Annotated in this window: 44 protein-coding genes, 2 tRNA genes and 2 pseudogenes (1 of these 48 running past the window's edge); 31 read left to right on the top strand and 17 right to left on the bottom strand. The window is 67.3% G+C overall.

The window, feature by feature from the left end; all coding sequences use genetic code 11:
• The coding region (locus ACXRVZ_RS10000; protein ID WP_458232367.1) for an AAA family ATPase at positions 1–221 on the bottom strand (221 nt) is incomplete at its 3' end.
• 30 nt (positions 222–251) lie between these two features.
• On the opposite strand from ACXRVZ_RS10000, the gene ACXRVZ_RS10005 reads away from it, so the two are divergent.
• Both ACXRVZ_RS10005 and ACXRVZ_RS10010 read left to right on the top strand, forming a co-directional pair.
• Positions 252–1,187: a histone deacetylase family protein gene (locus tag ACXRVZ_RS10005; RefSeq protein ID WP_457426288.1), complete on the top strand. Its 936-nt coding sequence runs from the start codon at positions 252–254 to the stop codon at positions 1,185–1,187.
• A 74-nt stretch (positions 1,188–1,261) separates the two neighbouring features.
• Positions 1,262–2,545, top strand: a complete 1,284-nt coding sequence (locus tag ACXRVZ_RS10010) for a mechanosensitive ion channel family protein (protein ID WP_458232368.1) — start codon at positions 1,262–1,264, stop codon at positions 2,543–2,545.
• Here the strand turns inward: ACXRVZ_RS10010 and ahr are convergent.
• The 3 genes from ahr to ACXRVZ_RS10025 are packed head-to-tail and all read right to left on the bottom strand — an operon-like array spanning position 2,512 to position 4,726.
• Entirely contained in the window at positions 2,512–3,528 is a 1,017-nt protein-coding gene (ahr, locus tag ACXRVZ_RS10015; protein WP_457426292.1) for an NADPH-dependent aldehyde reductase Ahr, read from the bottom strand. The genes ACXRVZ_RS10010 and ahr overlap by 34 nt on opposite strands.
• 39 nt (positions 3,529–3,567) lie before the next feature.
• Complete coding sequence (locus tag ACXRVZ_RS10020) at positions 3,568–4,269, bottom strand: hypothetical protein (RefSeq protein WP_457426294.1); 702 nt, start codon at positions 4,267–4,269, stop codon at positions 3,568–3,570.
• Positions 4,270–4,273: 4 nt separating this feature from the next.
• Complete coding sequence (locus ACXRVZ_RS10025; protein WP_457426296.1) at positions 4,274–4,726, bottom strand: N-acetyltransferase family protein; 453 nt, start codon at positions 4,724–4,726, stop codon at positions 4,274–4,276.
• Between the two features lie 102 nt (positions 4,727–4,828).
• On the opposite strand from ACXRVZ_RS10025, the gene ACXRVZ_RS10030 reads away from it, so the two are divergent.
• Positions 4,829–5,119, top strand: coding sequence for a hypothetical protein (locus tag ACXRVZ_RS10030; protein ID WP_457426298.1), 291 nt, complete (start codon positions 4,829–4,831; stop codon positions 5,117–5,119).
• Here the strand turns inward: ACXRVZ_RS10030 and ACXRVZ_RS10035 are convergent, their stop codons facing one another.
• Positions 5,120–6,661, bottom strand: coding sequence for a fumarate hydratase (locus tag ACXRVZ_RS10035; RefSeq protein ID WP_457426300.1), 1,542 nt, complete (start codon positions 6,659–6,661; stop codon positions 5,120–5,122).
• A 103-nt stretch (positions 6,662–6,764) separates the two neighbouring features.
• Between ACXRVZ_RS10035 and fumC the strand changes: the two genes are divergently transcribed.
• Positions 6,765–8,150, top strand: a complete 1,386-nt coding sequence (gene fumC, locus ACXRVZ_RS10040; RefSeq protein WP_457426302.1) for a class II fumarate hydratase — start codon at positions 6,765–6,767, stop codon at positions 8,148–8,150.
• A 6-nt stretch (positions 8,151–8,156) separates the two neighbouring features.
• Here the strand turns inward: fumC and ACXRVZ_RS10045 are convergent, their stop codons facing one another.
• Positions 8,157–8,783 carry a TIGR00645 family protein gene (locus tag ACXRVZ_RS10045; RefSeq protein ID WP_457426304.1) on the bottom strand — a complete coding sequence of 209 codons (627 nt, stop codon included), beginning with the start codon at positions 8,781–8,783 and terminating at the stop codon, positions 8,157–8,159.
• A gap of 119 nt (positions 8,784–8,902) precedes the next feature.
• Here ACXRVZ_RS10045 and acs point away from each other — a divergent pair, with 119 nt between their 5' ends.
• The gene (acs, locus tag ACXRVZ_RS10050) at positions 8,903–10,864 is read left to right on the top strand and encodes an acetate--CoA ligase (RefSeq protein ID WP_458232369.1); all 1,962 of its coding nucleotides are present in this window, start codon (positions 8,903–8,905) and stop codon (positions 10,862–10,864) included.
• Between the two features lie 60 nt (positions 10,865–10,924).
• Here the strand turns inward: acs and ACXRVZ_RS10055 are convergent.
• The 3 genes and pseudogenes from ACXRVZ_RS10055 to ACXRVZ_RS10065 all read right to left on the bottom strand — a co-directional run.
• Positions 10,925–11,023, bottom strand: a pseudogene (locus ACXRVZ_RS10055) (FxDxF family PEP-CTERM protein); the annotation flags it as partial.
• Between the two features lie 81 nt (positions 11,024–11,104).
• Positions 11,105–12,358: pseudogene (locus ACXRVZ_RS10060) on the bottom strand (esterase-like activity of phytase family protein); the annotation flags it as partial.
• Between the two features lie 94 nt (positions 12,359–12,452).
• Positions 12,453–12,749: a c-type cytochrome gene (locus tag ACXRVZ_RS10065; protein ID WP_457426308.1), complete on the bottom strand. Its 297-nt coding sequence runs from the start codon at positions 12,747–12,749 to the stop codon at positions 12,453–12,455.
• 59 nt (positions 12,750–12,808) lie between these two features.
• On the opposite strand from ACXRVZ_RS10065, the gene ACXRVZ_RS10070 reads away from it, so the two are divergent.
• On the top strand, positions 12,809–13,069 hold the full coding sequence (locus tag ACXRVZ_RS10070) for a TIGR04438 family Trp-rich protein (protein WP_457426310.1): 261 nt from the start codon (positions 12,809–12,811) through the stop codon (positions 13,067–13,069).
• Between the two features lie 13 nt (positions 13,070–13,082).
• On the opposite strand, the gene ilvD is transcribed toward ACXRVZ_RS10070, so the two are convergent.
• Positions 13,083–14,762: a dihydroxy-acid dehydratase gene (ilvD, locus tag ACXRVZ_RS10075; protein ID WP_458232370.1), complete on the bottom strand. Its 1,680-nt coding sequence runs from the start codon at positions 14,760–14,762 to the stop codon at positions 13,083–13,085.
• Between the two features lie 91 nt (positions 14,763–14,853).
• Here ilvD and ACXRVZ_RS10080 point away from each other — a divergent pair, with 91 nt between their 5' ends.
• The 6 genes from ACXRVZ_RS10080 to ACXRVZ_RS10105 all read left to right on the top strand — a co-directional run bounded on the left by ACXRVZ_RS10080 (position 14,854) and on the right by ACXRVZ_RS10105 (position 18,593).
• Positions 14,854–15,708 (top strand): LysR family transcriptional regulator, encoded by an 855-nt coding sequence (locus ACXRVZ_RS10080; RefSeq protein WP_458232371.1) that lies wholly within the window; start codon positions 14,854–14,856, stop codon positions 15,706–15,708.
• 73 nt (positions 15,709–15,781) lie between these two features.
• On the top strand, positions 15,782–16,765 hold the full coding sequence (locus ACXRVZ_RS10085; protein ID WP_458232372.1) for a tetratricopeptide repeat protein: 984 nt from the start codon (positions 15,782–15,784) through the stop codon (positions 16,763–16,765).
• A gap of 57 nt (positions 16,766–16,822) precedes the next feature.
• Complete coding sequence (gene lgt / locus ACXRVZ_RS10090; RefSeq protein WP_458232373.1) at positions 16,823–17,635, top strand: prolipoprotein diacylglyceryl transferase; 813 nt, start codon at positions 16,823–16,825, stop codon at positions 17,633–17,635.
• Positions 17,632–18,360: a DNA polymerase III subunit epsilon gene (gene dnaQ / locus ACXRVZ_RS10095; RefSeq protein ID WP_457426321.1), complete on the top strand. Its 729-nt coding sequence runs from the start codon at positions 17,632–17,634 to the stop codon at positions 18,358–18,360. Before lgt ends, dnaQ begins: the two co-directional genes overlap by 4 nt.
• Before the next feature lie 45 nt (positions 18,361–18,405).
• Positions 18,406–18,480, top strand: a tRNA-Val gene (locus tag ACXRVZ_RS10100).
• Between the two features lie 38 nt (positions 18,481–18,518).
• Positions 18,519–18,593, top strand: a tRNA-Val gene (locus tag ACXRVZ_RS10105).
• A 69-nt stretch (positions 18,594–18,662) separates the two neighbouring features.
• Here the strand turns inward: ACXRVZ_RS10105 and ACXRVZ_RS10110 are convergent.
• Both ACXRVZ_RS10110 and ACXRVZ_RS10115 read right to left on the bottom strand, forming a co-directional pair.
• A complete protein-coding gene (locus ACXRVZ_RS10110) occupies positions 18,663–19,982 on the bottom strand; it encodes an MFS transporter (protein WP_457426323.1) in 1,320 nt (439 codons plus the stop codon).
• A gap of 16 nt (positions 19,983–19,998) precedes the next feature.
• Positions 19,999–21,012 (bottom strand): LacI family DNA-binding transcriptional regulator, encoded by a 1,014-nt coding sequence (locus ACXRVZ_RS10115; RefSeq protein ID WP_457426325.1) that lies wholly within the window; start codon positions 21,010–21,012, stop codon positions 19,999–20,001.
• 292 nt (positions 21,013–21,304) lie between these two features.
• On the opposite strand from ACXRVZ_RS10115, the gene ACXRVZ_RS10120 reads away from it, so the two are divergent.
• The 14 genes from ACXRVZ_RS10120 to ACXRVZ_RS10185 all read left to right on the top strand — a co-directional run bounded on the left by ACXRVZ_RS10120 (position 21,305) and on the right by ACXRVZ_RS10185 (position 42,548).
• On the top strand, positions 21,305–22,444 hold the full coding sequence (locus ACXRVZ_RS10120; RefSeq protein WP_457426327.1) for a glycoside hydrolase family 88/105 protein: 1,140 nt from the start codon (positions 21,305–21,307) through the stop codon (positions 22,442–22,444).
• 20 nt (positions 22,445–22,464) lie between these two features.
• Positions 22,465–23,727: a DUF2264 domain-containing protein gene (locus ACXRVZ_RS10125; protein WP_457426329.1), complete on the top strand. Its 1,263-nt coding sequence runs from the start codon at positions 22,465–22,467 to the stop codon at positions 23,725–23,727.
• A complete protein-coding gene (locus ACXRVZ_RS10130) occupies positions 23,727–24,929 on the top strand; it encodes a DUF4861 family protein (protein WP_457426331.1) in 1,203 nt (400 codons plus the stop codon). Before ACXRVZ_RS10125 ends, ACXRVZ_RS10130 begins: the two co-directional genes overlap by 1 nt.
• Positions 24,930–25,692: 763 nt before the next feature.
• Positions 25,693–28,569 carry a TonB-dependent receptor gene (locus ACXRVZ_RS10135; RefSeq protein ID WP_458232374.1) on the top strand — a complete coding sequence of 959 codons (2,877 nt, stop codon included), beginning with the start codon at positions 25,693–25,695 and terminating at the stop codon, positions 28,567–28,569.
• A 151-nt stretch (positions 28,570–28,720) separates the two neighbouring features.
• The gene (locus tag ACXRVZ_RS10140) at positions 28,721–30,043 is read left to right on the top strand and encodes a BNR repeat-containing protein (RefSeq protein WP_457426335.1); all 1,323 of its coding nucleotides are present in this window, start codon (positions 28,721–28,723) and stop codon (positions 30,041–30,043) included.
• A gap of 128 nt (positions 30,044–30,171) precedes the next feature.
• The gene (locus ACXRVZ_RS10145; RefSeq protein WP_458232375.1) at positions 30,172–32,529 is read left to right on the top strand and encodes a beta-galactosidase; all 2,358 of its coding nucleotides are present in this window, start codon (positions 30,172–30,174) and stop codon (positions 32,527–32,529) included.
• Positions 32,530–32,542: 13 nt separating this feature from the next.
• Entirely contained in the window at positions 32,543–33,886 is a 1,344-nt protein-coding gene (locus ACXRVZ_RS10150; protein ID WP_458232376.1) for an MFS transporter, read from the top strand.
• A 17-nt stretch (positions 33,887–33,903) separates the two neighbouring features.
• Entirely contained in the window at positions 33,904–37,128 is a 3,225-nt protein-coding gene (locus ACXRVZ_RS10155) for a glycoside hydrolase family 2 TIM barrel-domain containing protein (RefSeq protein WP_458232377.1), read from the top strand.
• Positions 37,129–37,218: 90 nt separating this feature from the next.
• Positions 37,219–38,220, top strand: coding sequence for a rhamnose ABC transporter substrate-binding protein (gene rhaS, locus ACXRVZ_RS10160; RefSeq protein WP_457424253.1), 1,002 nt, complete (start codon positions 37,219–37,221; stop codon positions 38,218–38,220).
• Between the two features lie 10 nt (positions 38,221–38,230).
• Positions 38,231–39,763, top strand: a complete 1,533-nt coding sequence (locus tag ACXRVZ_RS10165; RefSeq protein ID WP_458232378.1) for a sugar ABC transporter ATP-binding protein — start codon at positions 38,231–38,233, stop codon at positions 39,761–39,763.
• Entirely contained in the window at positions 39,760–40,722 is a 963-nt protein-coding gene (locus ACXRVZ_RS10170; protein ID WP_457424249.1) for an ABC transporter permease, read from the top strand. Before ACXRVZ_RS10165 ends, ACXRVZ_RS10170 begins: the two co-directional genes overlap by 4 nt.
• A complete protein-coding gene (locus tag ACXRVZ_RS10175) occupies positions 40,719–41,675 on the top strand; it encodes an ABC transporter permease (protein WP_457424247.1) in 957 nt (318 codons plus the stop codon). The genes ACXRVZ_RS10170 and ACXRVZ_RS10175 overlap by 4 nt, the downstream gene beginning before the upstream one ends.
• Before the next feature lie 33 nt (positions 41,676–41,708).
• Entirely contained in the window at positions 41,709–41,858 is a 150-nt protein-coding gene (locus tag ACXRVZ_RS10180) for a hypothetical protein (protein ID WP_457424245.1), read from the top strand.
• A gap of 144 nt (positions 41,859–42,002) precedes the next feature.
• On the top strand, positions 42,003–42,548 hold the full coding sequence (locus tag ACXRVZ_RS10185; protein ID WP_457424243.1) for a DUF2243 domain-containing protein: 546 nt from the start codon (positions 42,003–42,005) through the stop codon (positions 42,546–42,548).
• A 10-nt stretch (positions 42,549–42,558) separates the two neighbouring features.
• Here ACXRVZ_RS10185 and ACXRVZ_RS10190 read toward each other — a convergent pair whose 3' ends face one another.
• The 5 genes from ACXRVZ_RS10190 to ACXRVZ_RS10210 are packed head-to-tail and all read right to left on the bottom strand — an operon-like array spanning position 42,559 to position 47,720.
• Entirely contained in the window at positions 42,559–43,365 is an 807-nt protein-coding gene (locus tag ACXRVZ_RS10190) for a DeoR/GlpR family DNA-binding transcription regulator (protein ID WP_458232379.1), read from the bottom strand.
• A 49-nt stretch (positions 43,366–43,414) separates the two neighbouring features.
• Entirely contained in the window at positions 43,415–44,368 is a 954-nt protein-coding gene (locus ACXRVZ_RS10195) for an N-acetylglucosamine kinase (RefSeq protein ID WP_458232380.1), read from the bottom strand.
• Complete coding sequence (locus ACXRVZ_RS10200; RefSeq protein WP_457424237.1) at positions 44,365–45,534, bottom strand: SIS domain-containing protein; 1,170 nt, start codon at positions 45,532–45,534, stop codon at positions 44,365–44,367. The genes ACXRVZ_RS10195 and ACXRVZ_RS10200 overlap by 4 nt, the downstream gene beginning before the upstream one ends.
• 3 nt (positions 45,535–45,537) lie before the next feature.
• Positions 45,538–46,824, bottom strand: a complete 1,287-nt coding sequence (locus ACXRVZ_RS10205; protein ID WP_457424235.1) for a D-tagatose-bisphosphate aldolase, class II, non-catalytic subunit — start codon at positions 46,822–46,824, stop codon at positions 45,538–45,540.
• Positions 46,821–47,720: an EamA family transporter gene (locus ACXRVZ_RS10210; protein WP_457424233.1), complete on the bottom strand. Its 900-nt coding sequence runs from the start codon at positions 47,718–47,720 to the stop codon at positions 46,821–46,823. The genes ACXRVZ_RS10205 and ACXRVZ_RS10210 overlap by 4 nt, the downstream gene beginning before the upstream one ends.
• 384 nt (positions 47,721–48,104) lie before the next feature.
• On the opposite strand from ACXRVZ_RS10210, the gene ACXRVZ_RS10215 reads away from it, so the two are divergent.
• The 5 genes from ACXRVZ_RS10215 to ACXRVZ_RS10235 form a co-directional block, all read left to right on the top strand.
• Positions 48,105–50,954, top strand: coding sequence for a TonB-dependent receptor (locus tag ACXRVZ_RS10215; RefSeq protein ID WP_458232381.1), 2,850 nt, complete (start codon positions 48,105–48,107; stop codon positions 50,952–50,954).
• Between the two features lie 88 nt (positions 50,955–51,042).
• Positions 51,043–52,137 (top strand): amidohydrolase family protein, encoded by a 1,095-nt coding sequence (locus ACXRVZ_RS10220; protein WP_457424229.1) that lies wholly within the window; start codon positions 51,043–51,045, stop codon positions 52,135–52,137.
• Positions 52,134–54,821: an alpha-galactosidase gene (locus tag ACXRVZ_RS10225; RefSeq protein ID WP_457424227.1), complete on the top strand. Its 2,688-nt coding sequence runs from the start codon at positions 52,134–52,136 to the stop codon at positions 54,819–54,821. Before ACXRVZ_RS10220 ends, ACXRVZ_RS10225 begins: the two co-directional genes overlap by 4 nt.
• The gene (locus ACXRVZ_RS10230) at positions 54,818–56,719 is read left to right on the top strand and encodes an NPCBM/NEW2 domain-containing protein (protein ID WP_457424225.1); all 1,902 of its coding nucleotides are present in this window, start codon (positions 54,818–54,820) and stop codon (positions 56,717–56,719) included. Before ACXRVZ_RS10225 ends, ACXRVZ_RS10230 begins: the two co-directional genes overlap by 4 nt.
• Before the next feature lie 116 nt (positions 56,720–56,835).
• A protein-coding gene (locus ACXRVZ_RS10235) for a spherulation-specific family 4 protein (RefSeq protein WP_458232382.1) crosses the window boundary here: on the top strand, positions 56,836–57,671 show its 5' portion. It continues 37 nt past the right edge of the window; the window shows 836 of its 873 coding nt (coding positions 1–836); it begins with the start codon at positions 56,836–56,838; the stop codon falls past the right edge of the window.

The following is a 57,671-nucleotide window of genomic DNA, read 5'->3' on the forward strand; positions in this document are numbered from 1 at the left end:
GCCGTGAACTGCAGGCGCGAGAACTTCAGGCCCAGGGAGATGGCCAGCGCGTGGGCCAACGTTGTCTTGCCAACGCCGGGCAGGTCCTCGATGAGCAGATGGCCACCGGCGATCAGGCAGGCCAGCGAGTCGGCGATCTGGGCCGGCTTGCCCTTGATGACCGTGCTAATCTGGTTTTGCAGGGCTTGCAGTTGCCCTGCGAGGGTTCGTGGTTGCGTCATGGCCCTGACCATATCAAGAGACATCGGCACATGCCCACTGCCTATTTCAATCCCCCCGAGTGCCGCCGCCATGACATGGGCGAAGGCCACCCCGAATGCCCCGAGCGTCTGGCCGCCATCGACGACTGGCTGATTGCCTCCGGCGTGGCGCCGGCGCTGGAACACTTCGACGCCAAGCCCGTGGACTTGGCGGACGTGGAGCGCGCTCACACCCACGGTTATGTTTCCGAGATCGGCCGGCTGCTGCGCGACTGCGCCGAGAAGGGCCAGCGCTGCGCGGTGGACCCCGACACCTCGGCCAACGCCCACACCTGGGCCGCCGTGCTGGCCGGCGCCGGCGCGGCCGTGCAGGCCACCGACCTCGTCATCGACGGCCGCGCCGACAACGCCTTCTGCTCCGTGCGTCCGCCCGGCCACCACGCCACGCGCGACCAGAGCATGGGCTTCTGCTTCTTCAACAACGTGGCCATCGCGGCGCGGCATGCGCTGGACGTGCGTGGGCTGGAGCGCGTGGCCATCGTCGACTTCGACGTCCACCACGGCAACGGCACCGAGGACATCATTGCCGGCGACGACCGCGTGCTGATGGTCAGCCTCTTCCAGCACCCGCTCTACCCCTACAGCGGCGCCGTGCCCAAGGGCACCAACATGGTCAACGTGCCGCTGCCGGCCTACACGCGCGGGCCCGAGGTGCGCGAGATGGTCGAGGCCATGTGGCTGCCGGCGCTGGAGCGCTTCAAGCCGCAGATGGTCTTCATCTCCGCCGGCTTCGACGCCCACCGCGACGACGACCTCGGCCAGATGGGCCTGGTGGAGGCCGACTACGAGTGGCTGACGCTCAAGCTCAAAGACGTGGCCGACCGCCACGCGCATGGCCGCATCGTGTCGGTGCTGGAGGGCGGCTACAACCTTCATGCGCTGGCGCGCAGCGTGGGTGTGCATCTGCGGGTGCTGGCGGATCTCTAGACCTTGTGGGACAGACCGCCCGAGCGAAGCGAGTAGCTCTGTCCCCAACTGACTAAAACTAGAACTAGAACTCTATGCACCAACCTCTGAGCCTGACCGAACTGCAGGCCTTGCTGACCCGTGTGTTCAGTACCGACGCCCTCGCCGAATGGGCGCTGCTGCTGGGCTGCCTGGCGCTCGCCGGCCTGCTGAGCTGGGGCCTGTGGCGCACAGTGATGAAGCGCGAGAACAGCGTGCTGTTCGGCGAGCGCGTCATCGACGGCGCGCTGTTCCCCCTGCTGGCGCTGGCCCTGGCCTTCGGCGCGCGCCGCCTGCTGCCGCTGTGGGGCCTGGCGCCGGCGCTGTTCAAGCTGGCGCTGCCGGTGCTGGTGTCGCTGGCTGTCATCCGCGTCATTGCGCGCGTGCTGAGGGCCGCCTGGCCCAACTCGGCGCCGATACGTGCGGTCGAGCGCATCGGCTCCTGGCTGGTCTGGATGGGCGCGGTGCTGTGGATCACCGGCCTGCTGCCCATCATCCTGGACGAACTGGACGACATCGGCTGGAAGTTCGGCGCCGTCAAGCTCACGCTGCGCAACATCATCGAAGGCGGGCTGACGGCGGCGCTGGTGCTGGTGATGGCGCTGTGGGTCTCGGCGGCCATCGAGTCGCGGCTGCTGCAGCGCGAGTCCATGGACCTGTCCATGCGCAAGATCGCAGCCAACTCCATCCGTGCGCTGCTGCTGTTCGTCGGCCTGCTGTTCGCGCTGTCGGCGGCCGGCATCGACCTGACTGCCTTGGGCGTGCTGGGCGGCGCGCTGGGCGTGGGCATCGGCTTTGGCCTGCAGAAGCTGGCGGCCAACTATGTGAGCGGCTTCGTCATCCTGGCCGAGCGGTCACTGCGCATTGGCGACATGGTCAAGGTCGACGGCTTCGAGGGCCGGGTGACGGACATCAAGACGCGCTACACGGTGATCCGCTCGCTGGGCGGCAAGGAAGCCATCGTGCCCAACGAGATCCTCATCACGCAGCGTGTCGAGAACTCCTCACTGGCCGACCCGCGCGTGCTGTTGTCGACCATGGTGCAGGTGGACTACGACTGCGATGTGGACAGCGTCATGCAGGCGCTGACCGAAGCCCTGGCCAAGGTGCCGCGTGTGCTGAGCGACCCGGGGCCGTCCGTGCAGCTGACCCGCTTTGCCGACAGCGGCCTGGAGCTGACCGTGCACTTCTGGATCATGGACCCCGAGAACGGCAGCGGCGGCGTGCGCTCGGACGTGAACCTGGCGGTCCTGCACACGCTCAAGCGACTGGGCGTGGACATTCCCTACCCGCAGCAGGTGCAGCGTCAGCCGAAGTCGGCGTCCAGCACGACCCTGTAGCGCGCCTTGCCGCTGCGCAGGTGCTCCAGCGCGTCGTTGACGCGGCTCATGGGGAAGCGCTCCACCTGCGGCAGGATCTGGTGCCGGGCCGAGAACTGCAGCATGGTTGCTAGCACCGACGGCGGCGGCGTCGGCGAGGCGGACAAGCCCTTCTGCCAGCTCAGCAGGCCGCCGCTCTTGATGCTCAGCGCGTCGGTCACCACGCCCACCAGATGCATGCGGCCCTTGGGTGCCAGCGTGGCGATCAAGGCGTCCCAGTTCAGCGCGGCGCCGACGGTGATGAGCAGGAAGTCCAGGCTGCCGGCCGCTGCCTTCAGCTCGGCCTTGTCGACGCTGGACGTTGTCTTGTGGGCACCCAGCGCCAGCGCCTCGTCACGCTTGGACGCTGAAGAGGTGAACGCCGTCACCTCGCAACCCCAGGCGCGCGCGAACTTGACGGCCAGGTGACCCAGGCCGCCGATGCCGACGACGCCGACACGGTCGGTCGGCTTGATGGCATGCAGCACGAAGGGCAGGAAGACCGTGCCGCCGCCGCACATCAGCGGGCCGGCGGCGGCCGGGTCCAGCGCGTCGGGCAGCGGGATGGCCCAGCTCCAGTGCGAGCGCAGCCGGTCTGCAAAGCCGCCGTGGCGGCCGATCAGCGTCGGCTGGCGCTTGCCGCACAGGTGCTGCTCGCCGCCAATGCAGAAGTTGCAGTGCGTGCAGCTGCCTGTGTGCCAGCCCACGCCCACGCGCTGGCCCAGTTGCCGGCCCTTGGCGCGCGCGCCCATCGCCGTGATGCGGCCGACCACCTCATGGCCGGGCACGACGGGATAGCTGGCCGGGAACCACTCGCTGTCGATCATGGCCAGGTCGGAATGGCAGACGCCGCAATGCTCGACGGTGATCTCGACATCCTCGTCGCCCAGCGGGCCGGGGTCGAAGTCGAAGGGTTGCAAGGGGCCGCCGGCGGCGTGGGCGGCGTAGGCGCGGATGTTGGACATGGTCGTCTCCGTTGTTTGGCCGATTGTGGCGAGCGCCGCTCAGCCGAGTCGTTCGCTCAGCCACCACATCAAGCCCACCTGCAACAGGAAGACCGTGATGGCGATCGGTGCGAGGCTGAGGCGGGGGTAGGCCGTGCCATAGGTTTGGATGACAGCCTTGCTGTGCGCCTGGCCGAAGCTCAAGTACCAGACGGCCGTCAGCAGCGAAGCCGCCAGCGCGGCGAACGCCGGGTTGACGGGTGCCGCAGCGCCCATCGCCAGCGAGAACATCGTGACCAGGCTGGTACCCGCGAGGACCAGCAGCCATAGCCAGGCGAGGGCGCCCGCGCCCTGGGGCCGCAGCGTTCTCGAATTGAGCAGATGGATGCCGGCACCGAAGGCCGGGCTGACGAGGAAGAAGCTCAGCAGCGCCGCGATGTCGGGGCTGTAGATCGGCGCCGCCAGTGTTTGCTGCGGCGGCTTCTGGACCGCGTCTTCGCCGGCCAGCGCCAGTTCGCCCGCACGGTAGGCGTCCAGAGCTTGCTGAGCCGCGTCGACTTCGCTCGCCGGGACGAGGACGCGAACACCGCCGACTGCCGGCGTCAGCCAGTCGTAGGCCTGGAGCAGATGGCTGTCCGTCGTCACCGGCGACAGCGCGGCGGACTCGAGGACACCTTTGATCAGGTGCGCCTCGGTCGGCGTCGAGCAATGCGCAACGGCGACGAAATCGTCGCTGTCGGCCTTGGGAAAGAGGGCGGCCATGGCGCTAGACGTCGTGTGTGTAGACGATGAAACCCGCGTGCTGCGCGACCTGGTCGTACAACGCGCGGCCGGCGGTGTTGGTGCCCTGCGTATGCCAGTAGACGCGCCGGGTGCCGGCCGCGCGGGCGGCGGCGTAGACAGCCTCGATCAAGGCCCGTCCCACGCCCTGGCTGCGGGCCTCGGGGGCCGTGAAGAGGTCCTGCAGATAGCAGACCGGCTCGATGCGGTTGGTGCTGCGGTGGAAGAGGTAGTGCACGAGGCCGAGCAACTCGCCGCCCTCGGCCACGGCCACCAGCGCGTAGATGGGTTCGGCGGCGTCCAGAAAGCGGCTCCAGGACGTGTCGGTGACCTCGGCCGGCAGAGCCGTCTCGCCGGCACGGCCGTAGAAGGCGTTGTAGCCGTCCCAGAGGTGCTGCCAGGCGGCGCGGTCGGAGGCTTGGAGCGGGCGAATCTGCATGGCGGCGTGTGCGGTGGCGGGCGCCGCGATTGTGGAGGCGACGCACATCGTTTGCGCACCGTCTGCGGGCAAGATGCCTGCTCGTCTTCACGGAGCCCCGCCATGCGCATCGCCCTGATCTGCTGCCTGCTGCTCGCCGCCTTGGCCGCGAGCGCTCAACCCCAGGACGGCCCGCCGCCAGGTTCGCCACCAGGGGGCCACCGCGGGCCGCCACCGGAGGCGCTGGCGGCCTGCAAGACGGCCAAGGCCGGCGCGGACTGCAGCTTCACGCACGAGAGCCGCGCGCTGAAGGGCAGTTGCTGGGCGCCCGAAGGCCGGCCGCTGGCCTGCCGGCCCGCGAATATGGGCGACCGCCCGCCGCCCGGCGCATCGGCGCTGCCGCCCAGGCGTTGATCAGGCCACGGCGACGGGAATGCTGACAGCCTTGCCCGAAGCAATGCGCTGCTTCCACTCGGCCGGGCCGGTGATGTGGGCGCTGGTGCCAGTCGCGTCTACCGCCACGGTGACGGGCATGTCCACGACGTCGAACTCGTAGATGGCTTCCATGCCCATGTCCTCGAAGCCCAGGACCTTGGCGCCCTTGATGGCCTTGCTGACCAAGTAGGCGGAACCGCCCACGGCCATCAGGTAGGCGCTCTTGTGGTTCTTGATGGACTCGATTGCGACCGGGCCGCGCTCGGCCTTGCCGATCATGGCGATGAGGCCGGTCTTGGCCAGCATCATGTCGGTGAACTTGTCCATGCGCGTGGCGGTGGTCGGGCCGGCCGGGCCGACGACCTCGTCGCGCACCGGGTCCACCGGGCCGACGTAGTAGATGACGCGGTTGGTGAAGTCCACCGGCAGCGTCTCACCTTTGGCCAGCATGTCCTGGATGCGCTTGTGCGCGGCGTCGCGGCCGGTCAGCATCTTGCCGTTCAGCAGCAGCGTTTCGCCCGGCTTCCAGCTCGCCACCTCTTCGCGTGTCAGCGCATTCAGGTCGACTCTTCTGCTCTTGTTGTAGTCGGGCGCCCACTTCACGTCAGGCCACAGGTCCAGGCTGGGCGGCTCCAGGTAGGTCGGGCCGCTGCCGTCCAGCACGAAGTGCGCATGGCGTGTGGCCGCGCAGTTGGGAATCATGGCGATGGGCTTGCTGGCAGCGTGGGTCGGGAAGGTCTTGATCTTCACGTCGAGCACGGTCGTCAAGCCGCCCAGGCCTTGGGCGCCAATGCCCAGGGCGTTGACCTTCTCGTACAGCTCGATGCGCATCTCTTCGAGCTTGTTCTGCGGGCCGCGCTGCAGCAGCTCGTACATGTCGATGTCTTCCATCAGCGCCTGCTTGGCCAGCAGGGCGGCCTTCTCGGCCGTGCCGCCGACGCCGATGCCCAGCATGCCGGGCGGACACCAGCCGGCCCCCATGGTCGGCACGGTCTTCAGCACCCAGTCGACGATGTCGTCGCTGGGGTTGAGCATGTAGACCTTGCTCTTGTTCTCCGAGCCGCCGCCCTTGGCCGCGACGATGACGTCCACCGTGTTGCCGGGCACCAGTTCCATCTGCACGACGGCAGGCGTGTTGTCCTTGGTGTTCTTGCGCGCAAAGATGGGGTCGTCCAGCACGCTGGCGCGCAGCTTGTTGTCGGGGTTGAGATAACCCTGGCGCACGCCTTCGTTGACGGCGTCCTCGATGCTGCCGCTGAAGCCTTCCCAGCGCACGTCCATGCCGATCTTCAGGAAGACGTTGACGATGCCGGTGTCCTGGCAGATGGGCCGCCGGCCTTCGGCGCACATGCGGCTGTTGGTGAGGATCTGCGCGATCGCGTCCTTGGCGGCGGGCGAGGCCTCGCTCTCGTAGGCGCGGGCCAGGTGGGCGATGTAGTCGGCCGGGTGGTAATAGCTGATGTACTGCAGTGCGGCGGCGACGCTGTCGACGAGGTCTTGCTGGCGGATGGTGGTGGACATGGCGAGGCGGGATGGAATGCGGGCGTCCGGAATTATCCGTGGACCTACAGACGTGACGGGTTCTCCGCTTGACTATGCTGGTTGCCAACCCGTGAAAGCCGCCATGAACACCCGCATCGAACGCGACACTTTCGGCCCCATCGAGGTGCCGGCCGACAGGCTCTGGGGCGCGCAGACGCAGCGCTCGCTGCAGAATTTCGACATCTCGGGCGAACGCCAGGCGCCCGAGCTGATCCGCGCGCTGGCCAGGGTCAAGCGTGCCTCGGCCGTCGTCAACCAGGCGCTGGGCCTGCAGGACGCCGGGAAGACCGAGGCCATCGTGGCTGCGGCCGACGAGGTCATCAGCGGCCTGCATGTGGACGAGTTCCCGCTGGTCGTCTGGCAGACCGGCTCGGGCACCCAGACCAACATGAATGTCAACGAGGTGCTGGCCAACCGCGCCAGCGAGCTGCTGGGCGGCGAGCGCGGCGAGGCGCGCCTGGTGCACCCGAACGACGACGTGAACCGCAGCCAGAGCAGCAACGATGTCTTCCCCACCGCCATGCATGTGGCGGCCGTGCAGGCGCTGACGGAACGCCTGCTGCCGCCGCTGCGCGCCTTGCGCACGACCTTGCAGCAGAAGGCCGAGGCGTTTGGCGACATCGTCAAGATCGGCCGCACGCATCTGCAGGACGCTACGCCGCTGACGCTGGGGCAGGAGATCTCGGGCTGGGTCGCGCAGCTGGCGCATGGTGAGCGCCATGTGCTGGCGGCCTTGCCGCACCTCTACGAACTGGCGCTGGGCGGCACGGCCGTCGGCACCGGGCTGAACGCGCCCAAGGGCTATGCCGAACAGGTCGCCGCCGAACTCGCGAGGCTGACCGGTCAGCCCTTCGTCACCGCGCCGAACAAGTTCGAGGCGATGGCCTCGTGCGACGCCCTGGTCCATGCCCACGGCGCGCTGAAGACCTTGGGGGCCAGCATGACCAAGATCGCCAACGACGTACGCTGGCTGGCCAGCGGCCCGCGCAGCGGCATCGGCGAGATCAGCATCCCGGAGAACGAGCCGGGCTCGTCCATCATGCCGGGCAAGGTCAACCCGACGCAGAGCGAGGCGGTGACGATGCTGGCCGCTCAGGTCATGGGCAACGACGTGGCCATCAACATCGGCGGCGCGTCGGGCAATTTCGAGCTGAACGTGTTCCGCCCGATGGTCATCCACAACTTCCTGCAGAGCGTGCGGCTGCTGGCCGATGGCATGGCCAGCTTCGACAAGCACTGCGCCGTGGGCATCACGCCCAACGAGGCGCGCATCGCCGAGCTGGTGTCGCGCTCACTGATGCTGGTGACGGCGCTGAACACCCATATCGGCTACGACAAGGCCGCGCAGATCGCAAAGAAGGCGCACAAGGACGGCAGCAGCCTGCGCGAGGCGGCGCTGGCGCTCGGCCATGTGACAGCCGAGCAGTTCGATGCGTGGGTGGTGCCGGGGCAGATGGTGGGGCGCTGAGTCGGCTCAGTGCTTGTCGCCGTGGGGCGGCTGCGGCAGCAACCTGTCCGTGAACGCGATGGCCATGGCCGACAGCAGGAAGGCGACATGGATGATGGTCTGGTACATCAGCGTCTTCTCGGCGTAGTTGTCGGCGTTGATGAAGGTCTTCAGCAGGTGGATGGAGCTGATGCCGATGATGGCGGTGGCCAGCTTGACCTTGAGCACCGACGCATTCACATGGCTCAGCCATTCAGGCTGGTCGGGGTGGCCGTCCAGGTCCATGCGCGACACGAAGGTCTCGTAGCCGCCGACGATGACCATGATCAACAGGTTGGAGATCATGACCACGTCGATCAACCCCAGCACGACCAGCATCAGGACGGTCTCGTTGAGCTTGTTGATCGGCTCGTAGCCGATGACGTGGTCGGCCGCGTCCTTGATGGCGGTGCTCTTGTAGCCAATGCTCTTGACGAGGATTTCCAGCGCATGCTGATCGCCGAATGCCGCCTCGATGAGGTGCACCAATTCCGTCCAGAACTGGAAGACGTAGACGCCCTGCGCCAGGATCAGGCCCAGATACAGCGGCAACTGCAGCCAGCGGCTCGCAAAGATGAGGCGAGGCAGGGGGCGGAGCTGGGGATCACGGGGCATGAGGGGAAGACCGAGCAGAATGGGTGGAAATTCTAGGTGCCGTGAATGACGCCACACCGTCAGGGCATCGTCAGACGCCCGAAGCACAGTCCGCGCCAAGAATCATCAGGAGACAAGCCATGAGTACGCTGAAAACCTATGCGCCCAGCCCCGAGTGGGTCGCCAATGCCCATGTGAAGGGCGAGGCCGGCTACGCCGCCTTGCAGGCCGAAGCAGAGGCCGACTACGCGGGCTTCTGGGCTCGCCAGGCCCGTGAGCTGCTGAGCTGGCAAACGCCGTTCACCAAGACGCTGAACGACAGCGACGCGCCGTTCTTCAAGTGGTTCGAGGACGGCAAGCTCAATGTCTCCTACAACTGCCTGGATCGCCATGTCGAGGCAGGCAAGGGCGGCAAGACGGCGCTGATCTTCGAGGCCGACGACGGCTCGGTCACCAAGGTCACGTATTCGGAACTGCTGGACAAGGTCAGCCAGCTTGCCAACGCGCTGAAGACACGCGGCATCCAGAAGGGCGACCGCGTCGTCATCTACATGCCCATGTCCGTCGAGGGCGTGGTCGCCATGCAGGCCTGCGCGCGCATCGGCGCGACGCACTCGGTGGTGTTCGGCGGCTTCTCGGCCCAGTCCCTGCGCGACCGCGTGCAGGATGCCGGCGCCGTGGCCATCCTGTGTGCCGACGAGCAGGCGCGTGGCGGCAAGGCGCTGCCGCTCAAGGCCATCGTTGACGAGGCGCTGGACGGCGGTGTCTGCCCGACGTTGAAGGACGTCATCGTCTACAAGCGCACCGGCGGCAAGATCGCCTGGGTCGAGGGCCGCGATTCGTGGCTGCACGAGCTGATGGCCGCCGAGTCCACGACCTGCGCGCCCGAATGGGTCGAGGCCGAGCATCCGCTCTTCCTGCTCTACACGTCGGGCTCCACCGGCAAGCCCAAGGGCGTGCAGCACAGCACCGGTGGCTACCTGCTGCACGCAGCGTTGACGACCAAGTGGACCTTCGACCTGAAGGACGACGACATCTTCTGGTGCACGGCCGACATCGGCTGGGTCACGGGCCACACCTACATCACCTACGGCCCGCTGGCGCTGGGTGGCACCGAGATCGTCTTCGAGGGCGTGCCCACCTACCCGGACGCCGGCCGCTTCTGGCAGATGATCGAGAAGCACAAGGTCACCATCTTCTACACGGCGCCCACGGCCATTCGCTCGTTGATCAAGGCGGCGGAGAGCAACCCCGCCGTGCACCCGGCGCGCTCGGATCTGACCAGCCTGCGCCTGCTGGGCTCGGTGGGCGAGCCCATCAACCCGGCTGCCTGGGAGTGGTACCACGAGCATGTGGGCGGCGGCCGTTGCCCCATCGTCGACACCTTCTGGCAGACGGAGACCGGCGGCCACATGATCACGCCGCTGCCCGGCGTGACGACGCTGGTGCCGGGGTCCTGCACATTGCCCTTCCCGGGTATCACGGCGGCCATCGTCGATGAGACCGGCAATGACGTGCCCAACGGCCAGGGCGGCATTCTCGTCGTCAAGAAGCCGTGGCCGAGCATGATCCGCACGATCTACGGCGACCCCGAGCGCTTCAAGAAGAGCTACTACCCGCCGGAGCTCAAGGGCTATTACCTGGCCGGCGACGGCGCCATCCGCGACGCCGAGACCGGCTACTTCACGATCACCGGCCGCATCGACGACGTGCTGAACGTGTCCGGCCACCGCATGGGCACGATGGAGATCGAGTCGGCGCTGGTCAGCTGCACCGAGCTGGTGGCCGAGGCCGCCGTCGTGGGCCGCCCGGACGACACCACCGGCGAGGCTATCTGCGCCTTCGTCGTGTTGAAGCGCGCCCGCCCCACCGGCGACGAAGCCAAGGCGATTGCCAAGCAGCTGCGCGACCACGTCGCCAAGGAGATCGGCCCGATCGCCAAGCCCAAGGACATCCGCTTCGGCGACAACCTGCCCAAGACGCGCTCGGGCAAGATCATGCGGCGGCTGCTGCGGTCGGTGGCCAAGGGCGAGACGGTGACGCAGGACACGTCGACGCTTGAGAATCCGGCGATCCTTGAGCAATTGGGTCAGGCTTACTGATCCTCGGATCGCCCAGCGAAAAGGCCGCCCTCGGGCGGCCTTTGCTTTTGGTGCGTCAGATCAGCCACGCTGACGGCGGCGGGCGACGAAGCCCACCAGGCCCATGCCGCCCAGCATCAGCGCATAGCTGCTCGGCTCCGGCACGGCCGACACGTTGAGTGCCTGGTCCAGATGGATCTTCAGGAACTCGGTGTTGTCCGAACCCAGGTTGCGGCCGCCGGTGCCGGGGTAGTTGTTGTCGTTGGCGACCAGCAGCGTGTGGGCATCGAGGATGAGCACGCTCTCGATGGTCGTGAACGGGAAGGTGAAGGCCGCGCTGCCGTCGCCGTTCAGGTCGTGCGGGTCGGCGATGTCCATCAGGTTGACCACTTCGGTCTTGACAACGTTGCCGCTGCTGTCGACGTTGTTCAGGTCGATCTTGAAGATCTTCTTGAACGGCGTGCCGCTGGTGGCCGTGGCGCCATTGCGCTCGATGATGAGGAATTCGTGGTCGTTGATGGCGGTCATGTCGCCGATGTTGGTGCCCAGCACGTCGAGCTTGTACTTCCACTGATCGCCGGTGTACGCCTCGGTGTTGACGTCGAAGGCGTTGATGCGCAGCGTCTTGGCCGCGTCGCCGGTGACGGTGCCTTCCAGCAGCGTGAAGAGGCGGTCGCCGTTCGGGTTGATGGCCATGCCTTCGAAGCCGTTGGAGCGACCCAGCGTGGCGCCGATGGTGCCGTTGACGACGGCCTCGTTCTGCGGCGAGGCCACGCCGAGCATGCCGATTTCGCGGCGCTGCACTTCGCCCTTGGCGTTGGTCTTGACCAGGTAGGGGCCGAACTCGTCGCCGAACCACAGGTTGCCGTTCTTGTCCTTGCGCACCGACTCGATGTCCAGGTCGGCGCCGGTCAGCAGGCGGCCGCTGCGGATGCTGGCATYGACCAGCGGGTTGGCCGCGCTGTTGTAGTAGCGGCTGTAGTCGGCCTGGACCTTGATGGACAGCAGGTTGTTCGGGTCGGACAGCGTGATGTAACTGCTGGACGTGAAGCCGCCGACCGCTGCGCCGGTTTGGTAGTTGGCGGCCGAGACGGCGCCGGTGCCGCCCGTGGCGGTCTTGAAGTCGGGCGTCACCGCGTAGATGCGCAGCAGCGTGTCGCCGGAGTTCTCCTTGGCGCCGAAGCCGTTGTCGGGCATGAAGTAGTAGCTGCCCGCGGTCGGGCCAGCCAGCACGGCCGAGAAGCCCTGCACGGGCTGCTTGTTCAGCAGCGGCAGCGGGTTGCCGCCGGCGCCGCTCGCGAACTGACCAGAGGTGGGACCGTCGGCGAAGGTATTGGCCGGCATCAGGGCCCAGCCCTCCAGCGTGGCCGAGGCGGCCTGGGCGGTGCTGAAGCCGAACAGAGCGGCAAGGGTCGCCGCGAGGGCGATGCGTGTCGGGAAGCGGGTCTTGTTCATGGGGAGGCCGGTAGGAGGCGCAGAACGGCCTGCGCGCTCGCGATTCTTGGCAGTGGCCATGAATCGCCAGTGACAGCCTCTTCCCTATCTCGCCTCTTCGGCTCACCCAAAGAAAACGGGCCCCACAGGGCCCGTCTTCACCAAGGAGCCGAGGTCACTTGACCGTCAGCACCCACTTGGCCAGCGTTTCGGCCTCGGCCGGCGTGACCGCATTGGGCGGCATGACCATGGTGCCCCAGACGCCGGTGCCGCCCTTCTGGATCTTCTCGGCCAGTTTCTTGTAGGCGTCCTTGTCCTTGGCGTACTTGGCGGCCACTTCCTTGTAGGAGGGCCCGACGATCTTCTTGTCGATCCCGTGGCAGTTCATGCACATCTTCTTCTGCGCCAGCTCCTGGTTGGCAAAGGCAGCGGCAGGGGCAATCAGGGCGAGACCGAGGAGCAGTGCTTTCATGGAAACCTTTCTGGGCGTTGGACTACAGTGAACGCAAAGATACCTGAAGGAGTTGACGCATGGCATTCGTATTGATCGGCGTCATCATGCTCGTGTTGCACCTGGGCGGCTGGGTGCAGTTCCACAAGGATGAGATGTGGGCCTGGCTTATCGTGCTGTCGCCCTTCGCGCTGGCGGTGGCCTGGTGGGCCTGGGCGGATTCGAGTGGGCTGACCCAGAAGAAGGCCATGGACGCGCTGGACGCCAAGAAGGCCGCACGTCGAGAGCAGCTGATGGAAGGGCTGGGGCAGTTCAAGCCTGGCGCCAAGAAGAAGCGCTGAACGCGCTTTCGGCTCACTCAAAGAGGTCGAGTACTGCGCCCGAGCTTGCGCTGGACGCATTCTTCGCAAACTTCGCCAGCACACCTCGCGTGTAGCGTGGCGCCGGCTTGACCCAGGTCTCGCGGCGCTTCGCCAGCTCGGTGTCGTCGACGTTGAGGCTCAGCACCAGCTGATGGGCGTCGATGGTGATGGAGTCGCCCTCCTGCACCAGCGCGATGACGCCGCCTTCGTAGGCCTCGGGGGCCACATGGCCGACGACCATGCCCCAGGTGCCGCCCGAGAAGCGGCCGTCGGTGATGAGGCCGACGCTCTCGCCCAGTCCCTGGCCGATCAGCGCACCGGTGGGGGCCAGCATTTCCGGCATGCCCGGGCCGCCCTTGGGGCCCAGGTAGCGCAGCACCATGACGTCGCCGGCGACGATCTTGTTGGCCATGATGGCGGCCAGCGCGCTCTGTTCGTCGTCGAAGACGCGCGCCGGGCCTGTCATCACGGGTGTCTTCAAGCCAGTGATCTTGGCGACGCAGCCTTCGGGCGACAGATTGCCCCGCAGGATGGCCAGGTGGCCTTCGGCGTAGATCGGGTCGGCCACCGGCTGGATGACGTCCTGCTCGGCGCTCAGCGCCGGCACGTCGGCCAGGTTTTCGGCAACGGTCTTGCCGGTGATGGTGATGCAGTCGCCGTGCAGCAGGCCGGCGGTCAGCAACTCCTTCATGACGGCCGGCACGCCGCCGGCCTTGTGCAGGTCCACGGCCAGGTATTTGCCGCTGGGCTTGAGGTTGCACAACACCGGGATCTCCTTGCGTATGCGCTCGAAGTCGTCGATGGTCCACTCGACTTCGGCCGCGTGGGCGATGGCGAGGAAGTGCAGCACCGCGTTCGTCGAGCCGCCGGTGGCCATGATGACGGCGACGGCGTTCTCGATGGCCTTCTTCGTGACGATGTCGCGCGGCTTCAGGTCGGCCTTGACGGCTGCGACCAGGTAGTCGGCGGCCTTCTTCACGTTATCGACGACTTCATCCTCGACGTTGGACATGCTGGACGAGTACGGCAGGCTCATGCCCAGCGCCTCGAAGGCCGAACTCATCGTGTTGGCCGTGTACATGCCGCCGCAGGAGCCGCTGCCGGGGATGGCGCGCTTCTCGATCTGGCAGAAATCTTCCTCGCTCATCTTGCCGGCGCTGAACTGGCCGACGGCCTCGAAAACGCTGACGATGTTCAGGTCCTGGCCCTTGTAATGGCCCGGCTTGATGGTGCCGCCGTAGATGTAGATGGCCGGCACGTTGGCGCGCAGCATGCCCATCATGCCGCCGGGCATGTTCTTGTCGCAGCCGCCGATGACCATGACGCCGTCCAGCCACTGGCCGCCCACGCAGGTCTCCACGCAGTCGGAGATGACCTCGCGCGACACCAGGCTGTACTTCATGCCTTCGGTGCCCATGGCCATGCCGTCGGAGATGGTCGGGGTGCCGAACAGCTGGGCGTTGGCGCCGGCAGCCTTCAGGCCGATGACGGCCGCGTCGGCGAGCTTTTGCAGGCCGGAGTTGCAGGGCGTGATGGTGGAGTGGCCGTTGGCGATGCCGATCATGGGCTTGCCGAAGTCGGTCTCCTGGTAGCCCATGCCGTAGTACATGGAGCGGTTGGGGGCGCGGGCCACGCCTTCGGTGATGTTCTTGCTGCGGCGGTTGAAGCTCATGGAGGTCTCCTCGTGAAGCCGGAAGTTTGGCGTGCGGCTCAACGCTTATCAAATATATTGTTCACGTCGAATCAATACTCTGGGTGAATTGATGCTTGAGCTGCGCCCCCTCCAGCAATTCCTCGCCGTGGCCGAGCTGCTGCACTTCGGCCGTGCCGCTCAAGCGCTGCACATGAGCCAGCCGCCGCTGACACAGGCCGTGCGCAAGCTGGAGGCCCAGCTCGGTGTGCAGCTGTTCGAGCGCAGCAGCCGCAGCGTGCGCCTGACGGCGGCTGGCGCGGCGCTGCAGGTGTCGGCGCAGAAGCTGCTGGCAGAGGCTGCCGCGCTGCCGGCCGAGGTGAGGGCGGTGGCCGACGGCCTGGCCGGCCGGCTGCGCCTGGCCTTCGTGTCCACGGTGGGCTTTGGTGGCCTGCCGCAGTGGCTGCGGTCCTTCCGCGAGGCCTGCCCGCAGGTGGCGCTGGCCCTGCGCGAGGCGACGCTGGACGTGCAACTGCACGACTTCGCCACCGGCGCCATCGACGCCGGCTTCGTCATCCACACACCCGGCAACGCGCCCGCCGGCTTCGAGCGACTGTCCATCGGCGTCGAGCCCCTCGTGCTGGCTCTGCCCAGCAGCGACCACACGCCCAGCGACGCCCAGTGCCGCGCCGCGCCTCTGGTCATCTTCCCGCGTGAGGTGGCGCCGTCGCTGTTTGATGCCATCCTGGCCCACCATGGCGCCGCCGGCGTGGCCCAGGAGGCCATCCAGATGCAGACCATCATCAACCTTGTCTCCGCCGCCATCGGCGTGGCCTGGGTGCCGGCCAGCCTGCAGGGCCTGCAGCGCGCGGGCGTCGTCTACCGCAGCATGGCCGGCGCGCCCCAGGTCGAGACCAGCCTGATCTGGCGCGCCGATGCGCCACCCGTCGTCGCGCGCTTCGTTGACCATGTGCGCGCCCATGCCTGAAGTCACACGGGGCAAACCCGGACTTCCGCGCGGGCCTCTGCCGCGTTGAGCCGGCGCCCCCAGGAGCCCCCCGATGAAACGCTGTCTTCTTCCTCTCGCGCTGGCCCTCTTGGCCGGTGCCGCCCAGGCCGACCTGCTCAAGGACCCGCAATGGCAGGCCTGGCTGGACAACGGCAAGACCGCCGACCTGACCCGCGCCGCCCTGGCCCGCGCCAAGGCCCAGCCCGATGACGACCAGGCGGCCATCGCGCTGGCCCTGGCCGCCGTCGACGACAACGATGCCGCGCGCCTGGAGGCCAGCCTGCCGGCGCTGCAAGCCTGCGCCGAGAAGCGCCAGCAAGCCGCTTGCACCTACGCGCTCGGCCGCGTCTACGGCCAGCAGGCCATGACGGCCGGCGTCTTCAAGATGGCGGGTCTTGCAGCCAAGACCAAGGAGCACTTCGTCAAGGCCGTGGAGCAGGACCCGCAGCTCTTCGAGGCGCGCAGCGCGCTGGCCCAGTTCTATCTGATCGCGCCGGGCTTCGTCGGTGGCAGCGAGGCCAAGGCCCGCGAGCTGGCCAGCGATGCGCAGGCCCGCCAGCCGGAGCAGGCCAAGCTGATCCGCTTCCTTGCCGCCGCGCAGGACAAGGACTGGAGCGGCGCCGAGAAGGAGCTGGCCAGCGTCAGGCCCGGCGACGACCGCACGCTGCAGCGCGAGCTGCGCAACGGCTGGATGCGCGTGGGTGCCGAACTCGTCGAGCAGAAGACGCTTGCCAAGGCCAAGGCCGTCTTCGAGACCGTGCAGCGCGACCACCCCCAGCACGCCGCCGGCTCTTACGGCCTGGCCCGTGTCGCGCTGGACAGCCAGCAGCCCGACGAAGCCCTGCGTCTGCTGGAGCGCTGCCGCACGCTGGACGGCGCCGACCGCTATCCGCTGGACTACCGCGCCGGCCAGGCCTTGCAGGCCAAGGGCGACAAGGCGGGTGCCAAGCTGGCGCTGGAGCGCGTCGTGCAGAACAAGCGCTCCAGCCCGCGCATCGTCGAGGACGCCAAGAAGCGGCTGGCCGAGCTGGCCTGATCAGGGCGAGAAAGCGGCTGGCTATGATGCCGGCCGCTTCCCTTCCGCCTGCGACCCATGCTGGTTCACCCCCAGTTCGACCCCATCGCCCTCCAACTCGGCCCCGTGGCCGTGCACTGGTACGGCATCACCTATCTGGTCGCCTTTGGCCTCTTCCTATGGCTGGCGGGCAAGCGTGCGCGCATGCCCCAGCACGCGGCCGTCGGCTGGACCAAGCCGGACGTCGATGACGTGCTCTTCTACGGCGTGCTGGGCGTCGTGCTGGGAGGGCGCCTGGGCTATTGCTTCCTCTACAAGCCCGACTACTACCTTCACAACCTCACCGAGGTGGTCGCGGTCTGGAAGGGCGGCATGGCCTTCCACGGCGGGCTGCTAGGCGTGTTGTTCGCCTTGTGGCTGTTCGGGCGCCGGCGCGGCCGCAGCTTCTTCGAGGTGTCGGACCTGATCGCCCCCTGCGTGCCGCTGGGCATCATGGCCGTGCGCCTGGGCAACTTCATCAATGGCGAGCTGTGGGGCCGCCCCGCGCCGGCCGATCTGCCCTGGGCCATGAGATTTCCGCAGGCCAATGATCTTGAGGGCGTCGTGCGGCACCCGTCGCAGCTCTACCAGGCCGCCGGCGAAGGCCTGCTGCTCTTCATCATCCTGTGGTTCTACGCCCGCAAGCCGCGCGCGACCGGGCAGATCTCGGGCGTCTTCATGATGGGCTACGGCGTGTTCCGCTTCGTGGCCGAGTACTTCCGTGAGCCCGACGACTTCCTGGGCCTGCGCGCGCTGAACTGGAGCCAGGGCCAGTGGCTGAGCCTGCCCATGATCCTGGCCGGCGCCGCGATCTTTGCCTGGGCGACCAAGCGCAATCAGAGGCCCGCATGAGGCAAATCTTTTTCGACACCGAAACCACCGGCCTGGACGCCGACAAGGGCGACCGCATCATCGAAGTCGGCTGCGTGGAGATGGTCGACCGGCAGCTGACCGGCAACAACCTGCACCTCTACATCAACCCCGAGCGCGCCAGCCACGAGGATGCGCTGCGGGTGCACGGGCTGACCGAGGCCTTCCTGTCGGACAAGCCCAAGTTCGCCGAGATCGTCGACCAGTTGCTGGCCTTCGTGAGCGGCGCCGAACTCGTCATCCACAACGCGCCCTTCGACATCGGCTTCATCAACGCCGAGCTGAAGCGCCTGCGCCGTGGCGTGCTGACCGACCATGTTGGCGGCGTGCGCGACACGCTGCTGATGGCGCGCGACCTTTTCCCCGGCAAGGCCAATTCGCTGGACGCGCTGTGCCGCCGCCTGGAGGTGGACAACACCAAGCGCGTGCTGCACGGCGCGCTGCTCGATGCCGAACTGCTGGCCGACGTCTACATCCGCCTGACGCGCGGCCAGGACGCGCTGCTGATGGATGACCACGGCGATTCGGCCGGTGGCGACGCCCAAACGACCGTCGAGGCCGTGGACCTGAGCCGCTTCGAGCTGCCCGTGCTGCGCGCCGACGCAGCCGAGACGGCGGCCCATGCCAAGCTGATGACAGATCTCGACAAGGCCGCTGGCGGCGCCTGCCAGTGGCGCAAGCTGGAGCCGGCTCAAGCCGTGGCATAATCGCGGGCTTCGCGGAACTCGAGTGGCATTTGGCTCGGGCGTTCAGGGCGGTTAGCTCAGGGGTAGAGCACCACATTCACACTGTGGGGGTCGCAGGTTCGAAACCTGCACCGCCCACCAAGACTCTTCGAGTTGCGGTGGATTCAGTTTTCAGGATTGGGCGGTTAGCTCAGGGGTAGAGCACCACATTCACACTGTGGGGGTCGCAGGTTCGAAACCTGCACCGCCCACCAATCCAATCTTCAGACCCGGCCTGGATGCTGTCCATGCCGGGTTTGTCGTTTCTGGGCGTGCTTCGCCCGTCAGCGCCTCGCCACGCACTCGGCCAGCTGGCCGGTCTGCAGGCGCGCCAGGCAGACGAGGCACAGCAGCGAGAACACGGCGCCGGCCAGCAGCGTGAATCGGTAGTCGTGGCCGGACAGGTCGAGCATCGGCCCCTGGATGCCACTGACCAGGATGGTGCCGAAGACCACCACCAGGTCCTTGGTCGAGTTGAACTGGACGAAGCTGGCGCGCGGGAACAAGGCCATGGGCATGGAGGCCGAGGCCGTGAACCAGGCGCCGGAGATCACGACGTGGGCGATGTAGAAGGCGCGAAAGCTGGCCTCGTCCTCCACGCCCGCGAATCCGACCGCCGAAATGACGCAGTACATCGCCAGGACGACGGCCGAGACCCGCGTCGCGCCGAAGCGGTCGGCCAGCCAGCCGATGCCGAGGGCCGAGAGGATGGAGACGGCGTAGCCGGCGGCGGTCAGCGTACCGAGCGTGGCTTTCAGAATGCCCGTGGCATGGGCGTAGTGCAGATAGAAGGTGTTGAACGGGCTGAAGGTGACGCTGGCCAGCACGAAGGCCGCGACCGCCCAGCCGTAGGGCCGATAGCGGAAGCATTCCAGCATGTGCTCCAAAGGGAAGCGCAGGCGTCGCATGGGCCGCTCTGGCGGCGCGGCATCGGCGGCCAGCGGCGCCTCCTTCACCATCAGCGCCATGCCCAGAATCGGCAGGCAGAACAGCAACCCTACGCCGATCAGGATCTCGTGCAGGTATTGATCGGTGAGGGCAAAGATCCAGTGGTGATAGGCGATGCCCGCGCTCAGGCCGGCAATGCGGAACACCGCGAAGAAGCGGCCCAGCAGGCCGGCCGGCACCAGATCGTTGACCAGGCCGTTGAACAGCGACAGGGCGCTGATGGCTGCGCAGTCGAAGACGGTCCAGAACAGGCAGAACAGGGTCAGGCGGCAGGTGCGCAAGCCGGGTGACCAGCCGCCCAATGCGGCGTCGAGCGTGCCGGCCAGCATGGGCGACGACGCCAGGCCCCACACGCCCAGGCAGCCGATGGGCGCTGCCGCCAGCAGGAAGGGCGTGCGCCGGCCCAGGCGGCTGCGGCATCGATCGGAATGAAACCCGACCAGTGGCACCACCAGCAGGCTCAGCACGGCCGGCACCGTCGACATCAGCAGCGAGACCGTCGTGTCGGAGGCCGCATGCCGGCGCAGCAGTTCAAGCGCAGTCGGAATGGCGGCCCGGTCGCGCATCGCCATGCCGATGTCGCCGAGCAGCAGCCAGCACAGCAGCGCGAGCAGCGCCGCCGTGCCAAGCGGTAGGACCGCCCCTGCACGCCGCATCGTCAGCTGCACGGCCTCACTGCCTCACCGGACCGGTAGATTTGCGGACGACGAGTTCGAGCGGGAAGGTGATCTTCTTGGCCTGCACGCCCTGGCCACCGATCACGGCAAGCAACTCGTCCACGGCACAGGCGCAGAGCTGGGCCAGTGGCTGGCGCATCGTGGTCAGCGGCGGATGGATGTGGCGGGAGGTCACGATGTCGTCGAAGCCCACGACCGAGATGTCCTCCGGAACGCGCAGGCCCTTGCTATGAACCGCGTCGATGGCGCCAAAGGCCATCTCGTCGTTGGCGGCGAAGATGGCGGTCGGCGGCTCTGCCAGCGCAAGCAGCCTCTCGGTGGCGGAATAACCCCCTGCTTGAACGAAGTGGCCGGCATCCATCAATGAAGTGTCGACGGCGATGCCTGCGTCGTTCAGCGTCTCGACATAGGCCGCCTGGCGTGCAGCGCTCTGGCCCGTGAACTGGGAGCCGGCGATGAAGGCGATGCGGCGATGACCGAGTGACAACAGGTGCTCGACCGCCGCGCGGGCGCCCTTGCGGTTCTCGGCCACGACGACCGGCAGCTCCACGGCGCGGGCCTCGAAGTTGAGCAGGACGCAGGGCAGGTGGTGCTTTTCCAGCTCGCCGAGGTAGCCGTCCTCGCCGTTGGGCATGGGCAAGATGAGGCCGGCGCACAGGTTGGCCAGCATGTCCCGCGTGCCCGCGCGATCCGCGCCGTCGAAGCGCTCGGCGTTGAACAACAGGATGTCGTAGCCGCGGGCGCGAGCAGCGTCGTTGATCGCCTTGGTGAACTCGTGAACCATCAGCGAACCGAAGTTGTTCACGAAGATGCCGATGAGCTTGCTTTTCTCACCGCGCATGCGGCGGGCAACCATGTTCGGCGAATAGTTCAGCTTGGCGGCCGCCTCCATGATGCGTGCGCGCGCCTCTTCGGACACATAGCCCTCGCCGCGAATGGCGCGCGATGCCGTGATTGGGGCGACCCCCGCCATCTTGGCTACTTCACTGAGCCTGCTGGGCTTTCGCATAGGTCGACATGAAAATGGAATACCTGAATGTGGCAACGATACCACATTCGCCGCAGCGGCGACCGAGGGAAATCTCGTGGGGTCGTCCGCCTAATGCTTTTCACCGATGTCTGGAAAAACAGCTTTGCGGCCATCTGTTGATATGCTAACGTAACCATACTGATGGTGAGGAGGCCTTGCGGCGCTCGCTGGCCGGGCCCTGTCAAGGCGCCAGTCGGTGCCAGCGGCAGGGCTTGCACGCATGAATGTCAGTGGCGTGGGCTGGGTCCCACGCGTTCAACCGATGCAAACGATGAAACTGAATCAATACTTGACCTGCCTGGTGTTCACGCTGGGCCTTGCGCTTGGCGGATGCGCAAGTGTGACGCCCGCCACCGGACCCGGCCGCAGTGAAGTCATTGCGGCGATCGACAAGGTCAACGGCTACTGGGAGGCGCGCACGCCCGCCGAGGAAAGCCCGTTCTGGAATGTTGCCGCCTACCACACGGGCAATATCGAAGCCTACCGGGTGACAGGCAATGAACGCTATCGCCGCTACTCCGAAGCCTGGGCCGAGCACAACCAGTGGATGGGCGCCAAGGGCAAGGACAAGGCGAGCTGGAAATACACCTACGGCGAGACCGAAGAGCACGTGCTGTTCGGCGACTGGCAGATCTGCTTTCAGGTCTACGCCGACCTCTACCAGCTCGACAAGGACCCGCGCAAAATAGCCCGTGCCCGGGAGGTGATGGAATATCAGATGAGCACCGCCAACAAGGATTATTGGTGGTGGGTGGACGGGCTGTACATGGTCATGCCAGTCATGACCAAGATGTACAAGGCCACCGGCAATCGCCAGTATCTTGACAAGCTGTACGAGTATTACAGCCATACCAACAGCATCATGTTTTCGCCGGAGGCGAATCTTTACTACCGAGACGCCAGATACGTTTATCCCCAGCACAAGAGCGTCAACGGGAAAATGGATTTCTGGGCGCGCGGCAACGGCTGGGCATTTGCTGCCCTGGCCAGGGTGCTGTCGGAGCTGCCGCAGGACGACCCGCATCGCGCTGAGTACGTCGAGCGCCTACAGGCCATGGCTGCCGCGCTGCTGCCGGTGCAGCAGCCCGAGGGTTACTGGACGCGCAGCCTGATCGACCCGGCCCATGCGCCCGGCCCGGAGACCAGTGGCACCGCGTTCTTCACCTATGGCCTTTTGTGGGGCATCAACAATGGCCTGCTGCCGCGCGACCGCTACCTGCCGGCGGCCCAGCGCGGCTGGCACTACCTGACGACGGTCGCGATGCACGCGGACGGCAAGCTGGGCTATGTTCAGCCCATCGGTGACCGCGCGATACCGGGGCAGGTGGTGGACCAGAACTCGACGGCGAATTTCGGCGTCGGCGCCTTCCTGCTCGCGGGGGCCGAAATGGTCCGGCTGCTCGAAAAATAAACACGCGGCAAGGAGACAAGATGGAACGTCGCAATTTCATTCGCGCAGCGTCCTTCGGGCCGTCCATGGCCGGTTTGCTGGTGGCAGGCCAGGCGGGCGGCGCCACGGCGACGAACTCGCCCGGCCAGGACCGCGCCTACATGCTCAATCTGCTGCGTCAGATGGCAGAGCCGGTGCTGGAGCCCATGTCCAGGGGCGAGCTGAAGAAGCGGTTCGTGCTCGAGCTCAGCCCGACCTGGGATGGCCGTGACCCCGCGGTCGCCTACCTCGAATGCTTTGGCCGCCTGATGTCGGGCATTGCGCCCTGGCTTGCGCTGCCGGCGGACGACAGCGCCGAGGGGCGGCTGCGCGGCCGCCTGCAACAGCAGGCGCTGCAAAGCTACGCCAACTCGGTCGACCCCAGGAATCCCGACTACCTGACCTGGAAAGGGCACGGCCAGGCGCTGGTCGATTCCGCCTACTTCACCAATGCGCTGATGCGTGCGCCCAAGGTGTTGTGGGAGCCGCTGGACGCCGCCACGAAAGCGCGCATCGTGGCCGAGATCAAGGGCCTGCGCCGCATCGAGGTGCCCTACATCAACTGGCTGCTGTTCGCGGCGATGAACGAAGCCTGGCTGCTGTCCATCGGCGAAGAGTCCGACCCCATGCGCATGAATGGCGCGATCCGCAAGATCAACGAGTGGTACGTTGGCGACGGCTGGATCAAGGATGGCCAGGACTTCCACTTCGACTACTACTGCTCCTATGTCATGTACCCGATGCTGATCGAGATCCTCGATGTGTTGGTGGCAAGGAAAGGGCCGTTCTGGAACGCCAAGCCCGAGGATCTGCTGGAGCAGGCCACCAAGCGTGCGCAGCGCTATTGCGAACACCTGGAGCGCTTCGTCGGCCCGCAAGGCAGCTACCCGCCCATTGGCCGCTCGCTCACCTACCGCACGGCGGTGTTCCAGCCGCTGGCCTTGCTGGCCTGGCGCAAGCAACTGCCCGCATCGCTGCCCGAGGGCCAGGTGCGTTCGGCCCTGCACGCCGCGCACGTCGCCATCTGGGACGGGCCGGGCAACTTCACCAAGGACGGCTTCCTGACCATCGGTTTCCGCGGTCATCAACCCGAGCTTGGCGACTGGTACTCGAACAACGGCAGCATGTACATCGCCGCCGCTGGCCTGCTCGCGTTGGGCCTGCCCGCCAGCGACTCGTACTGGACCGCACCGGCGCAGGACTGGACCCAGAAGAAGGCGTTCAGCAGCAACCGCTTCCTCAAAGACTACGCAGTGAGCTATTGATGAAGCGACTGATCCTCGCCGCCTGGCTGGCTCAGCTTGCAATGGGCGCCGCCGCGGCTGAGCGCATGCTCGTCACGGTCCGGCACGACCTCGATGCGGCGCGGCCGGCCGAGACCATCACCATCCCCTGGTCCGAGGTCAACCGCCGCCTGCCCGGGGCGCTGCTGCAGCAGCTCGCGGTGCGCGACGCCAGTGGCCGGGTCCTGCCCTACCAGGTGACCAACGTGGCGCCGCTGGCGCGGGATCCCAAGGGCGAGGGCCTCGCCTACGGCGAGCTGATCTTCCAGCACGACTTTGCAGCCGGTGAGCGCAGTGCCCGCTTCACCGTCGAGAAGACCAGGACCGTCGCGCCGCCGTTCCCGGTCAAGGCCTTTGCCCGCTATGTGCCGGAGCGCCTTGACGACTTCGCGTGGGAAAACGACAAGATCGGCCACCGGACCTACGGCCAGGCGCTGGCAGCACCGGCGCCACCCGGCAGCGACAAGGAAGTGCTGGTGACCAGCGGCGTCGACATCTGGTTCAAGCGCCCGGCCTACCTCATCGTCGACCGTTGGTACAACAAGGGCCACGACCACTATCACAAGGACGAGGGCGAGGGGCTGGACATGTACGCCGTCGGCCGCACGCGCGGTGCGGGCGGCACCGGCATCTGGAACGGCAGCCGCCTGGCCGTCAGCCGCAACTATTCAGGCTGGCGCGTCATCGCCAACGGCCCGGTCCGGGCGGTGTTCGAGCTGACCTATGACAGCTGGGACGCAGACGGCGTTCAAGTCGCCGAAGTGAAACGCTTCACCGTCGACGCAGGGCACTACTTCGACACGGTGGAGAGCACGTTCAGCGCGCCCGGCCAGCAGACGCTCACCGTCGCTCTCGGCCTGAACAAGAAGCCCGCCTACGCCGAGCAGGCGCCGGTGGTCACCACCTATCGAGCGCCGGCGACGTTGATGCAGTGGGTGCGCCAGCGCAGCGCCGGTGATTTCGGCACCGCCATCATTCTTCCCGGTGCGGACGGCTATGCGGCCGACGCCGACAACGAGCTGATCCTCGTCAAGGCCAAGCCGGCGCAGCCGCTGCGTTACTACCTCGGGGCAGGCGCGAACTGGTCCGGTGAATTTACAACAGCGCAGGCCTGGCAAGCGTATGTGGAGGCTTATCGCAAGCGCGTCGCCGCGCCGATCAGTATTCAGATAGATGTGGAATAGAGCAGGCGATCTACAGCGCCCGGAACATCGCTCGAAAATGGGCGGTGTGACAGCGCGCGGTATTTCAAGTGGTGGCGCGACGCGCCTTACGAATTCGCTATATCTCCAGCCCTCTTATTCATACCAAATTGCTGGGGATCGACATTAAGCTGTAGTTGTTGACATCGAGGCTCAGCACTCGCAGCCTCGGCTTCGCGGCCAACAGGTTCAAGCTGCGAGGGGAGGGCGCAACGATGCGGAGAGGCGACACATGACCCGGGTAAACGCCAATCTTGCCGCAATGAGGCAACGTTACCATGCAGCGATAGAGGTGGTTTCGGGCGGTTGTACCGAACTTCTGGCCGTCCAGCGAAGCTGGACCGTGCAGGAGAGACAGCCGCATCGAGTCGATTTTTTCGGCGCAATGAGACAACGTTACCATACAGGCATTTCGCGCTGATATTGATGCGTCGGTGTTTGTATGAATGATATTCAGTGACGGCCGGCGGTGGCGAGACATCCCGATATGCTGGTGCCCCGAATGAGTGCGGAGCATGACGCAGAAATCGATCTGCCGCGGTTGAAATTCAAGTGTGTGTTCAAGGAGATACGGGCTTTTTTAAATGGAGGTGGTAACGTTGACATAAGGTCGACGGTGTCGCCAAAATTCTGCAGAGCGGGGAAGAATTTCCCGGTTCGCACATAACGATAACGGACGGCCATGGCGTTGACTCAAGCGCCGTCATGGTGGCGAAAGCCTCTCGGGGCATATGGAGCAGAGACAATGAAACAGAAACTGATTCTTTCGGCAATTTCGATGGCGCTTGCCGCCGCCTATGGCCAGGTGCTGGCTCAGGCGGCCCCGGCGCCCGCGCCGGCCCAGCCCGCTGCGGACAGTGCCGCCAAGCCCGACACCAACCAGCTCTCGACGGTGGTCGTCACCGGCTTCCGCTCCAGCCTCGAGAAATCGATGGTGCTGAAGCAGCAGGCCATCGGCGTGCGCGATTCCATCGTCGCCGAGGACATCGGCAAGTTCCCCGAGGCCAATGTGGCCGAGTCCCTGCAGCGCGTGCCGGGCGTCATCCTGAACCGCGACGAGAGCTCGGGCGAGGGCCAGCGCATCTCCATCCGCGGCCTGCCGACCGAGTACTCCGTCACCACGCTGAACGGCGCGCTGGTGAACGCCACGTCCACCGCCACCATTGGCAGCGCGGCGCGCGGCTTCAACTACGACGTGTTCGCGTCCGAACTGTTTGGCCGCGTGGACTTCTACAAGACGCCGCTGGCCGAACTGAGCGAGGGCGGCATGGGCGGCGTGGTGGACCTGCAGACCCCGCGTCCCTTCGACAACCCAAAGCAGACCATCCGCTACGGCCTCACCGCGTCACACAACACCACGTCCGGCAAGACGGACCCGATGGGCTTCGCGCTGTACTCCAACACCTGGGGTCCGCTGGGTTTCCTGGCTGGCGTGTCGCATTCCTCCAGCGTTAACAACCGCTCCGGCTTCGAGGCGACCGGCGGCTACAACAGTTCGGCACGCGGCAGCATTCTTCCCGCCGCCAAGGGCAACTTCGCCGTGGCGCTGGACTTCGACAGTCCTCGCGCCAACCTCGGCACCTACACCCGCGCCCAGGTGGAGAACGCGCTGCTGCCGCGCATTTACCGCTTCTACGGCTCGTCCAACGACCGCAGCCGCGACGGCCTGGTGTCGTCCCTGCAATACAAGACACCGACGCTGGACGTCAGCCTGGACACCCTCTACTCCAAGCTGAAGAACACGCGCGACGAGATGTACTTCGGCATCCTGGTGCGCAACAGCCGCACCACTGATCGCACCAAGCCCGCAGGCCAGGCCGGCAACAACGGCTTCATCCCGCTCAACGTCAAGATCGACCCTGGCTCGAACCTGCTGACCGGCACCTTCGGCAACACCTCCTACAGCAGCGGCGTGACCTACAGCGAGGACGAAACCAAGTTCGGCTACGTTGCCGCCAACGCCCGCTGGACCGTGAGCGACAAGCTCGTGCTGACCGGCCAATTGAGCAGCAACAGCAGCAAGGCGCTGAGCTACCAGGACACGCTGTCCGGCCAGATCTTCGGCATCGACTCCACCATCGACTACGGCAGCGACCACGTCTACCCGTCGATGTCCTCGCCGGTCAGCTACACCGATCCGGCCAACTTCCAGGGCTTCGGCATCGGCACCGGCTGGACCCGCGAGACGGACAAGGGCAAGCAGGGCCGCGTCGTGGCCGACTGGGACTACGCACTGGCGGGCGACTGGACCGGCCACCTGAAGGCCGGCCTGGTGTGGGCCGAGACCTCCAAGGACATCAACAAGCGCAACGGCACGTCCGCTGCCACTGCCAAGCTCAACACGCTGGGCACGGCGGGCCTGCGTTCGGGCATGACCTCCGATCTGCCCATCGGCAACCTCGACATGGGCGCCGGCTGGCCGCATGCCTGGGGCACCTTTACTCGCGGCTACACCTACTCGACCTTCGACCCGCTGGCCCTCAACTCGGAGGCCACCTTTACGCCGGCGCAAAGCTTCAAGGCGGAAGAAACCGTCTCCACCGCCTTCGTCCAATCCGACTTCAAGGGCGAGGTCTTCGGCAAGGAACTGCGCCTGAACGCCGGCGTGCGCTTCTCGCGCACCGAGACGCTGATCGACAACTACAAGCAAAAGGGCGCCAGCCTGACCTACCAGCCGAACCAGGAGAAGGGCAAGTACACCAACGTGCTGCCGGCCTTCAGCTCGGCGCTGGACCTGACCGACGATCTGGTCTGGCGCGCCTCCTGGGGCAAGACCCTCAGCCGTGCGTCGCTGTCCATCATTGCCGCCCAGACGGTCATTCCCAATCCCTTCGACAACACCGCGACCACCGGCAACCCTAACCTGTTGCCGCAGCAGTCCAAGAACCTGGACACCAGCCTGGAGTGGTACTTCCAGAAGGGCAGCATGCTGTCGGTGGCCCTCTTCAGGAAAGAGCTCACCAACGCCACGGTGTCCAGCGAAACGACGACCACCTTCGGCGCCCTGGGTCTGCCGGACACCGCGCTGGGCGCAATCTTCTACGACGCCCCCAACAGCGGCCACATCGACCCCAATCTGCAGATGAAGCTGCGCTCCTTCAGCAACGCCGGCAAGCAGACGCTCAAGGGCTTTGAGCTGGCCTGGCAGCAGGACTTCAAGTTCCTGCCCGATCCTTTCAAGGGCTTCGGCGCACTCGCGAGCTATACGCACATCAACCCGTTCAACAGCCAGCAGTGGGTTACCAACGGGGGTAGCACCATCGAAGTGAACTCGGTGCCGAAGTACGCCTACAGCGCCACTCTCTATTACGAGAACGGCCCGTTCGCCTTCCGCACTTCGTACAACTACAAGGGCCGCTCCCTGCACGGCGACAACCCGAAGAACAACGGTGATGACCTGATCCGCTGGCGCGCCGGCCGTGGCTACCTCGATGCCAACGTCAGCTACAAGATCAACGATTCGCTGGAGATCCGGCTGGATGCGCTGAACCTGTCCAACACGCTGGCCTACGACTACTTCGAAGACGCCACCGGCCAGTACGGCCTGGGCGACAAGACCCGCATGGACTACGCGAAGTACGACGGACGCACCTTCAAGATCGGCCTGCGCGGCAAGTTTTGATGCCCCTCGTCCGGTCTCGCACCGCTGAACGCGGGCGTGCCCAACCGGTCCCCCGAGGGGACGGCGATGCGTGCGGCATTGAGCCGCACGCACATCGCCAAGGCGGGCCGGCTTGGGAGCGGCCCGGCGCTCGGCCCGCAAGAATGCGGACATGAAGACAGCAGCAGTTCTATTGATCGCGGCGCTGGTCGCTGGTTGTGCGGCCGCGCCGCCAGGCGATGTCGTGCGCATCTCGGACGTCGGCGACGGCTGGGCGCGCAACTCCGTCAACGCCGTGGTGTTCCGCAAGAACTCCCTCGTCACGCATGGCGACCAGCAGTACATCGCCTTCTACGACAAGGATGCAAACGTCGTCCTGGGCAAGCGCCAACTGGGCAGCGATGCCTGGACGCTGAAGACCACGCCCTACAAGGGCAACGCGCTGGATGCCCACAACAGCATCAGCATCATGGTCGACGGCGCAGGCACGCTGCATGTCGCCTGGGACCACCACAACAACGCCTTGCGTTACGCCCGCAGCGTGCGCCCCGGCGCGCTGGAGCTGACCGAGAAGACGCCGATGACGGGGCAGGACGAGGGCTCCGTCTCCTATCCCGAGTTCCACCGCCAACCGGACGGCGGCCTGCTGTTCTTCTACCGGGACGGCGGCTCGGGCCGAGGCAATCTGGTCATCAACCGCTATGACGTGGCGACTCAAACGTGGACGCGGCTGCACAGCAACCTGATCAGCGGGGAAGGGCGGCGCAATGCCTACTGGCAGGCCTTCCTCGACCACCAGGGCACGCTGCATGTGTCGTGGGTCTGGCGCGAATCGCCAGACGTGGCCAGCAACCACGACATGGCCTACGCCCGCTCGCGCGACAGCGGTCGCACCTGGGAGACCTCTGCAGGCCGCTCCTACACGTTGCCCATCACGGCCGCCAGCGCCGAGTACGCCGCGCGCATCCCGCAGAACAGCGAGCTGATCAACCAGACGTCCATGTCGGCCGACAAGGACGGCCAGCCCTACATCGCCAGCTACTGGCGGCGCGCGGGCAGCACGGTGCCGCAGTACCAGGTCGTCTACCGCAGCAGCGGTGCGTGGAAGGAGATGGAGCTTGGCTTCCGCCGCACGCCGTTCTCGCTGAGCGGCGTGGGCACCAAGGCGATTCCCGTGTCGCGGCCGCAGATCATGGTCAGCTTGGCAGGCCGCCAGCCCACGGCGCTGCTGGTGTTCCGGGACGAAGAGCGTGGCAGCAAGGTGTCGGTCGCCAGCATCACCGACTTCAGCGCCGGGCGCTGGACTGTTCGCGACCTGACGGCCGATGCGGTCGGCGCCTGGGAACCCAGCTTCGACACGGAGTTGTGGCGCACGAAGGGTGAATTGAATCTGTTCCTGCAAGCCGTGCAGCAGGTGGACGGCGAGGGTGCCGCGAACGTGCCACCCAGCAAGGTGCGCGTGCTGCAGTGGACTGAAGTCTCCGGGCCGCGCTGAAGGGCCGGCCTTTCACCCTGCCTCGAAACTCGAGGCAGGGTCTTTTGCTCAAGCCTGTGAGTGATTCAGGCGAGAAGAAAACAAGCCTGCCGCCGGCGCTCAAATGCGCTGCCAAACCTGGACCGCCCATGACCGTTCTCCTCCCTCGCCGCCGACTCCTCGGAGCCGCTGCCACAGGCGCTGCGCTCGCGCTGAATGCGCCTGCGGCCAGCGCGGCCAGCTCGACGACTGCGCGCTTTGCCATCGGCGAGAGCGACTTCCTGCTCGACGGCCAGCCGCTGCAGATCCGCTGCGGCGAGATGCACTTCGCACGCGTGCCGCGCGAGTACTGGCGCCACCGCCTCCAGGCCATCAAGTCCATGGGCATGAACACGGTGTGCGCCTACCTGTTCTGGAACTATCACGAATGGCGCGAAGGCCAGTACCAGTGGCAGGGCCAGCGCGACGCGGCGGAGTTCTGCCGCCAGGCGCAGGCCGAAGGGCTGTGGGTCATCCTGCGCCCGGGGCCTTATGCCTGCGCCGAATGGGAGATGGGCGGCCTGCCGTGGTGGCTGCTGAAGACTCCGGGCGACGCCTTCCTGCGCAGCCGCGACGACGCCTTCGTGCAGCCGGTGCGGCGCTGGATGAAGGAGGTTGGCCGCGTGCTCGGCGATCAGCAGGTCAGCCGTGGCGGGCCCATCCTGATGGTGCAGGTGGAGAACGAATACGGCTTCCTCAGCGAGGACAAGGACTACATGCGCGTCATGCGCCAGGCGGTGCTGGACGGCGGCTTCGACGTGCCGCTGTTCCAGTGCAACCCGACCAACGCGGTCGGCAAGACGCACATCCCGGAGCTGTTCACGGTGGCCAACTTCGGCAGCGACCCGGCCACCGGCTTCAAGGCCCTGGCCGCATTGCAGAAGGGGCCGCTGATGTGCGGCGAGTACTACTCCGGCTGGTTCGACACCTGGGGCTCGCCGCACAAGCGCGGCGACAACGCCCGCGCCATCCAGGACATCGACGCGATGCTGAAGGCCAATGGCTCGTTCAGCCTCTACATGGCCCACGGCGGCACCACGTTCGGCCTGTGGGGCGGCTGCGACCGACCGTTCCGCCCGGACACGAGCAGCTACGACTACGACGCGCCCATCGGCGAGGCTGGGTGGATCGGTGACAAGTTCCGCACCTATCGCGATTGCCTGGCCAAGCATCTGAAACCCGGCGAGGCGTTGCCCGACCCGCCGGCCAAGCTGCCGGTGATGGCCATCCCCGCGTTCGCCCTCACCGAGACGGCGCCAGTGTTTGCCAACCTGCCCGCGCAGGCCATTGCTGCCGAGTCGCCCCGCAACATCGAGCAGTACGACATCAGCCGTGGCCTCGTCGCCTACCGCGTCACGCTGCCCGCCGGCCCTGCCGGCAAGCTGGAGGCCGCGAATGCGCGCGACCTGGCCTGGGTCTTCGTCGGTGGCCGCCTGGCCGGCACGATGGACACGCGCCACCGTCGCTTCAGCGTCAACATCCCCGCGCGCACACGAGACACCACCGTCGAGATCCTGCTCTACACGATTGCCCGCGTGAACTTCGGCATGGAGGTCCACGACCGCAAGGGCCTGCAAGGCCCGGTGCTGTTTCGCACCAAGGGCGGGGCGCAGGAACTCGCCGGCTGGGAGATACGCGCTATCGACTTCGGCGCCGACGGTGACCTGCCGCCGCTGCAATGGCAAGCCAAGAAAGCCGCCGGCCCCGCCTTCTGGCGCGGCAGCTTTGAAGCGACGAACCCTGCCGACACCTTCCTCGACATGTCCACCTGGGGCCAGGGCATCGTCTGGATCAACGGCCGCTGCCTGGGGCGCTACTGGAGCGTCGGCCCGACGCAGACGATGTATCTGCCGGGGCCGTGGATCAAGGCCGGCCGCAACGAGGTGGTCGTGCTGGACTTGACCGGTCCGCGCGCCAACCGCATCGAGGGCAAGCTGACGCCCGTTCTCGACCAACTGCGCCCCGAGCTCGACCTCCCACGTCCGCCCAGCACCGCCCGCCCGCGCCTGGCCGGGCTGACGCCTGTGCACGCCGGCCAATTCGCCAGCGGCTCGGCGACCCAGGATGTGCGCTTCAACGAGCCGGCACGCGGCCGCCAGCTCTGCATCGAAGTGCTCGATGCCTTCGACGGCAAACCCCGTGCGGCTATCGCTGAACTCGCGGTGCTCGACGCGCAGGGCAAGCCCCTGAACCAGACCGCCTGGACCATCGCCTACGTCAGCAGCGAGGAAGCGCGCAAGGAAGACGGCGGCGCGTTGAACGCGATCAACGGCCAGGCGACGGATTACTGGCACACGGCCTACAGCGGCGCCATCAAACCCGCGGGCCCGCCGCGCCTCATCATCGATCTAGGCAGCCCCACTGACATCGCCGGTCTGCGCTACACGCCACGCCAAGGGCCGGACAGCGTCACCGGCCGCATCCGCCGCTACCGCGTGTTCGTTGGTGACAATCTGGTTGCAGATTAAGAAAGAGACAACCATGAACCAACAAGTCATCGGCAAGTACAGGTGGACCATCTGCGCGCTGCTGTTCTTCGCCACCACCGTCAATTACCTGGACCGCCAGGTGCTCAGCCTGCTGGCACCGTCGCTGTCCAAGGAGTTCGGCTGGTCCAACACCGACTACGCCAACATCACAGCAGTCTTCCAGTTCGGCTACGCGATCTCCATGCTGTTCGCGGGCCGCTTCATCGACGCCATCGGCACCAAGCGGGCCTTCGCCATCGCGGTTGTCGTCTGGTCGCTCGGCGCCATGATGCATGCCTTCTCCGTGCCCATTGGCGGCATCCTGGTGGCGCTCGGCGTCGGGCTGCCCGTGTCGGTGATCGGCTTCATGGTGTCGCGTGCGGTGCTGGCCCTGGGCGAGGCGGGCAACTTCCCCGCCGCCATCAAGGCGACCGCTGAGTACTTCCCCAAGAAGGAGCGCTCCTTCGCGACGGGCATCTTCAATTCGGGCGCCAACGTCGGCGCCATCCTGGCGCCACTCACCGTGCCATGGATTGCTGTCACCTGGGGCTGGCAGATGGCCTTCATCGCCATCGGCGCCATCGGCTTCCTGTGGGTCGCGCTGTGGCTCAGCTTCTACGACGCGCCCGCCCAGCAGCGCCGGCTTGGCGCCGCCGAGCTGGCCTACATCAACAGCGACCGAGAGGCCACCGAGCCTGCCGTTGAAGGCGCCAAGGTGCCGTGGTTCCGCCTGCTCGCGCATCGCCAGACCTGGGCCTTTGTCGCCGGCAAGTTCCTGACCGATGGCGTCTGGTGGTTCTACCTGTTCTGGCTGCCCAAGTACCTCACCAGCCAGTACGGCATGAGCACGACCGACCTCGCGCTGCCGCTGACGGTGCTCTACAGCATGACCATGATCGGCAGCATCGGCGGCGGCTGGTTCCCCACCTACTTCATGCAGCGCGGCTACAAGCCCTACGACGGCCGCATGCGCGCCATGCTCGTCATCGCCTTCTTCCCGCTGGTGGTGCTGCTGGCCCAGCCGCTCGGCGGCACCAGCTACTGGCTGCCCGTGCTGCTGATCGGCATCGGCGCGTCGGCCCATCAGGCCTGGTCGGCCAACCTGTTCACCACCGTGTCGGACATGTTCCCCAAACGCGCCATCGGCTCGGTCGTCGGCATCGGCGGCATGGCCGGCGGCCTGGGCGGCGTGGCGGTGTCAAAGCTCGGCGGCTGGATCTTCGACGCCTACGGCGCGCGCGGCGACCTGGCGACGGGCTACATGATCATGTTCTCCATCTGCGCGCTGGCCTACCTCGTCGCGTGGGCGATCATGAAGACGCTGGTGCCGCAGCACAAAGACATCACCGTGCTTTGAGAATCCAGGAGATGCTTGTGCATGCAGGACTGACGGCCCGCCTGAGCGTGGCGCTATTCATGGGTGCGGCCTTCGCTGCGCAGGCTCAGGCACCGCAGGTGCAGCCCGTGCAGGTGGACGCCTCGCGGCCCGACTGGGAGAACCCGGCCGTCTTTGCACGCGGCAAGCTGCCGGCCTCAGCCACGCACTTCCCGTTCGAGAGCCGTGCGGCAGCGCTGGCCGGCGACAAGACCCGCTCGGTCCGCTACCAGACGATGGATGGCCCCTGGTCGTTCAGCTTCTCGCCGTCCTCTGACGACGTGCCCAATGGCTTCGAGAAGCCCGCCTATGACGTCTCCGCCTGGAAGACCATCAAGGTCCCCGCCATGTGGCAGGCAGAGGGCTATGACCAAGCCCGCTACAACAACATCACCTATCCGCACCCGGCCAACCGGCCGCTGATCCCGCACACCACCAACCCGGTGGGCTCCTACCGCCGCACGGTCGAGGTGCCGGCGAACTGGTCGGGGCAGGACGTCATCCTGCACATCGGCGCGGCCGGCTCCGCGTACCGGGTGTGGGTGAACGGCGCCGAGGTGGGCTACTCGGAGGACTCCAAGCTGCCTAGCGAGTTCGACGTCACGGCGCTGCTGAAGCCCGCGCAGAAGAACGTCATCGCCATCCAGATCCACCGCTGGTCCGATGGCTCTTACCTGGAGGACCAGGACTTCTGGCGCGTCTCCGGCATCGAGCGTTCGGTTTACTTGAAGGCGGTACCCAAGACCCGGCTCACCGATCTCTTCGTCCACGCCGGCCTCGACAAGGACTACCGCCACGGCCTGCTGTCGACCGACGTGGCGCTGACCGAGCGACCCCAGCCGCTGCAACTGCGCATGACGCTGCTGGACGGCGACAAGGTGATCGCGACCCAGGCAGCCACGGTCTCGGCTGGCGCGGCAAAGACCGAGACGCTGGCGGTGCCCGTGCCGAACGTTCGCCAGTGGACCGCCGAGACGCCCAACCTCTACACGCTGCTGGTCGAGCTGCTCGACGCCGACGGCAGGCTCGTCCAGGCGACGCCGCAGCGCATCGGCTTTCGCACGATCGAGATCAAGCGCGGCCTGGTGATGGTCAACGGCCGGCCCATCGTCATCCGCGGCGTCAACCGCCACGAGCACGACCCCGAGACCTTCCACGTCATGTCGGAAGCCTCCATGCGCCGCGACATCGAGCTGATGAAGCGCAACAACATCAACGCGGTGCGCACCTCGCACTACCCGAACGCGGAGCTCTGGTACGCGCTGGCGGACGAGTACGGGCTCTACGTCATGGACGAGGCTAACATCGAGAGCCATGCCTACATGGACTATGGGCACCGGTTTCCAGAGCTGAGGCCGAAGATTCAACTCGGCTTCGACCCGGCCTGGGAGGCCGCGCACGTCAGCCGCGTGCTGAACATGGTCGAGCGCGACAAGAACCACCCCTCGGTGATCTTCTGGTCGCTGGGCAACGAAGCCGGCATCGGCCCCACCTTCGAGAAAGCCGCCGCGCAGGCGCGCCAGCGCGACCCGTCGCGCCTGATCTCTTATCTCGGCTGGGGCACGCTGGACTGGGACCACCAACCCAATGCCTACGTCGACATCTACGCGCCGATGTATGACGACATCGAGAAGATGGTGGACTGGGCCACCGACCCCACTCGCACCCAACCCATGATCCAGTGCGAGTACGCCCACATGCAGGGCAACTCGGGCGGCAACTTCAAGGACTACTGGGACACGGTCTACAAGTACGAGAAGCTGCAGGGCGGCTTCATCTGGGACTGGGTCGACCAGTCCATGTATCGCACCACCAAGGACGGCCGGCGCTACTGGGGCGACGGCGGCGAGTACGGCCCGAATCCGGGCGGCGACATCGAGTTCGGCGACGGCCTGATCCAGCCCGACCGCACGCCCAACCCGCATGTCTACGAAGTGCAGAAGGTCTACTCGCCGATCCAGTTCGAGGCCTTCGATCCGGTCACTTCGACCGTGACCGTGCGCAACCGCCACGACTTCCGCGACCTCTCGGACTTTGCCTTCGAGTGGGCGCTGCAAGAGAACGGCGTGACCGTCGCCTCTGGGTCGCTGGCGGCGCTGTCGACGGCAGCGCGGCAAACGCAGAAGGTGAAGCTGCCGCTGGCCGGCCTCCCGCGCAGGCAGGGCGCGGAGTACTTCGTCACTGTGCGCGCCAAGGCGAAGGCGGGTGCCGTGCCGCTGACGCCCGAGGGCTATGTCGTCGGATGGGAGCAGTTCGCCATCGCGCCGCATGCGCTCGCATCCGGCCCGCTCGCCAAAGGTGAAGTCCAGCTGACAGAGGGCGCAGACGCCGTGACCCTGTCCGCCGCAGGCACGACCCTGGTGCTCGACCGCAAGACCGGTCTGTTGACAAGTTATGGCAAGAGCGGCGCGCCGCTGCTGAGCGGCGGCCGGCCGAACTTCTTCCGCGCCGAGACCGACAACGACACGCTGACCGGCACGGTGCGCCAGCAAACGCCCTGGAAGCTGATGACCAGCGAACGCCAGGTCCGCTCGGTCGTGAGCCGTCGCTTGCCTGGCGGCGGCGCGGAGGTCACGGTCGACCATCACCTCGGCGCCGGCGCGGCCCGTTTCGCCACCACGTACACGATGGCCGGCGACGGCAGCGTCGATGTGGCGGGGCTGTTCACCCCGCTCAAGAGCGACCTGCCGCCGCCGGTGCGCGTCGGCCTGTGGTTCGACATCCCGCAAACACTGGCGACCGTCGGCTGGTATGGCCGCGGCCCGCACGAGAGCTATGTCGACCGCAAGACCGGCGCGGCCGTCGGCCTGTGGCGCGGCGCCATCGCCGAGCAGAACCACGACTACATGCGCCCGCAGGACACCGGCAACAAGGTCGACGTGCGCTGGCTCGAAGTCTCTGGCGGCGGCCGTGGCGTGCGCGTGGAGGGCAAGCAGCTATTCACGGCCAACGCGCTGGCCTTCCCCTACACCGACCTCTACCGCCGCCCGCCCGGCACGTGGAAGAGCAGCGACATCGTGCCGCGCGAGCACGGCACGCTGCTGATCGACGGCGCGCAATGGGGCGTGGGTGGCGATAACTCCTGGAGCCATGTCGGCCAGCCGCATATGCAATACCGGACGAAGCTGGAACCCGTTCGCGTCGCCTTCCGCCTTCGGCCGTTCGACGGCGAGGGCAGCACGGCAGAGAAGGCCTTGCCCGCCCAGGCGACGATGCCGCAATAGGACGGCTTCGCTCAACCGCTTGCTCGTTGTGGGCCAAGAGACCAGCTAGCCTCGCCGCTGCCTTCGAGCCCTTCTTTCCAGGACCACTCCATGACCCTCCGCCGCCGCACGCTGGCCCTCGCCGTTACCGCCGCCGCCTTCAGCCTGGCCGCCCAGGGCGCCCTGGCCACCGACAAGATCGCCCTCGTCGCCAAGAGCTCGGGCAACGGCTTCTTCATCGCCGCTCACCAGGGCGCGCTGGAAGCGGCCAAGGCGCTGGGTGGCGTGGACATCGTGCTCGCCAGCCCTTCCAAGGCCACGGCCGAGGGGCAGATCGAGGTCATCAACACGCTGATCGCGCAGAACGTGAAGGCCATCGTCATCTCCGCCAACGACCCCGACGCGCTGGTGCCGGTGCTGAAGAAGGCCATGGCGCGTGGCATCAAGGTGGTGTCCTTCGATTCGGCGGTGCGCAAGGATGGCCGCCTCGTGCATCTCGCGCCCTCGTCCAATGCGCTGATCGGCCAGAAGCTCGTGAGCCTCGCGACCGACGCCATCGGCAGCAGCGGCGAGATCGCCGTGCTGTCGGCCACGGCCCAGGCGACCAACCAGAACCTGTGGATTGGCGAGATGAAGAAGGCGCTGGCCCAGCCGGCGGCCAAGGGCTTGAAGCTGGTCAGCGTGGTGTACGGCGACGACCAGACCGACAAGAGCTATCGCGAGGCACAGGGTTTGCTGAAGAGCTACCCGAACCTGAAGGCCATCGTCGCGCCGACGACCGTCGGCGTTGCGGCCGCCGCAAAGGCCGTGCAGGACGAGAAGAGGGTCGGTCAGGTGTTCGTCACCGGCCTGGGCCTGCCCTCCGAAATGGCCGGCCATGTGCGCAGTGGCGCGGTGAAGAGCTTCGCCATCTGGAACCCCATCGACCTGGGATACTCGGCTGTCTACATCGCCCACGGCCTCGTCACCGGCAAGGCCGCGGCGACTGCGGGCGCCAAGATCAGCGTCGGCCGCGTCGGCACGGTCACGCTGGACGCGAACACGGAAGGCGTGATGGCCGAGCCGTTCACCTACGACGCCGGCAATGTCGACAAGTTCGCCAAGTTCTTCTGACCCTGGCACGGTGCTCCTCCTGCGGGGCATCCACAAGCGCTTCGGGCCCACGCATGCGCTGCGCGGGGTTGACCTTGAACTGAGGGCTGGCCAGGCGCTGGCAGTGATCGGCGAGAACGGCGCGGGCAAGTCGACGCTGGTCAAGATCCTCACCGGCGTCCACCAGCCCGACGAGGGCGAACTGCTGATTGACGGGCAACCGCTGCGCCTGCGCGACACGCACGCGGCCCAAGCTGCCGGCATCGTCGCCGTGCACCAGGAAACGGTGATGTTCGACGAGCTGACGGCGGCGGAGAACATCTTCATCGGCCGGCAGCCCATGCGCGGGCCGGCGGGCCTGCGTGTCGTGGACTGGGCGACGATGAACCGGCTGGCGCAAGAGGTGCTCGACGAGGTGGGCGCGGGCTTTGACGCCACCACGCCGGTGAGCCAGCTCAGCCTGGCGCAACGGCACCTGATCGAGATCGCGMRGGCGCTGTCGCACMAGGCTCGCGTSGTCATCMTGGACGAGCCGACCGCCGCGCTGTCGCAGGCCGAGATCCGCGATTTCTACGGCCTCGTGCGCGGGCTGCTGGCTCGCGGCGTGGCGGTGCTGTTCATCTCGCACAAGTTCGACGAGCTGTTCGCCGTCTGCGACAACTACGTGGTGCTGCGGGATGGCGCGTCGGTGGGCAGTGGCCGCATGAAGGAGGCCACCGAGCCGGAGCTGCTGCGGCTGATGGCCGGACGCAACATCGAGCAGGTCTACCCGCGCGTGGATACGCAGCCCGGCGCGACCGTGCTGGAGGCCCGCGACCTCAGCCACCCGACCGAGTTCGACGGCATCAGCTTTGCACTGCGGCGTGGCGAGATCCTGGGCTTCTATGGCCTGGTCGGCGCAGGGCGCAGCGAGGTCATGATGGCGCTGATGGGGCTGAAGCCGCTGGTGCGCGGCAGCATCCTGATAGACGGCCAGGAGCGGCGCATCCGTGACGCGGCCGACGCCATCTCGCTGGGCCTGGCCTATGTGCCCGAGGAGCGCCAGCGCCAGGGCGGCATCCTCGATTTCTCGGTGCGGCACAACCTCAGCCTGGCCGCGCTGGCCGGGCCTGGGCATGCCGTCAAGGGCCAGGTCTCGCGCGGGCCTTGGCTGTCCGCCCTGCGCGAGAGCGCGCTGGCGCAGCGGCTCATCGAGCGGCTGAGCATCAAGACCGCCAGCCAGGACACGCCGCTGTCCGGCCTCTCCGGTGGCAACCAGCAGAAGGTCGTCATCGGCAAGTGGCTGGGGCTCAACCCGCGCGTGGTCATCCTGGACGAACCCACAAAGGGCATCGACGTCGGCGCCAAGCAGGCCGTCTATCAACTGGTGGCGGAGATGGTGGCGCAGGGGCTGGCTGTCATCCTGGTGTCTTCGGAACTGCCCGAGGTGATGCACCTGGCCCATCGCGTGATTGTCATGAAGCGTGGCCGGCAGGTCGCAGAGTTCCAGCGCGGCGAGGTGGATGCAGAAACCATCGTGGCTGCGGCTTCCGGCCTGGCGTTGCAGGGCAGGGCCGCCGCATGACGCGCCGCGAGCTGGCGCTGGCGGCCGTCATCGTGGCCATCACCTTGGCCGTGGGCTTGCGGTCGCCCGTCTTCCTCACACCTCGCAATGCGCTCGACATCGCCAACGATTCGGCGCTGCTGGCCATCCTCGTCATCGGCCAGATGCCCGTTCTGCTCACGCGCGGCATCGACCTGTCCGTGGCGTCCAACCTGGCCTTGACGGGCATGCTGGTGGCGCTGGTCGGCAAGCTCTTTCCGGGTGCCGGCGCGCCGGTGCTGATCGTGCTGGCGCTGGCGCTGGGCGCGGCGCAGGGCGCCGTCAACGGCTGGCTGATCACGCGTTTCGAGCTGCCGCCCATCGTCGTTACGCTGGGCACCATGTCGGTCTACCGCGGTGCCATCCATTTGGTCAGCGGCGGCGCCTGGGTCAACGACCAGGACATTCACGCGTCCATCAAGGCCCTGCCTCGCTCGGAGCTGCTGGGCCTGCCGCTGCTGGTGTGGTTTTCGGCCGTCGTCGCAGCGTTGGGGTGGTGGCTGCTGCGCTGGCGCCGGGCAGGGCGCGACCTCTACGCCTGCGGCGGCAACCCGCATGCGGCGCTGGTCGTGGGCATCCCGGTGCCGCAGCGCATCCGCATGGCCTACACGCTGTCGGGCGCGCTGGCCGGGCTCGCCGGCCTGCTCTGGGTCGGCCGCTATGCCATTGCCTTCACCGAACTGGCGACAGGATTCGAGCTGACGGTGATCGCGGCCTGCGTCATCGGCGGCGTCAGCATCGCCGGCGGTGTCGGCACGGTCGGCGGCGCGCTGCTGGGCGTGCTGTTCATCGGCGTCATCAACGCGGCCCTGCCGGTCATCCACGTCTCGCCGTTCTGGCAGCAGGCCATTGCGGGTGCCGTCATCCTGATCTCGGTGCTGCTGAACTCCCGGGCTCAGCGCCGGTCGGGACAGCAGATCCTCGAAAGGCCAGCCGCATGAAAGCCTGGGGTTCCTGGGAGCGCGTGCTGGCGGCGCTGATCGTCGCCGTCTACGTCGGCTTCGGGCTTGGCATCGACGGCTTTGCCTCGCCCTACGCCGTGGCCGACAGCACAACCAACATGTCCGAGAAAGCCTTGATCGCGATGGCCATGGCGCTGCTGATCATTGCCGGCGAGATCGACCTGTCCATCGCCGCGACCATGGCGCTGTGCTCGCTGGCCATGGGCTACGCGATGCAGGCAGGTGCGGGTGCGGCCGGCATGCTGGCCGCCGCCCTGGGTTGTGGCCTCGCCTGCGGCGCCTTCAACGGCTGGTTGGTCACGCGCTGGCAGTTGCCCTCCATCGTCGTCACCATCGGCACGCTGTCGCTCTACCGCGGCCTGGCCCTGGTGCTGCTGGGCGACCAAGCCATCACCGGCTACCCCGAGTGGCTGAGCCAGTGGGGCAATGGCACGCTGGGCGACCTGGCGGGCTGGCCCTGGCTGATCGTGCCCATCGAGTTCGGCGTCATGGGCGCCGTGGCCGTTGCGTTCATGCTGCTGCAACACCGCACGGTGCATGGCCGGCGCATCTACGCCATCGGCGCCAACCCCGTGGCGGCGCGCTTCTCGGGCATCGCCGTGCAGCGCTACCGGCTGGGGCTGTTCGTCGTTGCCGGCCTGATGGCGGCGCTGGCGGCCGTGCAGCTGACGGGCCGCATCGGCAGCACGCGGCCCAACCTCGCCATGGGCTGGGAACTGGACGCCATCACCATCGTCATCCTCGGTGGCGTGGCGATTCAAGGCGGGCGCGGCAGCATCGTCGGCGTGCTGCTGGCGACGGTGCTGCTGGGCGGCTTCACCTTCGCGCTGGGCATGTTGAATGTCTCCGGCATGGTGATGACGATCATCGTTGGCGCACTGCTGATCGGCGCGATGGCCTGCGGGGCCAAATTTCGCAAGCTGGGCCGGTAGATTCCGCGCCGGCAAGCCGGCCCCGCAAGCGCTGTGCCCGCACATCGGCGGCGCCATGAAGCGGATGCCGAACATCTTTCCGATGTCACCTTCGTCGGCCGGTTGGCTACCTGCAAGTACTGCAACCTGGACCTGGTCGTCTCCCAGGCGCTGACGGCGGCCAAGCGGCTGGTGGTGCCGTGACCGTAGCGGGAACGCGGTTTGCCGGTAGGGGGAGCTTCAGGAGTTCCCCATGCATCCTCTGCTTGTTTTGGCCAGTGCCCTGGCCGCGCCTGTCGTCGTGCTGGCGCCGTTGGCCTTTGCGGACCTCGGCGCGGGCGGCCGGCCATGAGCGCCGTCAACAACATCCACGGGCACCAGCGCGTCGCCCCCCTGGTGGCCGCTGCGATGCTGCTGGGCGCGGGGCTGGGTGGGCTTTTGGACGGCATCCTGTTTCACCAGATCCTGCAGTGGCACAACATGTTGTCGGCGCGCATCTCGCCTGACAACCTGATGGGCGCCAAGGTCGGCATGTTCTGGGGGGGCATCTTCCATGGTGCGGTGTGGTTGATGACCCTCGGCGGCGTGGCGATGCTGTTCAGGGCCGGGCGCCGCCCTGACGTGCTCTGGCGTGCCGGCCCACTCGCTGGCGGCGCCTTGCTTGGCTGGGGCCTCTTCAACCTGGCCGAAGGGGTGATTGCTCATCACCTGCTGGAGCTGCATCACGTCATGGAGGATTCACCAACTCCTGGGGCCGGGGACCTGGCCTTTCTGACCTTCGGGCTGGCGTTGGTGGTTGGCGGTGCGGGGCTGGTCATCGCAGGCCGCAGCGATAGCCGCCAAACCCGTGAAGCGCAAAACTGGCGTAAACCTGCGGTGGAAATGCAGTTGTGAGCGTTGCCTTTTAGGCCAGTACGACCTCGATGCCACGCCCGCGCAGCTGGTCGACAATGGCTTGATCGGCGCCGCTGTCGGTGATCAGCATGTCCAGCTGCTCCACCGGCGCGATGACGGAGAGGTTGCGCTTCATGAGCTTGGAGGCGTCCGCCACGGCCACGACCTGGCGGCTGATCTTCATCATCTGCGCGTTGAGCTGGGCCTCCAGCAGATGGGGCGTCATCAGGCCGATGTCGGGGTCCAGGCTGTCGACGCCAAGGAAGAGGCGGTCGRCATACAGCCCTTGCAGCGCGGCCACGGCCTGGGGGCCGGACAGCGAGTAGGAGTTGGGCCGCAGTTGGCCGCCCGGCATGATGAGGGTGACGTGCGGCACCGTAGCCAGCAGGCCGGCGATGTTCAGCGCGTTGGTGATGACGTTCAGAGACGTCAACTTCAAACCGCGGATCTGCTTGGCGATCTCTTCGGTGGTGGAGCCCGAGTCGAGCAGGATGGTCTCGCCGTCGCGGATCAGGCGCACGGCCTCGGCGGCGATGCGCACCTTCTGCTCGTGGCGCAGCTTCTGCTTCACGCCGATGGGCACTTCCTCGGTGTCACGCTGGGCCAGCGCGCCGCCGTGGGTGCGCAGCACGGCACCGGTGGAGGCCAGCGAGTTCAGGTCGCTGCGAATGGTGACGACCGAGGTGCCGAAGCGCTCGGCCAGCTCTTCCACCGTGACGCGGCCCTGGCTCTGCACCAGCTCGCGGATGAGGCGTCGCCGCTCGTCGATGAGCAGCGGGCTTTCGGTTTTCGCGAGTGAGGTGGTGGGGGTGGGCATGCAGGTGGTGAGACGCGGGGCCGACTTTCGAATGATATCGACGAGAAGCTCAGCCCAGTCTGGCCAATGCGGCGGGTGCCAGCGACTGGCCGGCCAGTCGCGCGGCGTACAGCGCGGCACCGAGTTCTGGGCCGAAGCGCGGCGTCTTCAGCACGGCACCAGGCAGGCGGCGGGCGAGGGCGGCCCGCAGCGGGCCTTGCACCAGCTCACCTGCGGCGAACACGCCGCCCGAGTAGGACACCGGCACGGCCTGGATGCCCGTCACGCCGAGGTTGCGCGCCACGCCTGCGGCCAGCGCCGCCAGCTCGTCGCCTGCGCGCACGAGCAACTGGCGGGCTTGCGCGTCGCCGGCCTTGGCGGCGGCCGTGGCCAGGCGGGCGACCTGGGCCAGCTCGCTGCGCGCGGCGCTGCCGTTGATGGCGGCGCAGAGGTCGAGGTCGTGCTTCAGGCCGAAGTGCTCGCGCACGAGGTCCATCAAGGCACCGGGTTCGGCGCGGCCGTCGGCCATGCGCGAGAACAGCGCCAGCACCTCGCGCGCCAGCCAGTGGGCCGAGCCTTCGTCGCCAAAGACCTCACCCCAGCCACCGCAGCGCGCGCCGCGGCCCATCCATTCGCCATAGGCAATGGAGCCCGTGCCGGCAACGAGGCTGATGCCGTCGGCGCCCGCCAGCGAGCCGGCCCAGCTGCAGACCATGTCGTTGCCGACGGTGCTGCGCGGCAGCAGGCCGGCCAGCAGTGTGTCGAAGGACGCCAGCAGCGCGCTGTCCTCGCCGTGGGCGGGCAGGCCGGCGAAGGCGTGGGTGACGTCAGACGCGGGCACGCCGGCCTGGCCCAGCACGGCTTGAACGCCGTCCTGCAGCAGCGTGCGCAGCGCTTCGAAGCCGATCTCAAGGTAGTAGCTCGTTGTCGACTCGTGGCGCGCGAGCAGGCTACCGTCGGCGCTGATGAGAACGAAGGCGGTCTTGGTGCCGCCGCCGTCTATGCCGAGGAACATGGGGCTCATCGCTCTTGCTGCTGTTGCGGGTTCAGGGGATGGATGGTGACACCRCTGACGACGCGCGTGACGGTGCCCGAAGCGCTGGGGTTGTCGGGCGTGATGCCGCGCTGCAGCGAAGCGAGCAGTGCCAGGCATTGCGCAAAGACCAGGGCCACCGGCGCCAGGGCCAGGTCGGGCGCGGTGGTGGGCAGGCCCAGGGGCACGTCGTCGGCGTGGCTCGCGTCGTCGGTGCGCAGCGCCAGCACGCGGGCGCGGCCTTCGCGGCGCAGCTCCTGCAGCAGGTCCAGGTCGTACTGGCGCGTGTAGGGGTCGTTGGACAGGAAGATGACCACCAGCGTCCTGTCGTTCAGGATGGTCTTGGGACCGTGGCGAAAGCCCAGCGTGGAGTCCGCCAGCGCGACGAGCTTGCCGTCGGTCAGCTCCAGCAGCTTGAGTGCGGCCTCGCGGGCCAGGCCCAGCAGCGTGTTGCTGCCGAGGTAGACGACGCGCTCGAAAGGCTGTTCGGCCAGCGCGTAGAGGCGGTCGGTCTCGTGGACTGCAAGCGCCTGGCCGGCGCGGGCCAGCTCGGCAACCGGCGGCAGGGCCAGGCCGAAGGCCCAGGCGGCGGCCAGCAGCATGCCGGTGAAGCTGGACGTCATGGCGAACGCGCGGTCATGCGTCTCGTCGGGCAGCAGCAGCACGTGCGCATTGGCCTTGCCGGCCAGGCGCTGGTTCAGCTTGCCGTCGGCTGCGCAGGTCACGACGAGGTGGTGGCAGGTCTTGACGAGGCGGTCGGCCAGCTCCACGGCGGCCAGGCTTTCGGGGCTGTTGCCGGAGCGGGCGAAGGACACCAGCAGCGTCGGCACCTCGGGCTGCAGGCATTGCTCGGGGCTGGAGACGATGTCGGTCGTGGCCACCGCCTCGACGCGGATGCCGGCGCGCTGGCCGAAGTGGCGCAGCAGCGCCGGCGCAATGCACTGGCCGATGAAGGCGGAGCTGCCGGCGCCCGTCAGCACGATGCGCAGGTCGGGCAGGGCCAGCAGCGGCGCCAGGAAGGCATCGAGGGCGGGGCGCTCGGCCTGCAGTTGTGCGTAGACCATCTGCCAGACGTCAGGCTGATGGGCAATCTCACGGGCGGTGTGGGCAGCGCCCCGGTGGTCGAGATCGGTGGGGTCGAGATGGAGCAGGGTCATGGGTCAGGCAGCGCAGGCGTGCATGTAAGGGCGCAGGGCTTGGACGGTGCCGTCGCGCAGCAGGGAATCGGTGCGAGTGGTGATGCGGCCGTCGCGCACGGCCTCGTACTGGCGGGGCAGGTACTGGCTGAGCAGCGTCAGCGGCGGCGGCGCGGCGTCCAGGCGGGCCAGCATGGTTCGGCAGGCTTCGCGCACGGCCGGGTGGGCCCAGTAGTAGCGGATGCGGTCGCTCAAGGAGTAGGCCAGGTCGACCTGCAAACGGGCCGGGTCCTGGTAGTAGCCGCGCCAATGCTCGGGCTCCTGGCGCATGACGCCCAGCACGGTGGCCACCAGGCCTTCGCCCTTGCCCACCCATTCGCGCTCGACGGCGGCCAACGCCCACAGCGTCTCGCGCAGCGCAAAGGTCACGCCGGGGCCGACCTTGAGGATGGCGAAGTGGTCGCGCGCCAGTTGGGCCAGGCGCTCGGGCGTCTGGTAATCGGTCGAGTGGGCTTCAAAGACGAGGCCGGACTGGCCTTCGATGAAGGCGCTCAAGGCTTGGGCCTTCTCGGGGCGGTAGTCGATGACCTTGTGGTGGTCGAACTCCACACCGGGCTGCACCACCATGGCGACGACGCGCTCCCAGGCCAGGTCGAGCCCGGCGCGGGCGAAGGCGTGGCGGTGCAGTTCCAGCGTGGCGGCGGCCGCCTCGGGTGAGGTGACAGCGAGCTCGCCCAGGTCCTCGTGCGCGCCACCCGGCACGGGCACTTCGGTGCCGATGACGTAGACGGGCGGGTCACCGCGGTCCGGTGCATCCCGCCAGGCCTGCTCGGCCGCATGGCACAGGCGCACGGCGCGGGCGGCGATCTCGGGCTCGGGCAGCGGCACCGGGTCGCCGGCGCAGCTCATGGAGCAATCCAGGTGGATCTTGCGGAAGCCCGCGGCCACGTATTGCGCCACCATCACTTCGGCCTTGGCCATGGCGGCATCGGCCGGCAGCTTGCGCCAGGCGTTGGGTCCCAGGTGGTCGCCGCCCAGCAGCAGCAGTTCGGGCGCCAGCCCTTCGGCTGCGGCCATGTCCATCACGTAGCGGCGGAAGTCCAGCGGCGTCATGCCGGTGTAGCCGCCGTCCTGGTTGACCTGGTTGGACGTGGCCTCGATGAGGGCGGGCCGGCCTTGCGCGGCGCATTCGCGCAGCGTGGCGGCGATGACGACGGGGTGGGCCGAGCAGACGGACGGGATGCCGATGGCGGCGTGTTCAGTTGGGCGTGCGCGCTTGTGGCGGCGCACGAGGTCGAGCATGAGCTTCATGCCGCTTCTCCTTGGGCAGATGGGGCGGGGGTTTCGGGTTGCAGCGCCAGCAGCAGCGCGGCGAGCAGGGCCAGCGCGATGCCGGCCAGCTTGGCGCCGCTGGGCGTGGTGCCGCTGAGGGCCATGGACAGCACGGCCGTCAACAGCGGCGCGCCGGCGTTGACGAGGGGGGACACGACCATGGCCTTGCCGTAGCGGAAGGCGTAGACGAGGGTCAGCGCGCCGATGGCGTTCAGCACCTGCGTGACGGCCGCGAGGCCGGGGCCTTGCCAGCCCCAGTTGATGGGCTGGCTGAAGTCGGTCATCGCCAGCGCCACCGGCACGCAGGCCAGCGCGCCGACGGTCATGTAGAAGAAGATGCTCTCGGCGCTGCTGCCGGCGTTGGCCAGCTTGATGAAGTAGGCCTGCAGGCCCCAGGCGGCCAGCACGACGAGGGCCAGCACGAACCACAACCCCAGGCCTTGGCCACCCTGGCCGAGCTGCAGGTCGAACAGCGGCAGCGCGCACAGCGCCAAAGCTATGCCCGCCACGCCCAGCTTGCCGGTGCGCTCGCCCAGCAGGCCGAAGCACAGCGCGATGGTGATGGCCGGCGACAGCGACACGATGGGGAAGATCAGGTAGGCCGGGCCGGACTGCACCGCGCGGAACAGCAGCATCTGGCCGCCGGCGCCGAGCAGGCCCACGGTCAGCCCCAGCACGACGGAGCGGCGGTCGCGCTCGATGCGCCAGCTAGCGCGGGCCAGCACGATGACGGCGGGCGGGATCATCGTCAGCGCCCAGACGACGTAGATCAGCGTGTCAGGGAAACCGTGTTCGGCGGGCAGGCCGGCGAAGGCGCCCCACACGCCCCAGAGCAGGGTCGTGACGAGGGCATGGAAGAGCCATTTGCTCTGCATGGGCAGCATCTTTCGGGTTGCACGATGGCCAGCGGCCAACTTTCGTGTGAAAGCATAAACGAACGAAAACGAAAACACAACGGCGCAAGCCCTTTCGTATGTCAAATTTCATGGGTGGCCTGCAAATACCCATATAGCTCGGGGCGTCGCCTCTATGTCAGCGTACTGGAAGCCTTTCGTGGCATGATCTATCGAAAGCAATGTGCATTGGTAAAAACGATATACGAAATCAAACGAAAGAATTCGTAGACTTGCGGCAAGCCGGTTCGGGGGCACTTTTTCCAGAACCGGCAAGCCCACCCCGGGGATCGCTACCCCGGTAACCACCAGCAGATTGCTTCTGGCTGCCCTGACGGCAGCCGCGCCACAAAAAGGAACCGTTCGATGAGTCCTCGACTGCAACCCCCCTCGACCGCAGCGCAAGCCCATGCCGGCTTTGCGCTGCACCCCCTGACCGTTGCCGGCCTGCTGGCCCTGGCCGCGTTCGGTGCCCCCGCCCTGGCCCAGGAGGCCGCGACCAAGGTTGAGCCCGACACCCTGGAGCGCGTGGAAGTCACCGGCACCCGCGCCAGCCTGCAGAAGTCGCTGACCCTGAAGCGCAACGCCGCCGGCGTGCAGGACAGCATCAGCGCGACCGAGCTGGGCCGCTTCCCCGACAACAACGTGGCCGACTCGCTGAGCCACATCACTGGCGTGTCGATCTCGCGAACGGCGGGCGGCGAAGGCCAGAAGGTCAGCATCCGCGGCTTAGGGCCCGAATACACGATCACGACCTTCAACAACCGCCTGCTGGGCACGGACAGCGCCGGCCGCTACTTCGCCTACGACGTGCTGCCCGCCGACGTCATCAGCGGCGCCGACGTCATCAAGTCCGCCCAGGCGTCGAACATGGAAGGCGCCATCGGCGGCCTGGTGAACCTGCGCTCTGCCAGCCCCTTCGACCAGAAGGGCCAGCGCGGCCTGCTGCGCGTGGAGGCCGACCGCAACCAGATGAGCAGCCTCAACGGCACCAAGCTGTCGGGCACCTACAGCAATACCTTTGGCGACACGGTCGGCGTGCTGCTGGGTGTGGTGTACGCCAAGCGCGACGTGCGCACCGACACGGCCGGCAATGACGGCGGCTGGAGCCGCAACCCGGCGCCGAACAAGCCGGAACTCTTCTGGCCCTGGGGCAACACCTGGGGCGGCAACATCGACCCCAACGGCAATGGCCAGCTGGACCTGGACGAGGAAGGCCTGATCGCCCCGGGCCAGTTCCGCTTCGGCACCATCATGGAAAAGAAGGAGCGCATGGCGCTGTCGGGCAAGGTGGAGTGGCGGCCCAGCAGCGACGTGAAGGTCGTCGTCGACGGCTTCAAGACGCGGCTGGACTCGCCGCAGGTCGGCTACCAGCTGTCGTTCTACCCGCTGTACGCGCCGGGCCGCTGGTCCAACATGAAGATCAGCAATGGCGTGGTCACCGACTTCACGCTGGCCAACCCGAATCCGGAGATGGCGCTCAACCCCGAGCTGCTGAACAAGACCGAGTACCGCGTCGTCGACACGGCGATGTATGGCGCCAACGCGGAATGGAAGCTCTCGCCGACCCTGACGCTGACGGGCGACCTCTACGAGTCCACCTCCAAGCGCCACTCCGGCGGCAACGACAGCTACGTCGTGCTGCGCATGAACCAGCCCAACGTGACGCGCATCCAGCTGACCGGCTCGGCGGTGCCCGACGTGAAGACCACCTTCGCCGACGGCCGCGACCTGCAGACCGGCCTGGCGCAAGGCCTGTTCAAGCCCAGCGACTTCAACACCCACTACTACAGCCGGGCCGGCGACAACATCGACGACAAGATCAGCGGCGCCACCGCCAACCTGGACTGGAAGCTGGACCGGTTCTACATCGACCAGCTGAAGTTCGGCCTCAGCCAGACCAACCGCAAGAAGTCGCGTGACCTGATCAACAACGCCTTCAACGCGGGCGACGGCCACTACTCGGGCGCCAGCGCCATCAACGTCGGCGCGCTGGGCGGCAACGTCATCAACCAGACGCTGAGCCCCGACGGCTTCCTGGACGGCGTCAGCGGCAACTTCCCGCGCAGCTTCCTTGGTTTCGATGTAAACAACTACGCCGAGGCCCTGAAGGCCTATGACGGCAAGCCGCGCCCCGGTGGCGGCGTCTACAGCTCGGCGGCTTCAGCGCCGGCCTGGAACCCGCTGGAAAGCTACCGCGTGACGGAGAAGACGACGACGGCCTTCGTGCAGGCCGACATGTCGGGTGAGGGCTGGAACGCGGACGTCGGCGTGCGCTTCGTGAAGACCCGGACGACCGCCCAGGCCTGGGACGCCAAGATCACCAACATCATCGAGAACGGCGCGTTCAACTACACGGCCGTGTATGCGGCGCCTTCGGTCGTGCAGCAGGAGACCAGCTACAACTTCGCGCTGCCGACGGTCAACTTCACCTGGCTCTTCACCGACAACCTGCAACTGCGCCTGGGTGCGGCCAAGACCATGGCGCGCCCGTCGGTGGACAAGCTGGCGCCCACCAGCACCACCAACAGCATCTCCTGGGGCGACTTCACGCAGGTCTTCGGCGGCAACGCCGAGCTCAAGCCCTACAGCGCCCGCCAGTACGACGCCTCGCTGGAGTGGTACTACGCCAAGGACTCGGCGCTCACCTTCGCCGTCTACCAGAAGAACATCAAGAACCAGATCACCAGCATCTGGCTGACGGGCCAGGACATCGGCGCGCCGGGCGGGCGGTTGTTCAACATCAGCAAGCCCATCAACGGCGACAAGGCCTTGGCGCGCGGCTTCGAGATCGGCCTGCAGCATCTGTGGAACAACGGCTTCGGCGTGCGGGCGCAGTACACCCGCAACAAGTCGCGCAGCTGGGTGGGCGGCGAGGAGCGTGCGCTGGAAGGCATTGCGCCGGCCACGTCGTCGTTCGGCCTGCTGTACGAGAAGGGACCTTGGAGCATGAGCGCCACGGCCGACCACACCGACGCCTTCGTCACCGCCACCAATGTGCTGGGCGCCGGCTTCAACGAGCGCGCCAAGGCCACGACCTGGATGACTGCCCAGGTCGCCTACGAGGTCAACAAGTGGCTGCGCCTCAGCATCGAAGGCAACAACCTGACCGATGCGACGCAGGAGTACACGCTGGGCAACAACGATGTGAAGCTGCCCCAGGGCTACTACCGCTATGGGCGCTCCGTCACAGTGGGCGCAAGCATCAAGTTCTGAAGTGGAATGAATGCCCCTCGTCCGGTCTCCCTGTGGGCCGGCTTGGGGCGGCCTGACGCTCGGTTCGAATATCCGGATTGAATTGCTGATGCAAAACCTTGTCTCCTCCGTTGCCGCCCTGCTTGCCGGGGCGGCCTTTTTCCCGGCTCTTGCTGCCGAGCCGACCTACACGATGGCCGACTACGGCCGCGTCGTGAAGATCGACGCCCATCTGCATCTGCACAACCCTGCGCCGGCCTTCATGGAAGCTGCGCAGCGCCAGAACTTCAAGGTGTTGACGATCAACGTCGACTACCCGGACTTCCCGCCGCTGGACGACCAGCAGCGCGTGGCGATCCAGCTGCAGAAGGCCTTCCCCAAGGACGTGGCCTGGGCGGCGAGCTTCTCGGTGGACGGCTCCGACCAGCCCGCCTGGCTGCCCGCCACACGCCAGCGCGTCGACGCGGCGCTGAAGGCCGGCGCCGTCGGCGTGAAGGTGTGGAAGAACATCGGCATGAGCCTTCGCGGCGCCGACAAGAAGCTGGTCATGATCGACGACGCCCGCTTCGCGCCGCTGTTCGACGACTTCGCCAAACGCGGCATCCCGCTGCTGGGCCACCAGGGCGAACCGCACAACTGCTGGCTGCCGTTGGAGAAGATGACGGTCAACAATGACCGCGAATACTTCAAGGCCCACCCGCAGTACCACATGCACTTGCATCCCGAGATGCCCAGCTGGGAGGCGCAGATGGCCGCGCGCGACCGCATGGTGGCGGCGCACCCGGGCCTGCGCTTCGTCGGCGTGCACCTGGCCTCGCTGGAGCGCGATGTCGACGAGCTGGCCGCCTTCCTGGACAAATTCCCGACCGCCGTGGTGGACGTGGCCGCACGCATCGGCCAGCTGCAATATCAAAGCCAGAAGGACCGCGAGCGCGTGCGCCGCTTCTTCATCAAGTACCAGGACCGCCTTCTCTACGGCAGCGACATGTCGCAAGCGCCCGGGCAGGACGGCGCCGCGCTAGGCAAGGAAGCCGAAGGCGTGTGGCGCATGCACTGGCGCTACTTCAACACGGCGGACAGCTTCAAGGTGAGCGACCTCGACAAGCCGGTGCAAGGCCTGGCGCTGCCGCGCGAGGTGGTGGACAAGCTCTACCGCACAAACGCCGAACGTGCCTTCCCCGGCGCCTGGGGTGGCAAACGATGACGGCTCGGCGCGCGTTTCTCCAATGGCTGGGCGCGGCGCCGCTGGTCACGCAGTTGCCTCTGGCGCACGCCGCTGAAGGCAAGGGTCATGTACGCGTGCAGGACGCTGCCGTGTCGCTGCAGTTCGACGAGCAGATGCGCTGCCGCGTCGTCAGCTTGTTGGGCAAGCAGCCCCTCACGCTGACCGCCTTCGACGCGAGCGAGCACCTCGTCGTGAAGGGCAGGGCGCTGAGCCGCTTCACGCTGCAGCAGGCCGAGCCGGGCAAGGCCAGCACGCCCTTTGGCGCCGGCCAGACGCTGCGCCTGGTCGGCCACTCATCGGAAGGCATTGAGAAGCGCGTCACCGTGACGCTGCTGGACGAGCACCCCGGCGTTGCGCTGCTGGACGTCAGCTACACGAACACTGGCGACAAGCCCGTCGCCGTCGACGCCTGGGTCAACGCCGCCCACCGCCTGGCCGCCGCACCGCGCCACGCGGGTGGCTGGTGGACCTACTCCGGCGCCAGCCATGCCGACCGGCGGGACTGGGTGCAGCCCGTCAAGCGCGGCTTCGAGCAGCGCAATTTCATGGGCATGAATGCGTCCGACTACGGCGGCGGCACGCCCGTCGTGGACGTCTGGCGCCGCGATGTCGGCGTCGCCGTCGGCCACCTGGCTCTTCAACCGCAGCTGCTTGCGCTGCCCGTGAAGGCCGTTGGTGATGCCGTCGAAGTCTCGCTGCGCAGCGACGCGCCGCAGACGCTGAAGCCGGGCCAGGTGCTCACCACGCCGCCCAGCTTCCTCGCCGTGCACCGCGGCGACTTCTTCGTGCCGCTGGACCGCTACCGTCGCCTGATGGCCGCGCAGGGTCTGGTGGCGCCCGAGCCGCCCGCCAGCGCCTACGAGGCGCAGTGGTGCGCCTGGGGCTATGAGCGCGACTTCTCGCTGGCGTTCGTCCGCGCCACGCTGCCCAAGGTGCAGGCGCTGGGCTTCAAGTGGGCCGTGCTGGACGACGGCTGGCAGGTGAAGACTGGCGACTGGACGCCCGACCTGGCCAAGTTCCCACGCGGTGCGGACGACATCAAGGCCTTGGTGGCCGACATCCACGCCCGCGGCATGAAGGCGCGGCTGTGGATCGCGCCGCTGGCCGTGGCACCTGGCAGCGACGAGTTGCACGACCACACCGACCTGCTGCTGCTGGACAAGGACGGCGCGGTGCAGAACGTGACGTGGTGGAACGCCTTCTACCTCTGCCCCGCCTATGAGAAGACGCAGGCCCGCCTGGCCGCCACCATCAAGATGATCATTGGCGACTGGGGCTTCGACGGCCTCAAGGTCGACGGCCAGCACCTCAACGGCGTGGCGCCGTGCTTCAACCCGGCGCACAGGCATGCGCGGCCGGAAGAGTCGGTGGAAGGCGTGTCGGCGTTCTACAAGGTCATGCACGAGTCGGCTCACGCGGCCAACCCGGAGGCTGTGGTGGAGGTCTGCCCCTGCGGCACCGGCTACGCCTTCCACAACATGCCCTTCATGGACCAGGCGCCAGCGTCCGACCCGCTGTCCAGCTGGCAGGTGCGCCACAAGGGCAAGACGCTGAAGGCGCTGATGGGCCGGTGGTCGGCCTACGCGGGCGACCACGTGGAGCTGAGCACCGGCGGGCAGGACTTCGCCTCCAGCGTCGGCATCGGCGCCGTCGTGGCCAGCAAGTTCACCTGGCCGGTGGACCCCAAGCCCAAGGACAGCTTTTTGCTGACGCCGGAGCGCGAGGCACATTGGCGGACCTGGGTGGACCTCTACAGCAAGCAGCGCCTGGCCGAAGGTCGCTATCGCGGCGAGCTGTACGACCTGGGCTTCGACAAGCCGGAGACGCATGTCGTCGAGCAGGGCGGCGCGCTGCACTACGCGTTCTATTCCGAGCGCTGGGATGGCCCGGTCACGTTGCGTGGCTTGGGCGCGGGCCGCTGGAAGCTGCGTGATTCGCTGACCGGCAAGGCGCTTGGCGTGGTGAGCGCCGACCAGCCTACGCTGCCACTGCGTTTCACGCACAGCCTGTTGATCGAGGCCCGCCCCGAAGCGGCGGACACGTTGCCCGTCGCGTTCGCCGGCAAGGTCAGGCAGGTGGGCGCCGACGGCTTCCCGCTCGCGTCGCAATGGGCCGACGCCCCCACCACCTTCTTCCGCCACGACTGGCAAGGCAAGGCGCTCGCCGGCCCGCAGTCCACCCGCGTACAGCTGCTGCGCAGCGCCGGCCAGCTCTACCTGCGCTTCATCTGCAAGTTCGAGGCGCTGAGCACTTTCGAGCGCGCGGGGTCCGCCACCGACATCTGGCCGCTGTGGGAGCGCGATGTCGTCGAGGTCTTCCTGCAGGCGCCGGACCGTGCGGGGCTGAAGAGCTACCGCGAGGTGGAGGTGTCGCCCAACGGCCTGCTGCTGGAGATCGCCGTCGAGGCCTCGGGCAAGAAGCGCATCTTCGGCGAGAGCCGCGCCAGGGCGCAGATCGATGCAAAGCACAAGGTCTGGACGGCCGAGCTGGCCGTGCCCATGCAGAGTGCGAGCGGCGCCGATGACGGCTGGCGGCTCAATCTGTTCCGCGTCGAAGGCCGGGGTATGGGTCGTGTCTACTCCAGCTGGAGCCCGACGCACACGCCAGAGCCCAACTTCCACCTCCCCGCCGCCTTCGGCCGCTTGATGACCCACACCGCATGAACGCTCGCCTCGCCTCCGCCCTGGCCCTCTTTCTGCTCGTCAGCGCCGCGCACGCGCAGCAGCAATCCCTGGCGCCCACGGGCCGCTGGGGCCACCAGCCTGTCGGCAGCGCGCCGATACCGCCCATGGGCTGGTCGAGCTGGAATGCCTTCCATATGGACCTCACCGAGCAGAAGGTGCTCGACTCCGCCCAGGTCATCGTCGACAGCGGGCTCGCCGCTGCCGGCTACCGCAGCATCAACGTGGACGACGGCTGGTGGCTGCACCGCCGTCTCAGCGACGGGCGCCTGCAGGTGCGCACGGGGCTGTTCCCGAGCGCGGCGACCGGCGGCGCGGCCGGCACGTCGCTGCGCCCTTTCACTGATCGCATCCATGCCCTGGGCCTGAAGGCGGGCCTCTACTCCGACATCGGCCGCAACGCCTGCTCGCAGGCGTACAACACCGACAGCCCCAACCTGCCCGAGGGCACGCAGGCCGAGCGCGAGGTGGGCCTGATGGGCAACATCGAGCGCGACATCGCGCTCTACTTCGGCGAGTGGAACTTCGACTTTCTGAAGGTCGACGGGTGTGGGCTGTCGTCATATGGCAAGGACCGCCCCCCGGTCACGTCCGGCCGCTTCCGCGAGTTCGGGCCCACGGTCGTCGAGGGCAACGTCAATCAGTCCGATGTCGAGGGCGCCCGCACGCTGTACAGCCGGGTCACGCAAGCGCTTCGCAGCGTGCGGCCGCTGGACGACTATGTGCTGTCAGTCTGCCTCTGGGGCGCCGCCAACGTGCGCAGCTGGGGCGCCGAGGTCGGCACGATGTGGCGCACCAGCCGCGACATCGCGAACACCTTCCCGCAGATGGTGCACAACTTCGACACCGTGGCCACGCGCGAGTTCTACGCCGGCCCCGGCCGCTGGAACGACCCCGACATGCTGGAGATCGGCAACGGCGATTTCGACGGCAAGCACCTGCTCGAAGCCCGCACCCACATGGGCCTGTGGGCCATCGTGGCAGCGCCGCTGATGATCGGCACCGACCTGTCCAAGGCGTCGCCTGCACTGATCGACGTGCTCAAGGCCCCCGAGGTGGTCGCCATCAACCAGGACCCGGTCGGCAATCAAGGCGTCCTCGCCTATGCCGACAGCGACCGGCAGATCCTCGTGAAGACGCTGGCCGACGGGCGCAAGGCGGTGCTGCTGTTCAACCGCACGGGTGCTGCCGCCAAGTTCACGCTGACCGCCGAGCACCTGAAGATGGACTCGACCCGGCCCATCGCGCTGCGCGACGCCTGGGCGCGCGCCGACGCCGGCACGTTCACGGGTCGGCGCGAGTTCGAGCTGCAGCCGCGCGAGGCGCTGCTGTTCACGGCGACGGGCAAGCACCTGCTGCCGCGCGGCTACTTCGTCTCCGAGCGCCCGGGCCAGGTCTATGTTGCGCGCGACGGCATCCGCGCGCTGGAGCAGGACCCCATCGGCTACCGCGCGATGGCGTCGTGGTCCACCACCGACAACGGCGGCACCCGCCCGGCCTATGCCGGCTGGGGCGGGCCGCGGGCTGACTCGACGCCCTACGACCAGGGCTTGAGCGTGCAGCGCCAGGCCTTCCGCCATGGCGTCGGCGTGCTCGCCGACTCGCGGCTGCAAGTCAAGCTGCCTGCCGGCTCGCAGCGCTTCACGGCCAAGGTCGGCGTGGACGACTCGACGCGCGGCAAGACGGCTGCCGTCAGCTTCGAGGTCTGGGGCGATGGCCGCCGCCTGGCCACCACCGCAGCGATGAAGTTCAACCAGCCGGCGCGCGATCTCAGCGCCGACTTGCGCGGCGTCAAGCTGATCGAGCTGATCGCGCGCCAGCACGGGGCCGACACCACGGGCCCCGTCGTCGTGACCTGGGGCGAGGCTCGCGTCGAGTAGGCGCCGCTTCCGCACCTTCTTCCCTCCCTCTCTTCCTTTGGCGCCGCGAGCGGCGCCCGGGTCGCGCTCGCGCCTGCGCGCCCCGTTCTTCTGTCAGGCGTTCACCAAGGATGACCATGCGTGGATTTGGATTGAAGCCCACCGCGGCGGGCCTGCTGGCCCTCACCATGAACCTGGCCGGCGCGGCGCCGACTAACTTCGGCCTGGTGGCCTACTGGGGCGAGACCGCCAGCACCTATGGCGGCCAGGTGCCGTCGGGTGCCTATGTCGTCATCAACCCCAACAGCGGTGCCACCGGGCTGAACGCCAGCCAGGTCACCAACTACAAGGCCGTCATCGCCAACATCCGCGCCCAGGGCGGCAAGGTGCTGGGCTACATCGCCACCGGCTACAACTACAACACCGCCGACGAGGTGGCCCGTTACAACGCGATCGGCGCCAACCTCACCGCCTACAGGACCACGCTGGGCGGCGTGGACGGCTATTTCTTCGACGAGGCCGCGTTCGACGACGCGGCGCTGACCGACGCGCAGAAGTGCAACGGCACACCCTCCAAGTTCAGTGCCGTGCGCGCCAAGATCTCGGCGGCCGGCACCGGCGGCACGGTGGTCTGGAACGCGGGCTGGCCGGGTGCCAGCAGTTGCTTCGTCAGCGCCGCGACGTATGGCGAGCACATCGTCATGTACGAGGCGGGCTACAGCGACTACGTCAACGCCGCCAGCTGGCTCAACGGCGGCGTGCAGAACCTCGCTACCTCGCTGGGCGTGAAGACCTGGCTGCTCGTGCACTCGGCCACGCAGGCGCAGATGCAGGCGACGCTGAAAGGCACGACGGCCAACTACGTCTTCGTGACGAGCATGACCTACAACCCGGCCCTTCCCTGGGGCGGACCGATCTGGAACTACACGCCCACCTACTGGGGCAACAACAGCTTGTCGGGCTCCGAGCGCTG

This window comes from Roseateles sp. P5_E8 (genome assembly GCF_054177665.1).

What these genes read in the sequence shown, in the direction of transcription:
- ACXRVZ_RS10125 (WP_457426329.1), top strand. Translation starts at nt 22,465, where the DNA reads ATGGAACGTCGCAATTTCATTCGCGCAGCGTCCTTCGGGCCGTCCATG.
- ACXRVZ_RS10025 (WP_457426296.1), bottom strand. Translation starts at nt 4,726, where the DNA reads ATGCAGATTCGCCCGCTCCAAGCCTCCGACCGCGCCGCCTGGCAGCAC.
- dnaQ (WP_457426321.1), top strand. Translation starts at nt 17,632, where the DNA reads ATGAGGCAAATCTTTTTCGACACCGAAACCACCGGCCTGGACGCCGAC.
- ACXRVZ_RS10070 (WP_457426310.1), top strand. Translation starts at nt 12,809, where the DNA reads ATGGCATTCGTATTGATCGGCGTCATCATGCTCGTGTTGCACCTGGGC.
- ACXRVZ_RS10185 (WP_457424243.1), top strand. Translation starts at nt 42,003, where the DNA reads ATGAGCGCCGTCAACAACATCCACGGGCACCAGCGCGTCGCCCCCCTG.
- ahr (WP_457426292.1), bottom strand. Translation starts at nt 3,528, where the DNA reads ATGTCCAACATCCGCGCCTACGCCGCCCACGCCGCCGGCGGCCCCTTG.
- ilvD (WP_458232370.1), bottom strand. Translation starts at nt 14,762, where the DNA reads ATGAGCTTCAACCGCCGCAGCAAGAACATCACCGAAGGCGTGGCCCGC.
- ACXRVZ_RS10205 (WP_457424235.1), bottom strand. Translation starts at nt 46,824, where the DNA reads ATGAAGCTCATGCTCGACCTCGTGCGCCGCCACAAGCGCGCACGCCCA.
- ACXRVZ_RS10150 (WP_458232376.1), top strand. Translation starts at nt 32,543, where the DNA reads ATGAACCAACAAGTCATCGGCAAGTACAGGTGGACCATCTGCGCGCTG.
- ACXRVZ_RS10085 (WP_458232372.1), top strand. Translation starts at nt 15,782, where the DNA reads ATGAAACGCTGTCTTCTTCCTCTCGCGCTGGCCCTCTTGGCCGGTGCC.
- acs (WP_458232369.1), top strand. Translation starts at nt 8,903, where the DNA reads ATGAGTACGCTGAAAACCTATGCGCCCAGCCCCGAGTGGGTCGCCAAT.
- ACXRVZ_RS10080 (WP_458232371.1), top strand. Translation starts at nt 14,854, where the DNA reads ATGCTTGAGCTGCGCCCCCTCCAGCAATTCCTCGCCGTGGCCGAGCTG.
- ACXRVZ_RS10140 (WP_457426335.1), top strand. Translation starts at nt 28,721, where the DNA reads ATGAAGACAGCAGCAGTTCTATTGATCGCGGCGCTGGTCGCTGGTTGT.
- ACXRVZ_RS10230 (WP_457424225.1), top strand. Translation starts at nt 54,818, where the DNA reads ATGAACGCTCGCCTCGCCTCCGCCCTGGCCCTCTTTCTGCTCGTCAGC.
- ACXRVZ_RS10065 (WP_457426308.1), bottom strand. Translation starts at nt 12,749, where the DNA reads ATGAAAGCACTGCTCCTCGGTCTCGCCCTGATTGCCCCTGCCGCTGCC.
- ACXRVZ_RS10030 (WP_457426298.1), top strand. Translation starts at nt 4,829, where the DNA reads ATGCGCATCGCCCTGATCTGCTGCCTGCTGCTCGCCGCCTTGGCCGCG.
- ACXRVZ_RS10120 (WP_457426327.1), top strand. Translation starts at nt 21,305, where the DNA reads ATGAAACTGAATCAATACTTGACCTGCCTGGTGTTCACGCTGGGCCTT.
- ACXRVZ_RS10035 (WP_457426300.1), bottom strand. Translation starts at nt 6,661, where the DNA reads ATGTCCACCACCATCCGCCAGCAAGACCTCGTCGACAGCGTCGCCGCC.
- ACXRVZ_RS10010 (WP_458232368.1), top strand. Translation starts at nt 1,262, where the DNA reads ATGCACCAACCTCTGAGCCTGACCGAACTGCAGGCCTTGCTGACCCGT.
- fumC (WP_457426302.1), top strand. Translation starts at nt 6,765, where the DNA reads ATGAACACCCGCATCGAACGCGACACTTTCGGCCCCATCGAGGTGCCG.
- ACXRVZ_RS10225 (WP_457424227.1), top strand. Translation starts at nt 52,134, where the DNA reads ATGACGGCTCGGCGCGCGTTTCTCCAATGGCTGGGCGCGGCGCCGCTG.
- lgt (WP_458232373.1), top strand. Translation starts at nt 16,823, where the DNA reads ATGCTGGTTCACCCCCAGTTCGACCCCATCGCCCTCCAACTCGGCCCC.
- ACXRVZ_RS10005 (WP_457426288.1), top strand. Translation starts at nt 252, where the DNA reads ATGCCCACTGCCTATTTCAATCCCCCCGAGTGCCGCCGCCATGACATG.
- ACXRVZ_RS10115 (WP_457426325.1), bottom strand. Translation starts at nt 21,012, where the DNA reads ATGCGAAAGCCCAGCAGGCTCAGTGAAGTAGCCAAGATGGCGGGGGTC.
- ACXRVZ_RS10130 (WP_457426331.1), top strand. Translation starts at nt 23,727, where the DNA reads ATGAAGCGACTGATCCTCGCCGCCTGGCTGGCTCAGCTTGCAATGGGC.
- ACXRVZ_RS10215 (WP_458232381.1), top strand. Translation starts at nt 48,105, where the DNA reads ATGAGTCCTCGACTGCAACCCCCCTCGACCGCAGCGCAAGCCCATGCC.
- ACXRVZ_RS10145 (WP_458232375.1), top strand. Translation starts at nt 30,172, where the DNA reads ATGACCGTTCTCCTCCCTCGCCGCCGACTCCTCGGAGCCGCTGCCACA.
- rhaS (WP_457424253.1), top strand. Translation starts at nt 37,219, where the DNA reads ATGACCCTCCGCCGCCGCACGCTGGCCCTCGCCGTTACCGCCGCCGCC.
- ACXRVZ_RS10045 (WP_457426304.1), bottom strand. Translation starts at nt 8,783, where the DNA reads ATGCCCCGTGATCCCCAGCTCCGCCCCCTGCCTCGCCTCATCTTTGCG.
- ACXRVZ_RS10175 (WP_457424247.1), top strand. Translation starts at nt 40,719, where the DNA reads ATGAAAGCCTGGGGTTCCTGGGAGCGCGTGCTGGCGGCGCTGATCGTC.
- ACXRVZ_RS10170 (WP_457424249.1), top strand. Translation starts at nt 39,760, where the DNA reads ATGACGCGCCGCGAGCTGGCGCTGGCGGCCGTCATCGTGGCCATCACC.
- ACXRVZ_RS10210 (WP_457424233.1), bottom strand. Translation starts at nt 47,720, where the DNA reads ATGCAGAGCAAATGGCTCTTCCATGCCCTCGTCACGACCCTGCTCTGG.
- ACXRVZ_RS10110 (WP_457426323.1), bottom strand. Translation starts at nt 19,982, where the DNA reads ATGCGGCGTGCAGGGGCGGTCCTACCGCTTGGCACGGCGGCGCTGCTC.
- ACXRVZ_RS10220 (WP_457424229.1), top strand. Translation starts at nt 51,043, where the DNA reads ATGCAAAACCTTGTCTCCTCCGTTGCCGCCCTGCTTGCCGGGGCGGCC.
- ACXRVZ_RS10020 (WP_457426294.1), bottom strand. Translation starts at nt 4,269, where the DNA reads ATGGCCGCCCTCTTTCCCAAGGCCGACAGCGACGATTTCGTCGCCGTT.
- ACXRVZ_RS10135 (WP_458232374.1), top strand. Translation starts at nt 25,693, where the DNA reads ATGAAACAGAAACTGATTCTTTCGGCAATTTCGATGGCGCTTGCCGCC.
- ACXRVZ_RS10195 (WP_458232380.1), bottom strand. Translation starts at nt 44,368, where the DNA reads ATGAGCCCCATGTTCCTCGGCATAGACGGCGGCGGCACCAAGACCGCC.